Origin of the sequence: Vibrio sp. 10N.222.54.E6, assembly GCF_041473955.1 — a bacterium.
Taxonomy (GTDB): domain Bacteria; phylum Pseudomonadota; class Gammaproteobacteria; order Enterobacterales; family Vibrionaceae; genus Vibrio; species Vibrio tasmaniensis_A.
In genome coordinates this window covers 1-57,671 of the sequence record NZ_JBFRTD010000011.1, presented here as the reverse complement: position 1 = coordinate 57,671, position 57,671 = coordinate 1, and the positions used below count along the sequence as shown (strand labels likewise).

50 protein-coding genes (1 of these 50 running past the window's edge) are annotated in these 57,671 nt (G+C 38.8%); 37 read left to right on the top strand and 13 right to left on the bottom strand.

Annotated elements, in window-relative coordinates; genetic code table 11:
* Nucleotides 1-581: the beginning of a RecQ family ATP-dependent DNA helicase gene (locus AB4513_RS07155; RefSeq protein WP_102258416.1), read on the bottom strand. Its footprint begins 910 nt before the window's first position; the window shows 581 of its 1,491 coding nt (coding positions 1-581); the start codon lies at nt 579-581; its stop codon lies beyond the left edge, outside the window.
* 137 nt (nt 582-718) lie between these two features.
* Between AB4513_RS07155 and rdgC the strand changes: the two genes are divergently transcribed.
* The 15 genes from rdgC (at nt 719) to AB4513_RS07080 (ending at nt 14,079) form a co-directional block, all read left to right on the top strand.
* On the top strand, nt 719-1,639 hold the full coding sequence (gene rdgC / locus AB4513_RS07150; RefSeq protein WP_157936407.1) for a recombination-associated protein RdgC: 921 nt from the start codon (nt 719-721) through the stop codon (nt 1,637-1,639).
* Nucleotides 1,626-2,429 carry a hypothetical protein gene (locus AB4513_RS07145; RefSeq protein ID WP_133151985.1) on the top strand — a complete coding sequence of 268 codons (804 nt, stop codon included), beginning with the start codon at nt 1,626-1,628 and terminating at the stop codon, nt 2,427-2,429. Before rdgC ends, AB4513_RS07145 begins: the two co-directional genes overlap by 14 nt.
* A 16-nt stretch (nt 2,430-2,445) precedes the next feature.
* Nucleotides 2,446-3,831, top strand: coding sequence for a hypothetical protein (locus AB4513_RS07140; RefSeq protein ID WP_133151984.1), 1,386 nt, complete (start codon nt 2,446-2,448; stop codon nt 3,829-3,831).
* Between the two features lie 243 nt (nt 3,832-4,074).
* Entirely contained in the window at nt 4,075-5,487 is a 1,413-nt protein-coding gene (locus AB4513_RS07135) for a DNA cytosine methyltransferase (RefSeq protein WP_102258412.1), read from the top strand.
* A 42-nt stretch (nt 5,488-5,529) separates the two neighbouring features.
* Nucleotides 5,530-5,919 (top strand): hypothetical protein, encoded by a 390-nt coding sequence (locus AB4513_RS07130; protein WP_102258411.1) that lies wholly within the window; start codon nt 5,530-5,532, stop codon nt 5,917-5,919.
* Nucleotides 5,920-5,971: 52 nt separating this feature from the next.
* Nucleotides 5,972-6,715 (top strand): hypothetical protein, encoded by a 744-nt coding sequence (locus tag AB4513_RS07125; RefSeq protein ID WP_102258410.1) that lies wholly within the window; start codon nt 5,972-5,974, stop codon nt 6,713-6,715.
* Nucleotides 6,716-7,145: 430 nt separating this feature from the next.
* Complete coding sequence (locus tag AB4513_RS07120) at nt 7,146-7,589, top strand: hypothetical protein (protein ID WP_102258409.1); 444 nt, start codon at nt 7,146-7,148, stop codon at nt 7,587-7,589.
* 322 nt (nt 7,590-7,911) lie between these two features.
* Nucleotides 7,912-8,322: a hypothetical protein gene (locus tag AB4513_RS07115; RefSeq protein ID WP_102258408.1), complete on the top strand. Its 411-nt coding sequence runs from the start codon at nt 7,912-7,914 to the stop codon at nt 8,320-8,322.
* A 44-nt stretch (nt 8,323-8,366) separates the two neighbouring features.
* A complete protein-coding gene (locus tag AB4513_RS07110) occupies nt 8,367-8,873 on the top strand; it encodes a hypothetical protein (RefSeq protein WP_102258407.1) in 507 nt (168 codons plus the stop codon).
* Between the two features lie 109 nt (nt 8,874-8,982).
* The gene (locus AB4513_RS07105) at nt 8,983-9,549 is read left to right on the top strand and encodes a hypothetical protein (RefSeq protein ID WP_102258406.1); all 567 of its coding nucleotides are present in this window, start codon (nt 8,983-8,985) and stop codon (nt 9,547-9,549) included.
* Nucleotides 9,550-9,563: 14 nt separating this feature from the next.
* A complete protein-coding gene (locus AB4513_RS07100) occupies nt 9,564-9,833 on the top strand; it encodes a hypothetical protein (protein ID WP_102258405.1) in 270 nt (89 codons plus the stop codon).
* Between the two features lie 61 nt (nt 9,834-9,894).
* Nucleotides 9,895-10,359 carry a hypothetical protein gene (locus AB4513_RS07095; protein ID WP_102258404.1) on the top strand — a complete coding sequence of 155 codons (465 nt, stop codon included), beginning with the start codon at nt 9,895-9,897 and terminating at the stop codon, nt 10,357-10,359.
* 12 nt (nt 10,360-10,371) lie between these two features.
* Nucleotides 10,372-11,574: a site-specific integrase gene (locus AB4513_RS07090; RefSeq protein WP_102258403.1), complete on the top strand. Its 1,203-nt coding sequence runs from the start codon at nt 10,372-10,374 to the stop codon at nt 11,572-11,574.
* A gap of 53 nt (nt 11,575-11,627) precedes the next feature.
* Nucleotides 11,628-13,097 carry a hypothetical protein gene (locus tag AB4513_RS07085; RefSeq protein ID WP_102579720.1) on the top strand — a complete coding sequence of 490 codons (1,470 nt, stop codon included), beginning with the start codon at nt 11,628-11,630 and terminating at the stop codon, nt 13,095-13,097.
* Nucleotides 13,098-13,173: 76 nt separating this feature from the next.
* Nucleotides 13,174-14,079, top strand: coding sequence for a DNA cytosine methyltransferase (locus AB4513_RS07080; RefSeq protein WP_102258401.1), 906 nt, complete (start codon nt 13,174-13,176; stop codon nt 14,077-14,079).
* A gap of 97 nt (nt 14,080-14,176) precedes the next feature.
* Here AB4513_RS07080 and AB4513_RS07075 read toward each other — a convergent pair whose 3' ends face one another.
* From AB4513_RS07075 to AB4513_RS07065, 3 genes are all read right to left on the bottom strand, one after another.
* Nucleotides 14,177-14,692: a Fe3+-citrate ABC transporter substrate-binding protein gene (locus AB4513_RS07075; protein WP_102258446.1), complete on the bottom strand. Its 516-nt coding sequence runs from the start codon at nt 14,690-14,692 to the stop codon at nt 14,177-14,179.
* A gap of 440 nt (nt 14,693-15,132) precedes the next feature.
* Nucleotides 15,133-16,371 (bottom strand): DUF4113 domain-containing protein, encoded by a 1,239-nt coding sequence (locus AB4513_RS07070; protein WP_102258400.1) that lies wholly within the window; start codon nt 16,369-16,371, stop codon nt 15,133-15,135.
* Nucleotides 16,371-16,799, bottom strand: a complete 429-nt coding sequence (locus tag AB4513_RS07065; protein WP_102258399.1) for a S24 family peptidase — start codon at nt 16,797-16,799, stop codon at nt 16,371-16,373. The genes AB4513_RS07070 and AB4513_RS07065 overlap by 1 nt, the downstream gene beginning before the upstream one ends.
* Before the next feature lie 167 nt (nt 16,800-16,966).
* Here AB4513_RS07065 and AB4513_RS07060 point away from each other — a divergent pair, with 167 nt between their 5' ends.
* The 3 genes from AB4513_RS07060 to AB4513_RS07050 all read left to right on the top strand — a co-directional run bounded on the left by AB4513_RS07060 (nt 16,967) and on the right by AB4513_RS07050 (nt 18,132).
* Nucleotides 16,967-17,572 carry a restriction endonuclease gene (locus tag AB4513_RS07060; RefSeq protein ID WP_157936406.1) on the top strand — a complete coding sequence of 202 codons (606 nt, stop codon included), beginning with the start codon at nt 16,967-16,969 and terminating at the stop codon, nt 17,570-17,572.
* 63 nt (nt 17,573-17,635) lie between these two features.
* Complete coding sequence (locus AB4513_RS07055; RefSeq protein ID WP_157936405.1) at nt 17,636-17,797, top strand: hypothetical protein; 162 nt, start codon at nt 17,636-17,638, stop codon at nt 17,795-17,797.
* A 38-nt stretch (nt 17,798-17,835) separates the two neighbouring features.
* Nucleotides 17,836-18,132 carry a hypothetical protein gene (locus tag AB4513_RS07050; RefSeq protein WP_102258397.1) on the top strand — a complete coding sequence of 99 codons (297 nt, stop codon included), beginning with the start codon at nt 17,836-17,838 and terminating at the stop codon, nt 18,130-18,132.
* 653 nt (nt 18,133-18,785) lie between these two features.
* Here AB4513_RS07050 and AB4513_RS07045 read toward each other — a convergent pair.
* The gene (locus AB4513_RS07045) at nt 18,786-20,096 is read right to left on the bottom strand and encodes a site-specific integrase (protein WP_102258395.1); all 1,311 of its coding nucleotides are present in this window, start codon (nt 20,094-20,096) and stop codon (nt 18,786-18,788) included.
* Nucleotides 20,097-20,561: 465 nt separating this feature from the next.
* Entirely contained in the window at nt 20,562-23,018 is a 2,457-nt protein-coding gene (locus AB4513_RS07040) for an ATP-dependent helicase (protein ID WP_170962714.1), read from the bottom strand.
* A gap of 73 nt (nt 23,019-23,091) precedes the next feature.
* Here AB4513_RS07040 and AB4513_RS07035 point away from each other — a divergent pair, with 73 nt between their 5' ends.
* A complete protein-coding gene (locus tag AB4513_RS07035) occupies nt 23,092-23,727 on the top strand; it encodes a hypothetical protein (protein WP_133151981.1) in 636 nt (211 codons plus the stop codon).
* 47 nt (nt 23,728-23,774) lie between these two features.
* On the opposite strand, the gene AB4513_RS07030 is transcribed toward AB4513_RS07035, so the two are convergent.
* The gene (locus AB4513_RS07030) at nt 23,775-24,761 is read right to left on the bottom strand and encodes a hypothetical protein (RefSeq protein ID WP_133151980.1); all 987 of its coding nucleotides are present in this window, start codon (nt 24,759-24,761) and stop codon (nt 23,775-23,777) included.
* 345 nt (nt 24,762-25,106) lie between these two features.
* On the opposite strand from AB4513_RS07030, the gene AB4513_RS07025 reads away from it, so the two are divergent.
* Nucleotides 25,107-25,850, top strand: coding sequence for a hypothetical protein (locus tag AB4513_RS07025; protein ID WP_102258391.1), 744 nt, complete (start codon nt 25,107-25,109; stop codon nt 25,848-25,850).
* 136 nt (nt 25,851-25,986) lie between these two features.
* Here AB4513_RS07025 and AB4513_RS07020 read toward each other — a convergent pair whose 3' ends face one another.
* Nucleotides 25,987-27,648: a hypothetical protein gene (locus AB4513_RS07020; protein ID WP_102258390.1), complete on the bottom strand. Its 1,662-nt coding sequence runs from the start codon at nt 27,646-27,648 to the stop codon at nt 25,987-25,989.
* 117 nt (nt 27,649-27,765) lie between these two features.
* Here AB4513_RS07020 and AB4513_RS07015 point away from each other — a divergent pair, with 117 nt between their 5' ends.
* The 4 genes from AB4513_RS07015 to AB4513_RS07000 are packed head-to-tail and all read left to right on the top strand — an operon-like array spanning nt 27,766 to nt 38,706.
* A complete protein-coding gene (locus tag AB4513_RS07015; RefSeq protein WP_372081571.1) occupies nt 27,766-29,343 on the top strand; it encodes a hypothetical protein in 1,578 nt (525 codons plus the stop codon).
* Nucleotides 29,344-29,354: 11 nt separating this feature from the next.
* On the top strand, nt 29,355-35,561 hold the full coding sequence (locus AB4513_RS07010) for a strawberry notch-like NTP hydrolase domain-containing protein (protein ID WP_102258389.1): 6,207 nt from the start codon (nt 29,355-29,357) through the stop codon (nt 35,559-35,561).
* A gap of 9 nt (nt 35,562-35,570) precedes the next feature.
* Entirely contained in the window at nt 35,571-35,921 is a 351-nt protein-coding gene (locus tag AB4513_RS07005) for a hypothetical protein (RefSeq protein ID WP_102258388.1), read from the top strand.
* Entirely contained in the window at nt 35,914-38,706 is a 2,793-nt protein-coding gene (locus AB4513_RS07000; RefSeq protein WP_102258387.1) for a type IA DNA topoisomerase, read from the top strand. Before AB4513_RS07005 ends, AB4513_RS07000 begins: the two co-directional genes overlap by 8 nt.
* Before the next feature lie 61 nt (nt 38,707-38,767).
* Here the strand turns inward: AB4513_RS07000 and AB4513_RS06995 are convergent, their stop codons facing one another.
* On the bottom strand, nt 38,768-39,475 hold the full coding sequence (locus tag AB4513_RS06995; protein WP_102258386.1) for a hypothetical protein: 708 nt from the start codon (nt 39,473-39,475) through the stop codon (nt 38,768-38,770).
* A gap of 320 nt (nt 39,476-39,795) precedes the next feature.
* Here AB4513_RS06995 and AB4513_RS06990 point away from each other — a divergent pair, with 320 nt between their 5' ends.
* Genes AB4513_RS06990 through AB4513_RS06970 form a run of 5 tightly spaced genes read left to right on the top strand, consistent with a single transcriptional unit; the run spans nt 39,796 to nt 43,872 of the window.
* Nucleotides 39,796-40,656 carry a thioredoxin domain-containing protein gene (locus AB4513_RS06990; RefSeq protein ID WP_102258384.1) on the top strand — a complete coding sequence of 287 codons (861 nt, stop codon included), beginning with the start codon at nt 39,796-39,798 and terminating at the stop codon, nt 40,654-40,656.
* Nucleotides 40,657-40,678: 22 nt separating this feature from the next.
* Entirely contained in the window at nt 40,679-41,272 is a 594-nt protein-coding gene (locus AB4513_RS06985; protein WP_102258383.1) for a hypothetical protein, read from the top strand.
* Between the two features lie 12 nt (nt 41,273-41,284).
* Nucleotides 41,285-41,845: a hypothetical protein gene (locus AB4513_RS06980; protein WP_102258382.1), complete on the top strand. Its 561-nt coding sequence runs from the start codon at nt 41,285-41,287 to the stop codon at nt 41,843-41,845.
* A gap of 15 nt (nt 41,846-41,860) precedes the next feature.
* Nucleotides 41,861-43,324 carry a hypothetical protein gene (locus tag AB4513_RS06975; RefSeq protein ID WP_133151979.1) on the top strand — a complete coding sequence of 488 codons (1,464 nt, stop codon included), beginning with the start codon at nt 41,861-41,863 and terminating at the stop codon, nt 43,322-43,324.
* The gene (locus AB4513_RS06970) at nt 43,324-43,872 is read left to right on the top strand and encodes an exonuclease domain-containing protein (protein ID WP_102258380.1); all 549 of its coding nucleotides are present in this window, start codon (nt 43,324-43,326) and stop codon (nt 43,870-43,872) included. Before AB4513_RS06975 ends, AB4513_RS06970 begins: the two co-directional genes overlap by 1 nt.
* 209 nt (nt 43,873-44,081) lie before the next feature.
* On the opposite strand, the gene AB4513_RS06965 is transcribed toward AB4513_RS06970, so the two are convergent.
* Entirely contained in the window at nt 44,082-44,702 is a 621-nt protein-coding gene (locus tag AB4513_RS06965; RefSeq protein WP_102258378.1) for a hypothetical protein, read from the bottom strand.
* Nucleotides 44,703-45,055: 353 nt separating this feature from the next.
* On the opposite strand from AB4513_RS06965, the gene AB4513_RS06960 reads away from it, so the two are divergent.
* The 6 genes from AB4513_RS06960 to AB4513_RS06935 are packed head-to-tail and all read left to right on the top strand — an operon-like array spanning nt 45,056 to nt 51,177.
* Entirely contained in the window at nt 45,056-45,325 is a 270-nt protein-coding gene (locus AB4513_RS06960; RefSeq protein WP_136975324.1) for a hypothetical protein, read from the top strand.
* 10 nt (nt 45,326-45,335) lie between these two features.
* Complete coding sequence (locus AB4513_RS06955; RefSeq protein ID WP_102258376.1) at nt 45,336-47,144, top strand: hypothetical protein; 1,809 nt, start codon at nt 45,336-45,338, stop codon at nt 47,142-47,144.
* A gap of 46 nt (nt 47,145-47,190) precedes the next feature.
* On the top strand, nt 47,191-48,204 hold the full coding sequence (locus tag AB4513_RS06950) for a hypothetical protein (protein WP_102258375.1): 1,014 nt from the start codon (nt 47,191-47,193) through the stop codon (nt 48,202-48,204).
* Entirely contained in the window at nt 48,197-49,099 is a 903-nt protein-coding gene (locus tag AB4513_RS06945) for a hypothetical protein (RefSeq protein ID WP_102258374.1), read from the top strand. Before AB4513_RS06950 ends, AB4513_RS06945 begins: the two co-directional genes overlap by 8 nt.
* Complete coding sequence (locus tag AB4513_RS06940) at nt 49,096-50,166, top strand: hypothetical protein (protein ID WP_102258373.1); 1,071 nt, start codon at nt 49,096-49,098, stop codon at nt 50,164-50,166. The genes AB4513_RS06945 and AB4513_RS06940 overlap by 4 nt, the downstream gene beginning before the upstream one ends.
* Nucleotides 50,167-50,175: 9 nt before the next feature.
* On the top strand, nt 50,176-51,177 hold the full coding sequence (locus AB4513_RS06935; protein ID WP_102258372.1) for a hypothetical protein: 1,002 nt from the start codon (nt 50,176-50,178) through the stop codon (nt 51,175-51,177).
* A gap of 43 nt (nt 51,178-51,220) precedes the next feature.
* Here the strand turns inward: AB4513_RS06935 and AB4513_RS06930 are convergent, their stop codons facing one another.
* Genes AB4513_RS06930 through AB4513_RS06920 form a run of 3 tightly spaced genes read right to left on the bottom strand, consistent with a single transcriptional unit; the run spans nt 51,221 to nt 54,975 of the window.
* The gene (locus AB4513_RS06930; RefSeq protein ID WP_102258371.1) at nt 51,221-54,034 is read right to left on the bottom strand and encodes a hypothetical protein; all 2,814 of its coding nucleotides are present in this window, start codon (nt 54,032-54,034) and stop codon (nt 51,221-51,223) included.
* Between the two features lie 9 nt (nt 54,035-54,043).
* A complete protein-coding gene (locus tag AB4513_RS06925; RefSeq protein ID WP_102258370.1) occupies nt 54,044-54,454 on the bottom strand; it encodes a hypothetical protein in 411 nt (136 codons plus the stop codon).
* 2 nt (nt 54,455-54,456) lie between these two features.
* The gene (locus AB4513_RS06920; RefSeq protein ID WP_102258369.1) at nt 54,457-54,975 is read right to left on the bottom strand and encodes a hypothetical protein; all 519 of its coding nucleotides are present in this window, start codon (nt 54,973-54,975) and stop codon (nt 54,457-54,459) included.
* Nucleotides 54,976-55,049: 74 nt separating this feature from the next.
* Between AB4513_RS06920 and AB4513_RS06915 the strand changes: the two genes are divergently transcribed.
* Together AB4513_RS06915 and AB4513_RS06910 are read left to right on the top strand one after the other, a co-directional pair.
* On the top strand, nt 55,050-57,440 hold the full coding sequence (locus tag AB4513_RS06915; RefSeq protein WP_102258368.1) for a DotA/TraY family protein: 2,391 nt from the start codon (nt 55,050-55,052) through the stop codon (nt 57,438-57,440).
* A 46-nt stretch (nt 57,441-57,486) separates the two neighbouring features.
* On the top strand, nt 57,487-57,671 hold a 185-nt coding region (locus tag AB4513_RS06910), incomplete at its 3' end, for a hypothetical protein (RefSeq protein ID WP_372127430.1).

Below are 57,671 nucleotides of genomic sequence, written 5' to 3'. Positions count from 1 at the left end.
ATAACTGTAAAATCAGAATCGAACACCTCATTTAAAGTATCAATGGTGGCGAGTGATGCTGTAGCGGTTAAGGCTAAAAATTGAGGTTTTTTGATCTGCGAGCGGATCGTGTCAGAGAAGGCTTTAAAAGCTGGTCTAAAGTTATCTCCCCATTGCTTAACAAAATGAGCTTCATCAATCACTATGCGTCTTACTTTACGTTTTGACAATACTCTTGAGAGAAGTGCTGTGTGAGCAATCGACTCAGGTGAACAATAGATGAGCTTAACAGATTCTAAATTCTTAGTAATGGCTTCTCTTTCTGACTCTATAAGCTGACTGTGGTAGGCCATAGCTACGACTTCACCCATTTTCTTATTAATGGTGGTCACTTGATCCGAAATGGTGGATATCAAAGGGCTGATAACAATCGTAACTTGGTCGTCGAGTAACGCCGGCAACTGAAAGCAAAGGCTTTTTCCGTACCCTGTAGATAAAGCGGCTAAAACATTTTTCCGTTCTTTGACGACTAGCTGTATGACATCTCTCTGCAATGGCTTTAAGCAATCTACCCCAAGCTTCTCTAAGATTTCATTAAGCATCTTTTATCCCCTTTAATAAATCGTTTACTCTCCACCCAATCTAACATGGGTTTTTCCCGGCATCCGGCGGAATTAGGATGAAATTTTAAATTAAGTTATATACTATAAACAAACAATCCGAACATAAGGGCGTAACAGTGCTTATAAAAAAAATCAGTGTGTTTTCGTATAACTTATCGGATAACACGCTTCCTAACATAAATAAGATTGCCTCAAACAATTCATGTCCTGAAACAACAGAAACCATCTTGAAAACTCGCGGTTTTGAACGCCCCTTTATGGATATTGATCAACATGAGGAGTTTGCGGTTCAAGTTGGTGAATTTGTTATCGCTATGATTGTCATTCAGGAGAGAAAGGCTAAGCGAGATGATGTCAGCCATAAGTTAGCTATATGGAAGCAAGAGATGCGTAATGGCGATGCCCCTGTCACGCGTAAGGATGAACGTGATCAAAGGAAAGTTATCGAAGCAGAGTTAGCTAAAATAGCATTACCGAGCCGCAATGAAATAGAGATGTTCATTGATATCAAAAATCAACAAATTTGGTTGACCACCAGCTCTAAAAAAGAAATTGATGAAATTTCTTCTTTACTTATGTCTGCAGGTATTTCCCTTCAAGCAAAACCGTTTTCGCCAGTCATGGAGGAAAACTTAACCGAATTCATAAAAGTGCCTAACAAGATTGCTGAAGACTTTGATTTAGGAGATAAAGCTAGCTTGGTCAATGAAAAAGCTATCGCTCGATACACGGGGCAAGATTTAGCATCTTCTGAACTTGAAACGAATGTAGATAAATGCAAACAAGTCACCAGTGCTGAATTTGAATTCAAAAAAGCCATTAAATTTTCTATCAGTAACACACAAGCTCTAACTAGCATAAAGTACGATAAAGATGCAGTTATTGAGATGTTAGAGTATGAAGTAGAAGATGGCGATTTATTGCATTTAGCCAAGCAATCGATCCGCATTAGATTGGAAGCTCTCAATCTACTTATTCCGAATCTTTTCTCCATGTTTGACGCTATGGACGAAAGTGGCGGTTTTGAAATTAGTTAAAGAGGAATTAATGATGAATAGCAAGTTTTCAAAATTGATACTTGGGTTAACACTCGCACTCCCGTTTTTACCCGCCATCTGCAATGCTGGAGACTGGGTTTCTAGGGGGCATTGGGAGTTTCAGGAAAGTGTTGATTACAATAAATTTCCCGATAGCCGGTGGAAACAAACTGTTGTTTTCGATATCTACGATACCTCACCTGAATCCAGAACTACTGTACAACGCGAATTGGCGGAAATAGGAAATATGGTTAACGGTAAGGGATTGGTTAAAAATTACAATAGAATGACTTCCTTATCAGAGAAATGGGTCAACTCATATATTAATTCTTTTGGTCAAATACCCGGGCGCTTCAAAGAGAAAACCGCAAGACGAGATCTCTTAGGTATGAATATCATGCTGTTCAGCCATAAACTAAATGGACAAAGCAGCGCAGATCTTTACAAGCTGTACGACAACCTACAATCACTTAGACATCATACCCTTTATCGTAAATGGTTTACCTGCACAATAGGTAATGGGGACAAAGAACGTTCCGTTAAATGTGAAGATGTCGTAATTCCATTTATCTCAAAAGCAAAACTTGCGAGAGTAACCAATCAATTTTCTAAATTGTACGGCTTTAATCCAAATAAGAGTTCATTCGTGATGTACAACAAAACGACTAATGAACTTCTAGTAGCAAGATATAAGCAACAAAACCCAGATGACCTCGTAAAGCTGTACCCAATCAACTTGAACACTGGGAAAGGTGGAGCGCCACTATTTTTAAGTGAGTTTAGATTTTAGAGCAGGCAGTAGAGCAATGGATTACAAATACAAAATGAATAAAGTATCCGCGTGCGTTGTGACACTTATGTTGACTGGTTGCTTCAGTAGTGGGCCGTCTACTATCTCGGTTTCAATTAGTGACCAGGCTACAAAAAAACTTCTTGCTGAAATGAACCCTAGTGATTTCAGTGTTTTTTATCTCGACACCCAAACATTTTCAAAAATCACTACGGTATACACAGATATGCTGCTTGTTAACCAGGCACTCGACTCGGCAGATTTGCGCACCATTAATGAATACCTACCATCTCTAAACTCGGTACGATTGCGTAATTATTACGATCAAAACTTATCTGATTTAATGCAAAATTTTAGATACAACGAAGCGATGAAGTCCTTTAACGAGGAACTATCAGGACTTTCCATTGCCTCTGAACATTCTCAAAGCCAATTACAGAAAATAGAAAGTCATATAGATAAGTATGTTGCTCTCGACAAAATTGAAGGCAAGAAAACTGAAGTAGTGCAAAATGAAATCGCCAATTCAAAATATCGCATTGTTCAATTAAAACAAGAATTAGAGCGTAAGGTTAGGGGGTTCCAATTACGTGCTGGGGCCATTTTTAAGGCTAAAGATGTAGCTTATGAACACCACAACGTATTTGCAGCTATAAATAATAACTGCAATAGGTACAGTGGTAAGTACAAGTACCGTGTCTATATAGGTGATCTTTGCTTTGTAAAATCCCTCCCGCCAGGTGTGAAGTTCGATATAGCGATGAACAAAGCGTACCAAAAAGGATTCATCGACTACATCGGTCACCGATTTAAACTTACTAACAGTAGCCCCGCTTACAATGGTACATACTTAGCAGAAATAGATGAAATTAAACAAAGCATTCACCATGAAAAGAAACAATTAGATAAAGTATATGGAAGCCTAAAAAAACTTAATAGAGAGGCAGGAACCCTCAGTAGCATTGCTAGGAATGATCGATACAAAATTGAACATTTCGCCAGAAACAAAACGAAATTTATCGAAACCTTCCTAGGACAAGAGTTTCTGGACGTTAAGAACAAGATTGGCTTCGGTGTTGATTTGAATGACCCGTCATCTCCGCTTTATTTGGATGTATCGGATATTTTGGCAAATACACCAGCCGTAACACTTGATAATTCTTACAGTGCCGATTTTAAATCTAATTCTTCAATGGTAGTCATCGTAGTCGGCAAGGAAAGTGGCAATCCTAACTTTCCAGTTTTCATGCTTCCTGAAGTTATCGATCAATCGACCATTGGCGCACAGGAAACTCTTTACTACAACTTAGGAAGCAACAACACAGAAAGTGTAAGCGACAAAGGAGCATTTGATACCTTTGTTACTCTTGTAGGCGAGTCATATGTACGGTGGAAAAAATAATGAAACTAACCAAAGTGCCAGTGTCAAAATTGAGAGAACGTTCAGGATTTAGTTTAGCGCCGCTCAACGAGTACGCTCTAATTCGTGTATATCGAAAAAGAAGGTCTGTGGTGAAGTCTGAAGTTGAAACTGATTCATAAGAACAGGTAGCTATTATGTAATTAATTGTTAGAAAAACGCCGTATTCGCGACATTTCGAGTGGTATTGTAAATTAAGAATTAATTTAACGAGAGTCGATACGCGTGATAACAAGAGAAACATATTCGGTAAAACATATTGCAAACGGTGTGGGCCGAATTTATATAAAAAACTCAAAAATCCTTCGACAAAATGGTTATGTAGCTGGGGCTCAATTCTCAATCACTGAAAGGAAACATGCTTTAAAACTTACCCTTTGCAACGATGGTACCAAGAGCGTAAACAAGACCAACAGGGGTGAACTGGTAGAAATCAGGTCTAAGATGGTCGGTGCTGTTCTAAATGGCGTTTCAAAGGTCAATGTTACGTTCAAGCAGGGAATAATTTATATTGAAGTGGCTTTGGTAGAGCTAAAGCGCATGATCCGAGAAGCAGCCCTTATCAAAAGTCTATTGAATGAGATTCCGCTCAGATTCGCCTCTATATTCTCCGGTATTGGTACTCTGTCATACCAAATAAAGAAAGGGTTACAATCTCAGTTAATTGAATCAGAAATAGCTCTCTCAATTGATTCTGATACCTTGGCCATGAATATTCAAATAGAAGGGAATCCCATTTGGAACACTCCGACAGAAGATGCACAAGCATATGGAGTTGATATACGAGATATAGACGTAGATCAACTTAAATCGGTTCACGTAGCAGAAGTAGGGTATCCGTGCGTAGGGCAATCTACGCTTTGTCCCGCGAGCAGAAGGGACTTAGATCACCCAGAAGCAGGAACACTATTTATCCCACTAATCGGCATCATTAAGAAGCTAAATCCTGCCTTAATTATTCTAGAAAATTCCGTACCATTTATTAAGAGTCAAACACTTTCACTAATGGAACGAGAATTTGACTTCTTAGGCTATAGACTGCAAACCACAAAAATTAATGGCTACGATAACGGTGACTTTGAGGAAAGGAGAAGAGCTTGCGCAGTACTCATATCAAAAGGTTTACCAGAACTCCCTTTAGATCAATTTTACCCTCCATCTGATATCGAACGCTCAACATTCAATTCGATTAGGGATGATATTGCAGATAACAGCGATAAATGGAGCCTAATGGAACACGTAACTAAGAAGTCAAACGATACCAGGCTTAATTTTAAGCACAACCTTCTAATTGGCGATGAAGACAAAGTAGCAACGCTCACGGCGGGATACGCATCACCCAGAATAGGATCTCCGATGGTGGCGCATGATAATTATGAAGAAAACGGACTACAGCGTTTAATTTCCAATTTGGAACATTCTAGAATCCGAGGTATCCCGGACCAATTATGGCGTGTCCTTGAGAAAGTAGGTGCCGGTAATCACAGTTTGGTGAGTAAACGAGGAAACACCTCACACGTCCATCGAATGCTAGGTAATGGAGTTTCGCCAAAGGCATGGTTCAATTTATCAGCATTTATTGGGGGTTATTTAAGAAACCTAGCTTATAAGGAAAGTCTTATGAGTAAGTTCCGATAGCAGATATATTTGACCAAACAGATAAATTTTAAGGATGGAATAATGTCACAGAGAATTATGCAGTTTGATAGAAATGATACAACGAGAGATATCATTGTGTGCGGTTGGGATCGCCCTCTGTCGCAGTTGTTTTGTTATGTGGGCTCTGAAACAAAGTCTGCATATGAATTTATGCCAGATGATGTAGACGAATGGCTATTAGATGAGCAACTAAAGTTAGACAAATTTATTTATGTTCCTAATGGTGACGTGACTACTGAGTGTTTAAACACATTAAAAAGGTTCATTGAAAATGGTCACGCAATGTTAGAGCAACCTATGAGTGATGATGTCATAACGCAATTGCTTGAACTATTGAAAGAAGATGCTAAAACCGATTTGATGAACGTAATTTCACTACATGCTATCAATGGGCAACTTGAAGCCAAGTAACGAGTAAGCGATTGAATTGAAACGAACTTCTAAAATATGAGAGTAAAACGTAATGATGTCACTGAAACCATTCCAAAAAGTAAAACTATTGCTTGTTGTGATCGCCATATTATTTGCTTGGTGTTATCAAAGAGCCAACACAGAACCAGAAATAACTCGGCATGGGTTAAAACCTATGACTGCATCTATCGCGCAAGCGTGCTCTTTAGAGGGAGACTGCATAGACGGAGTGCTTCTTCTGCAAGGTCAATTTACCATTTTCTCAAAAGAGGTACTGGAAGACTTTTTTCTTGAAAATAATTTAACTTTTGGGGATGTTGAATATATTTGCTTCGATTCGCCAGGCGGTGAAAATTCATTTGGGATATACCTTGGAACTGAAATTGCTAACAACAAAATAAATACGTGTGTTGCTGATGCTTATTATGTAGCGGGAGAACTAACGTCAGAATTATCTGAATCTAATGAAGCCACTATATGTGCCTCTATGTGTCCGTTTACTTATATGTCTGGAAACGAACGTATAATGCTTGGTAAATCCACAGAATTTCTTTACCATTCATCTCAATCAACAATTGGAGTTTGTGGCTTTTGTGTTTACACATTCACAGATAAAAGATCAAAAGATCAAATAATGAATTTACTCCTCTCTTACAAAGAGAAAGGAAGTAGACCAATATCCGAAATAGAAAAATTGATTGATGTAACATTTAGCATTCCTCATGAAAAAATAGCTCCAATGACATATGAGCAATTAGCCAAATACAACGTTGTGACTCAATTTGAAAGCCTTTAATGCACTGCTCAAACTCCAACCTTTGTAGACCTTCATACTAAATACTGATCTCTAAAATGACATAAGGAAAAACCTCGGTATGTTCGAGGTTTTTCCTTAAAAAACCACCAGCTATACACAGCCTAGAGTGACGCTGTAACTGTTAAATTAATCAACCATGCCCGACCAATTATCCTAATATTGGAAATACTGTCAGTACTTAAGCTCGACAATTCATACACCCAGTAAGCTGTTCGTCTAAAGTAAATTTCAATTTGGGGAAAGATGGTAAAAAGAAACATAATAAAATCGTGCATAACGATTTTATTATGTTTATAATGCATACTGCAAACTATAATTCATCAATTGAATGTTAGTGTATTACAACGATTATGTTTCATGTGGATTATAAAGCAGCATGGAATCCGCAGTTAACTTAAGAGGGAATTCAATGAGCTATCGTGAACCTTTAATGTACCCATATCTAATGTCGGGATGTGTTGTACATCAGTTCGAAGTGGTACGTCATGAATCGGAGGTCTTCGGTAAAAAACAGATCGACCAAATTGAACTGAACTTTATTGGAATAGACAAACCGAGCGCCTATCTATCCGTTGAAGATTTAAGTCGCGGTGTAGATGGAATGATTCAATTCACTAATGCGCTAGAAATAGGCCTGGGACTTGATGATCGAAAGAGCGATATGATTTCTATTACCACAAGAAGTGTAGACTTCTTAACTTTTGACAGGAAAGGGCGAGGGTATTCGAAGTTGGAAGTTAGTAGTTCCGGCATTAATACAATCACGACGACCGCAAAAGAGTGGGAAGTCGATCCTATAAAAACATTGCTAAACATTTATACGCTCCTTACGGATGCGAGTAGTCGGAAATAGAAAGAGCTAACTTATGAAATAGCAAAACAAAGAAGCAATGCGAGCTTGCCGACCCCTCCCTAAGCGCAGTTAAACTTGTTCGGCAATAAACTGTGCAATTTCCATTAGGATATTGCACTTTTCTTATTGCTCCACCAAAAACAGAAGTACAAAAGAATTCGTTAAATTACAAGCTAAATAATTCATGATGACAGCAAGTTAATTGATTTTAAATGGATAGGGGATTCCGAGTGTTTACATTTCAACTTATTATAATAAAAACGCATTGCGTTAGTTTTATTATGAGTGTAAGCTGTATATATAAACAGTAAGGAGTAAGAGAATGCTAAAGAGTCCAATTTATCAATCGGAAAATGAAAACCATTATTTCGAAATCATTCCAGAAGGCGTCGCAAACCCATCGATATACACTTTTGCTTTCAGTTCGTTATTTTTCAAGTTCAATATCTGGGAAGAAGTCAAAGAGGCTTCAATCAGCATCTCTAATCTTGAGAGAGGGGCGGAAGGAATCGCTGATTTTATTCAATCAATCCCACTACCAATCAATGCCCCTGAAAGCGGCGACTACCGATTTTTGTGTCGCACCATGAATGTATTGGCGATTGCCGAAAATGGGAAAGATATCCGTCTGCTAGACAAATACGATAACGTTCTATTTCGCTTGTCGGCAAATGAATGCAGAGATGACCCTTCCACTGGGTTGGCTTTCATTTATGCATTCGTAATGAAATAGCCGATTGCAAAACAGAAACTTACGATGATCAAAAGGTATTAATGATGAGTTATCCCCAATCAACAATTGCAGAAGTTTTGAGTCTACAAAAGGAGTTTGAAGGCATCTCCAAGCTAATTGGTGACAGTGTAGCGAGAGTGTCTAACAAAGCTATGGGCGCCATTATTGATGAACAGCAAAAAAGCGCCATCAATTACACACTGGTTATCCCTCAGTCGAATGAAGCAATTGAATTAGGGGGCGGTAAGCTATGGTTTGCCGGCTTTGTCTTTGTTGAAAATAGTCAAATTCAATGGGGTGATACAAACATTACACTGCCACTACATGCACAAATCGTTGAATCGTTGACAGAGCATTTTAAAGGCTGCATTTCACTAACTGGTGACAACCTTACCGAAATCTCTCTAGCAGAACGACTCGCAGCTAAGCGCCTTGTCCAGACAGAAGCACTAACACACACGATCATCGTCCCTGACAGCACTATGGGTGTTGAGTGTGGCCACGGAAGCGGCATTTGGCACCCTGTACTAATTTCTAGCAACCAACTTTAATTTTAGGAACAACTATGGCTACTAAACAACCTATACAACCTCTGCATCCGTTTAACCCTCAAGCGCCTCGCGCTCAATCTCAAAAGCTCGCTTACAGTGCCAATAGGTCGTGAAGTACTTGTTTGAAAATTGTGGCATTCCTGCCATTTCAAACTTGATGGCAATGGAATTCCCAATATCTGACAAAGAACAATTTTGTCAGCTATTGGGATGCACTTTTAAACAGTGTGTTGAATTTGGGTTTTCTCCAGATGCTAAAGAAGTTCCTACACTATCGAAGTCTCGTTACATCCAAATTCGAAATAAAATTCAACTTGAGGCTAATGAAGGCACCGAATGGTACAGAACCTTCCACCTTACGCCTCGACCAATTCAACCACTATTAGTAGATGAGAAGCGAGGGCTCATTTTTAAAGAGAATGCAATCGTAACCTACCTACTAGACAACAACCCAAATGGGCTCACATTCAATGATTTATACCGTGGGTTAAGTCCGTGTGAATATGTAGAAGATTATGAACAGTTCGCTCAACTGATCGGCTACCCACTAGAAGGTTTCCTTGAAATGAATTCGACATCAGAAGAATCCGCTAAAGCAGCAAAATTGATGTATGAACATGGATTTACAGAGTTAGAAGCTCGAAACAAGGTAATTGAACTAATTGCCAATCAATAATTAAGGCGGTCATCATGCTACTCGATAAAGTTAACTCGGATTTCAACTTAGTCATGTCAAATTCTATGCCATCAACCAATTACGAACTTCGCAATATGACGACTGTGGCAGGGTTAAATTTCATTGCGATCACGGTTCCCAAAGCTAAAGGTGTAGGCGAACCCATGATTATCATCGTTAATGGGGCTAAGAAAATCGTCAATATAAAGCATGACAAAGACGAGAAGCATGATGCATGGGCCAGGCTGTCAAAATTGCTTTGCCTCTATTTCTTTAAGTTTTGACTTATCTGGCAAGTGAAATCTGAAGAAACATAAAAGACTAGATCATAAAGAGGATCGCGTTATGCTGACAGCTCAACAAACTGGCTTTATGCCGATAATTATAAGCTTGATGTCCATTAGGATTAATGCCGTTGATTTAAAAGTACTAAATCAGATCCTAAGTTCAAAGATACACGGTTTACGAGTGTCGAACGCCAAAGGCCAAGACTTTTACTTTGAAGCGATCAGCACTCAACTTATTAACTATCACAATACAAACTACATTCACGTAGAGTTTAATAGTGACTGCCAATCCGTCATTGATCATTATCCTATGATGAATTTCGATTTAGACCCATTAAGCTTTGATTTGCAGCCTGTTCACATAGAGGTTTTTGTCGATAGTGGGGCGGATGTCTTTATACACGCTTCAACATCCTTTAACTTTAGCAACTTACGAACTGAAAAAGAAGTTGGCGTTAATGCTGTGAGAGAATGCAATTTCGTTAAAATAAACCATAACCATTCCACCCAAAAGTCGTCATAACGAGCTATTTGTATGAGCAAAAATAAAGTCACCACTTTACCTGTTAAATCATCTTCTCAAGGAATTGCTCTTAGAGAAGATGATTATGATGTCATGAGTAAATGGAAACAGCGTCAATCTAAATTAGGTCGATTTCAAGTTAATTTCCCTGATTTAATTGAGCTAATAGATCCATTATCGGAAAACGCTGACTTCATTGTTATTCGAGCAAACAAGTTCAACAAGGATCGTGGTGGCTTATCCAAATCTACAACTCAACAACTTGCTAGTGTATTAAGAGCATGGGCTAAATTTTGCGTAGATCGGGGGATTTATGCGTTTCCGCAGCCGAACAGTAATGCGGTAGAACTGTATTTGATGCACCTAATTGCGCTCGATAAATCGATTGCGACCATTAATCAACACCGCAACCAATTGAGATACATTTATGATTACTTGGAGGTGTATAACCCACTGCGCTCACCGGATGTAAAAGCAATAACTAAATCCCTAAAGCTCGATTACGTTGAGTTAACTGGGAATTCCTATACACAAAATCAAGCAACGCCGTTGAGGGCTGTTCACTTAAATGCATTATTTGACCACTTTGACAATTTAGACTTAAAAATCAGGGCCAGAGTATCACTCAAGCAGCGAAAGTATTTAGCGATTGCGAGTACGCTTTATTCGACTTGTTTACGTGAAGATGAAATTTGTCGTATAAAACTTAAGGACCTAATAGAAACTTTTGATGAAAATGGTGATGTAGCATTTAAAGTACTACGAACCCGAAGTAAAACAGGGGTTGACGTAAAGTCTAAATTTGTCACTGGTCGTTACGCTGTCACTCTTAAATCGTACCTGACTCGTGTGACACCCATTTTGCACAGTACCGATTTCGTTTTCAGTAATATAAGCGAAGGTTTAGTTGCGTTATCGCCAAGCACACCTCCAACGGGAACAACTATAGACCGCAATTTATCGTCGCTATTTCAGATTTTTACTCAACTAAATTCTGAAAATTTAGAAGCTGACATTTCAGTGTATAACAAGCCGAACTGGACTGGTCATAGTGGTCGAATTGGTCGGGTGGTGGACGAATATGTAATAAACAAATTGAGAATAGATCAAATTCAGCCAATAGGTGATTGGAAATCAACTCAAATGGTATTGGTTTATTTACGTGAAGTTATGGAAAACGAAGAAATGGAAAAAAACATAAGAAGTGCAGAGTGAATCATTTACCTGGGACTTAATGGTACGTAATTTATATTTATACAGAGGCTTACATGAACAAATCACTTGTAATAACTGCAAACCAATCCGTTATCGAGTCAGCCCTAATCAACGCTGACTTCAACATGACTCGATATCCATTGATGACTATTCTTTCAGTACTGTGCGAAAGCATAATTTCTAAGGAATTTTGCCAAAATGAAATGGATGGCCACATGGCATTTCTGTGTAACTCTACGAAGCAAGCTGTCTCTACATTCAAGCTAACATCTAAAGAAGGTTCGATTAGTGATGAAATGAAAAAAGACTTCTTAGCTGATTTGTCGATCATTAATGGTGTGACTTCGTTATACAAAACAATGCAAACGCTCAACGTTCAGCACAATGATACAATTAACAAACTGACCGACCCTATCACTCTTCAAAACCAAGCAGACAGTTCACTGATAACTGAGATATCCGAACTTAACACACAATTATCTTCAAGCACATTAATCCTCTCTCAGAGTCAAGCAGAACTACAGATTCTAAAAGAGAAGTACAGCCTACTTGAGAACAATTTAGCGTCGAATAAAGAAGCGTCTGAGCGTTTATCCCATTTTTTACTGTGTTTAAAAAACAAACTCGGCATCGAGGAAGGTAGCTGTCAGAAGTCTGATATTTTAGATGATGTGATCGTAAGCCTGGTGACCAATAACAATGCTATAAAAGAGCATGAACACACAAAGTCTAAATTAGCAGCAACCATTAAAAAACTGAATGATGTAAGTAAAAGAGAAGCAACGCTTCGAAAGATGAACCCTGAATCACTCCAGAAGCGGCTCGACAAGCAAAAGAAAAACAAAGATGAACATAAGGTAGAATTGGCAGAGGAACGCTCTAAGCATCGCGCAGAGCTCGAAATAGCAAAGCAATGGAAGACATTGTATTCGACAATTCAGGTTGAACAATCGGGAGTCGGTTTAGAAAACATAGAATTTAATGTCTACGTGGTTAACGAGCCATCCAAGTCACGAAGTAATAATTTAAACATTGCTACTGTCGACTTGCCATTTACGATATTGGTGCATTCTTCAACGGGTATCTATTTTGAAGTGCAATTCACGTATTTTGGCACACCTATTTATCCAGCCATAGGCCCACATCAAAAAGGGTGGCCAAGGGAGGTCAATAACCAAGTCCATTTATGTCTAATTGAACAGTTAGGGTCCAGCAAGTTCAGAAACAAACGTACCTTGGAAATAATGAGTCAAATCGAAAAAATCAAGAAAGTGTCTATTCTAGATTTAGACATAGACGAGTTTGAAGGTTACTACGATATTATACTGGCCTGTGGTTGCAAAACCTTGTGGGGAGCAGCTGCCTTATCCTCCGACAGCTTCGTAAGTGCCGTTCAATCTAATTTAGTTGATGACACATACGCAGAAGTAAAAATTCGTGATGCCCACCAACTTGTTTTAGAGTTTATTACAACTGTATGCCAAGAAGCAGCAAGGATCAGAAAGTTCTCTTTCGCTGCTTAATTTCGACATTCCGACGTATTAACAGAAAAACCAATGCTAAGGTACTGACTAAATAACATTAGTGAGTACCTTTTTTATGAGCGAATATTCAATAACAAGTTTCTTTAGCGGAGCTGGCCTTGGTGATAAGGGAATTGTGGATGCTGGAGTTCGGATCAACCAATCATTTGAAATGGATGCTAACGCCGTTAAAACGTATAACGCGAACTTTGATCACCAAATTTCTGAAACTGACATAACCAAAACTTTGGTGCTTGAACAAACAAAATCCGAAGGCATGGTTTTTTCTTACCCGTGTACCCGTTATTCCAATATGGCGAATTTGCACGGCACACAAACTGGTGATGACCTCTATCTACATGCATTACGATTTTTAGCGATAGCAAGACCAGAATTTTACGCCGTCGAGAACGTTGTAGGACTCAAATACTTCAAAATAGTCATGGAAGCCATGACGAAAATGAGCGACTACTATGTTCAGATTTTTTGCCCTGTGGAATCATCTATCTTCGTACCGCAACGTAGAGATAGATTAGTAATTTTAGCGACCAAGAAGTATTTCAATTTTAGACCTCCTGAAAATCTCAAACCCGTTTCATTAGCATCTATATTGGAAAAAAACCCACAAATTAGCATTCCAAAGTCAGTTTACACCCGCCTTGATGGTGGCTACCGTGATCTACCGATTATCTCAGATCCGCGCAAAGGCGACATTGCGCCCTGCTGTCTAGCCCACTACGGTAAAGACCGTGGAACTAGGCTCGTTGTCGATACCAACTTTCCTCGCAATGTGCGTCCATACACAGTTAGGGAGTACGCCAGATTGCAAGGCCTTGAAGATTCATTCGTCTTTCCTGTGTGCGACACAGAGGCTTTTAAGCAGATCGGAAATGGAATTACACGTCATGTTGGCATATGGATAGGCACCGAATTTAAGCGATATATGTCCCAAGGCAGAAGAATAGCATCAAATCTTAGTTAAGATACCTATCATAGATTTCGAGATGAGAAGGGAAGGTAAGCTAACTACTTTTCATCTCCAAAAATAATGACCAACAACATTAAATTTCATTGCTGAATCATTTGAATTTAGCAAAGGAGTAACGTCCAATATGTTCAATAATAGGTAATATATCGCTATAGGCTTCGAGCAAAGCAGACTTGGTTTGGATGTAGGCAGAGAGCTTGCCGTACTTTCCAATTGAGCGCACAACGGTTTTATATTGGTACTTGCCCGAATTGGTATTCAACACCCTCCACTTTGTCAAATAACATAACTCTTTCTTATCGGGGTCCGATAGGGTCGGGGTCGGCTTATACACCAAAGTTGGCTCTAGGCTACGTGGTAACCGGCCTAATAAAAGTTCATCTTCCAAAATCCTTTTCCAATGTTTACCCCAAAACTTTTTCCCTAATTGATTGCGCTTTTTGATAGCTATCTTTAATGCTTCTTTCTCGCCAAGCTTGATAAATCCAACGCTTAAGTGTTGTACAGTAATTGAGGAGTCGGGGACGTGTATCTTGTATGCGGTTCTTCCTTTGGAAATAAATCGATGACCAACCTTGCCGACTGTGGTAGATGAATTATTTTTCATCACTTTCTTGGGTTTCAATTTCTTCACTATAGGTGTCGAGTCATTCTTTGACGCTGGTTCTTTATTGTTAAAAGAACTAATAACATTATGATCGATAATGTCATACGCTTTTTCGGCTTCAACCAGAAGACCGTCTAGTTTTCTTAGATCATCAGTATCGAGTAAGCACTTAATAATTAATCGCTTTTGAGTGGGACTAAACATCTGGGTTATATCTTGACGTTTATCTAAAAAATCAAATCGTGGAGGGATGAGTTCGCTTAACTCTAATAGTTCTTTAGTCAAATTCCTGATTGTATTGGTATGTATGCTTCCTAGAGAAACTAACAAAGAATACACCCTGACTGCATTATTCATAAATCGCTTCCAATATTACGTACGTATGAATTATGACATTTCGTATTGTTAATACCAAGCTTTATGAATCAGTTGTTTGGCTATTATGCTTTCACGACTACGATATCTCTCCAACGTGTTGTTGGGCTTTTTGATAGGAATTGTCTTTCTACCTTGGCCTTATCGATACCGGTATTCGCAAGAAAGACAGTGTTCTTACCAAACCTTCGATTAATTTGGTCGAAAAGTCCCATAAATGTATCGCGGTCCTCAGTACCAAATAAATCAAGCTGCTCATTACGCTTACTTTCCAAAGCAAGAAAACCTACCCCCACTTTTGAAATTTCTGTACCAGGGACGTACATCGAATCAACCAGAAAATTAACGACTTTAGATAAGATAATCAAGTCGCTGGTGGCGTAATCAAAGTGATGTAGATTTCGCTTGAAATATGGCTTCCATGTGTCTGAGGAAGTTCCTATATGAACAGTAATCGTTTTTATCTTTGATTGTTGATTTCTGGCCTTAAGAGAGGCTAAATTTAGTAGTTCGCAAGCGGCTCGCTTTACGTTTATTAAACCGGCCAATCTAGGTGACACCGTTCGAGTTGAGAAGATTTGCTTTTTGTCTGGACGCGATTCGTACCAGGAAAAACAAGGTTCGTTATTTAATTCTCGAACGGTTTTCTCTACATCGATATTAAACTCCTTCCTGATGCGAGTAGGACACTGTTTCGATAAGGCTAAAGCAGTCCTAACCCCAGAATGTTCTAATTGGTTTGCTCTACGTACGCCTATTCCCCAAACATCGTTTGCGGAGAGGTCAACCAACGATCTATTAGGCCCTATTAACAAGAATACTCCATCCGAATTGGACTTGGCTAACCGCGACGCGCATTTTGATAGTGTCATTGTCTTAGCGATTCCGATAGACACTGGCACTCGTGTTCGCCTCCATATTTCTCGTCGTATTATCTTAGCGTGCTCTATTATTTCGCTTTCAGATAAAGTATCTATCGTTAGCCAGCATTCATCAATTGAATAAATAAACTGTTCATTTGCGAACTCACTAGCAACGGACATAAAGGCTTTACTAACGCTATTGTACAGTGAGTAATTTGAGCTAAAAACATTGACTCCTTTTGCCTCTGCCAGCCCCTTTATTTCAGAGTAATAAGACATACGTTTGAAACCTAAATCACTGGCTTGGCGGTTTAATGCAACGATAGAACTATCACCATTAGATAACACAATTATGGGTTTGCCTCGTAAGTCTGGACGGTAGATTAACTCTGCGTTGGCATAGAATCGATTTGCATCAATCATCAAATAATACTTCATCATTAAAGCCTGAAACCTTCAGGAACAAGGGCGCGAATTGTAGATGTGACCACCCCCTCAATTTGCAAGGTATCGTCTTCTGTTATTGGCACAACGCTTTCACGACCGAAATAATCGATAGAGACAAGGGCAGGGATGTGTCTATTCAACCTTTTGACGACAAATGCACCGTTATAATTCGCCACAACGATGCTTAAATGTTCTGGTAGGCGCTTTCTATTGACGACAAGAATATCCGATTCAAATATCCGAAGACCCTGCATTGAGTCACCACTGACACGAACAAAAAACATCGAGTTCGGATCATCAATTAACAGTTCATCGATACTTATATTTGACTCAGCATAATCAAGTGCGGGACTTTCAAAGTTGGTAATAGAGGCGTCAACGGTAATAGGGAAAAAATTCATAGATAAGTACTGTTTATGCATACAGCCCTTATGATGAGCGATGAGATTGGAATATTCAACAAAAAGGAGAGTTGGAATTAAACAGAACTACGCAAGTGGGGAAAAAGATAATTTACACATACCATTTTAATTGAACGATTGTCACAAAAGTCATATCCTTGTTGAAGATGAATATGGAGTTTTTCAATATGGACTTTCAATTAAACTTACAAAATGATAGTGGTTTTATTCCCGATATCAATCAGTTAGGCATGTACTTGTATGTCGCTGCCGTTGTCTTTTACTTAGTCGTATTTTTCTTCTGCTACGTATGGCTGACAAAAGGAAGGTCAAAACACAAAGTCAATGTCAATGTTTCGAAGCGGCTATTCAAAGAAGTCGTGTACATGAACGACTCAGAAAAACTAGCTTATTTGAGAAAAGTTAATCCGTATGTCTTTGAAGAAATGATTCTTACAGCTCTTGAGTATCATGGTTACACAATTTCTAGAGGTACAAAATACAGTAACGACGGTGGAATAGACGGTAAGGTAAAAATCAAAGGTAAGTGGCACCTTATTCAAGCGAAAAGGTATTCGGGGCCAATACAGTCATCCCATGCTTTAAATTTCGACAAAGTATGTCAAGTAAATCAAACCTGTGGTTTCTTCATACATACGGGTAAAACACCATTCCGAAAAGGGCGTGTACAATTGAAAAATAGTGCAATCGTATCCGGCACATCGATGCTTTCCATGTTCTCAAAAAAAATGCCCCCCCAATTATTAAATGCATTACATCAGTTTAATCCATGAAGGTAATACTTCATTTCAAGCAGTTAAATAAGTCCTATCCACTTACTAATTAAAAGAGCGATTATGAAATTATATATCGAGCCTATTAGCGCAATTTTACTCTCCATTCTACTTGGATGGGGGTGGAGCAAGATCACCAGTGAACCGATTTGCCAAGTCGAAGAGGTTCACAATGAACAGAAAGTACTAATCCCTAAGTATTGCAATGAAGTCTTGGATACTTAAATCTCCCCTAAAAATCGAACAACTTAAAGAGAAGCATTATGCTCAACCTTAAACGAACATTAATCGCGATTGTCGCCTTCGCCACAATTAGTGGTTGCTCAGGTGAATCTACCGCACCATCGGGAGAAAAACCCTCCCCAACACAGCCTGCAACAAAGCCAAAACCGGAAGGGGGAACAAACCCGACATCAGGCGATCTTTTTAGCACTGCAATATCGGTAGGTGGACATTCAGTTTTTATCGGAGCGCCAAGTGAGTCTTCATCGAGTAAAGGTTTACATGGGGATAGAGAAAACAATGATTTAGACTGGTCGGGCGCTGTCTACATTCATTGATAAAGCTTCAACAGGACCAAAACCTCTCACACAATGGGCTAATTAGAGGAGTAATTAGCTCCTAACCGTTGAATCTTGTCACATTAAAGTCGCGTTAAATATTCTATGGCTTAAATGTAAAGCCTGGATTAACTTGATAATCAGGTTTGTTATGGACCTCTCCGCTAACGCATTCTTTGATATCTCTAGAACCCTTAGATAAACCGATTATCCTTTCTAGGTTCTTTTGGAGCTTTGCAAGTGCTACCGGGTCCGTTGTGCTTGTACTTTTTGTTTTCAACGACTCTATGCTCATATCACAACTCCTCTTACTGTTCAATATTACTTTTAATTTGGAAGTTTTATATCTCTTAGGCATATAAATACAAAATGCTTCCAAATTAAACATAAGTATAGCTTAGTTGTGCTGAGTATCACTTTTGATACACTTTTGACGTAAAATTCACATTAGTTCGCTGAATAAACATGAATCTCATAATAAAATTTACGTATATGCAACCTTGAGACAAGTTGATAGTAATGCGCATGTACGCAATTGTAAACATGGTTTCTGTGAATTTTTATCAATTTAATCTAACAAAACTTCCAAATTAAACTTAGGGGACTTCCATTCCATAAATAACAATATAGTAATGATACTATTAACAATTAACTTAACTAGATAGCGTGATCGGCTTTAGCATTCTCTGTAAAAATTTATTCTTTAAATCAATGGACTGATAACGACTTGCCGTTCGTTGACTCTCATAAATCGCTAATGTTTGTTCTGAAGAGTGTCCAGCATCCAACATAACGTGACGAGGATTACGCCCTGATGCCAAGTCAATTTGAATACCGGTATGCCGTAATGAGTGTGGTGTAAGCTTCCTCATTAACTCAGCATCCAATGGATAACCACCAGCCATCAAACTATCAGCAACCAACTCAAATACCTCTTGAATTAACTCCCCTATTTGACTAATTCCAAGATTTGCATCCACGATATCCTTTTCTCTACCATTAGTTGCGGCTCGGTGCCTTACGAACATAGGCGAATGATCATCCGGTAACGGAAATCCATCACCTAACCCTCTATGCTTCCTATAACGCAAAAGAGCATCGATCAGTAAAGGAGGACAAATCACCTTTCGTGTTTTACCTCCCTTGCTATTAGGGATAAAATAAGTGTAATAAACTTGATCATTAAGGTCGCGATGCATTTCAAAATCACCAAATACGGGTGAATATGCCGGCCTTGCAGAAACTTCACTTATCCTAGGATAGCAAAACAACATCAGATAGATGATTAAACGCGAACGCTCGTATTTATCCGGATTCTCTTTAGCTATTCGTTCTACCGTTGAAAGCAAGTGTGAAACCTGTAAAGCACTCATACCTTTATGCCCGACTTCTCTTCGTTCATGCTTCAAGGCCACTTTTACGGAAGATGTCAATCTTCGCATTGCTACTGCTGCAGAATTCCTAAAGCTATATTCGATATCTTCTAGGTATACGAAGACGAATGATAAATTCGAAAGTTGTGTCTTCAAACTACCCTCCGTACGTTTATATTGCCTTGGATGGTTTCTATTAACGAATGGACGCCATTGTTCATTAACAACAATCAACTGATCGTCACTCTTTGATTTATCTAAAAGCCCTGCGCTGAAAGTAGATATAAGGTGATTTGGAGGATCATTACAAAAATCTATAAATGAATTCATATCCTTTAGTGTTAGTTCTACGATGTCTTTTCCCAAAACCAACCAAGACCAATTCAATAATAGATTAATATCGCCTCGTATAGCGTTGTAAGTGTTGGGCGTCCCTGATACTGACTCTAAACAATCCAATACATGCTCGTAAGTCGTATACACCCCAGATGTCGCTTTGCATGCAGAAAGGCTTCTAAGCACCTTAGAAGCATCTGGCATAGTTACTTTCAAATGGGTTACTGGTGGAAATAAAGGGAAAAACTCAACCATAATCGATTCCAGAATTAAACGGTTTGTTTTGAGATGCAATGAAGATGCGAACGATAGTAAAACCGTCCGACTAGCCACATTATCGATGTATGTGCATATTGGCAGTAACGGAGGAGAAAACAAAAAGATACTGTGTTAATGAACATGCCTTAAGTATATGGCACACGACCTAAGAAGTTCACCTCTTTTCTAATATCTAGTTTTTACATCCTTTTTGGTCCGGTGTATCTGACCAAAAGAAATAAAACTGGCTTCACCATTGTAAAGAGCTTCAATATCCGCTTTCTCTTGCCTACAGCGATTAGAGTTAGCAATGTTCCTTTTTATTCTTAAAGTATCTTCATTGCATAAGGTTTTTTTTTGATTTATTTGATTTCGCTGATGTTTTGATGCCTCTCATAGATGAAATAGCTCGTGTTGCATGCTCAATATCTGTTGATAAAAATAACATAACTATTCCTTATATTATGGATTGAAAGTTGACATTTGGGTTTGAGCCTTATTTTCAGTTCGCTTAAATGATTCTTTTAGCCGAGAACCCAATTTAGATGTAGTTGTCTTATTGGCTCCAGATGGAGCAATAACATTGAGAGTACTATTGCTCGATTGGGACGTCGTTTGAGATGAAAAATCTGATTGAAACAACGATTTACCGTGTTCTTCAGTGATCATAACCCCAGCGCTAATGCTGTCAGCTATATGTTGGGCAATCATAGGGAACGGCGCTGATTTTACCGTCTTATCAAACATAAAGCGTGATGATGAAGTAGTTAAGTAATTCTTCACTTTCGACCGAGTGGCCATTACGTAGTATAACCGTGCAGCCTCATCGAGTTCCTTGGCTGTTAGAGGGTCGAGTCCACGCTTCCAAATTGCATTATCACAGCCGACAATAAAGCAGACCTTTGCTTCCAAACCTTTCGATGCATGTCCCGTTAATAGCTTTACACCATTTACACCACTTTCACGCTGCTTAGAATCTCTTGTGGTTAGATCATCAACTATATCGAATAAGCTTTGCTCTGAGTTAAGTCGAATACGGATTTCATCAAATAATATGGCTATATTGTCCAGACGCTTATCAGTTGCAGATTCATTTTCATTACCGGTTGTCTTTGCTTTAAGTGCATCAATTTTTTCATAAGCAGGAAGGGTCTTTTGAATATATGCATCTCGAATACCCTCAGTGACTTCTAACCAAAACTCTGCTTTCCATGAAGCATATGCTTTCCTTGCTTCATCTGAGGTAGCTATAAATTGTTTGGCTGCGTCTATTGTAATGTTACCGCCATCATCAAGAATGAATTCTTCTATAAGTTTGGTTTCCTCAAGCCTTAAAAGGTCATAGGACATTTGATGAAACTCTAAGACTTCATTTATTGGCTCTAAGTTCTTCCCCTTTGCCCTACCCTTAAGCAGTTCAATCGGTGTAGATTCATGGTTTTTTTGGTATTGATCCCTTATCCACATACCCGTAACTGCGATAGGCATAACATCTGTAATGCGCGACCAGGCTAAAACATCTTTTGGACGAACAATTGAACGAAGAAAAGCCATTACATCACGTACTTCAGCACACTCATAAAAATTTCTCTCACCGACCATTTCAAAAGGCATGTGGGATTGTTTCAATACGTCTTCAATTTTCTTTGCTGCAGTGCGTGTTCTGTAAATAACGTAGATATCTTCGGCCTTTTCACCAATAGATATATTACGTTTGATTTCATCGACTACCCAATTTGCCTCATCGAAATCTGAATCAAACTTGTGGTACTCAGACATTTGGTTATTGATAGTATCAATACCACATTCTAGCTGCCCTTTTGTTATTTGGTTTTGCATATCGACAGCAAAAATATTGGTTGAAGTGATCAGATTTTGAGAAGAACGATAATTCACTTTAAGTTCATGGTCTTCGAAGATTCCATAATCGTTCTGTGCATTAGTCATAAGTAGCACATCTGAACCACGAAAGTCATAGATGGCCTGTCTTCCATCCCCAACTATAAAGAGGTTTAATTTAGGGTTTCCTCTTTTCAACTCTTTGATTATTGCAGCTTGAATGTAGTTAGTATCTTGGTACTCATCGATTAGAATATGATTAAACTCGCTGGCTATTTTTTTACATAATGATGGGTTGAATTTGAGAAGGTAGTAAGTATTGGTCAACACATCATCAAAATCGATAGCATGGACCGCTCGGCAATTTTTCGCATACTTATCCCAGACTTTAATAAGTAAGAAGTCTCTCAACTTATAATTTTGTGAAATAGTAGAGTAAGCTTGATTCACGGAGTCTGCGTCATCAGTAGAATTCAGGCTTGATGAAATATCTAACCATTCCTTGTAGAGATCATCATCTTTAACTGTGATCTTAAAGAAAGTGCTGGGGGTGTGGCACTTCGCTCTTAAAAGAGACATCTGCGAAGTGAAATCTCTAGGTTTAAGCTCAAGCTTATCAATAAGTTTTTTGAAGCCATTTGGTAACGATTTTATGGATTCTTTCATTATCTTTTTTGAATCGTCATCGTCAATAATAAAGAAACCTTCAGGGTAACCTAATTTTGTTTTGAAAAATTCGTGTGAAGAATATTTGCGGAGAAAGCGATTGAAGATACCGTGGAAGGTTCCAGTCTTTATTTTATGGCCTAATAACCCGCACGTATCCTGCACTCGATCTTTGAACTCTTTTGAGGATTCATTCGTGAAAGACAGGGCTAGGATTCCATTAGGCTCAACTCCACCAGAAAGGAGGTTTGCCACTCTTGCCTCCATAGTTTTCGTCTTTCCTGTGCCAGGTCCTGCAACAACTCGAATATTTAATGATGATGACGTAGCTGCTTTATACTGCTCTTTATTTAACCCACTCAAGACTTCATTTATATCTTGCATCGGCATTGAATTTTCTAATTGATTACTCACAATCCCACCAAATCTCTTCATAATCACAAGTTTAAACTATATACTATTTTCAGAAACTAGCACAGGGTCATCTATGAAAGACTATCAATATTGGCTTGGCAAACTTAAGCTTCACAAATCGACAGCCATCTCATTTTTGGTACGAGGTAAAAATACGTCTTGCTTTGTCAAAACCTCCGTAACAAGTGGTAATACAATCCCTATCCTCAATATTCCAACCAGTTCTTATATATCTCTAATACATTCAGTTTTTTCTCATAACACTGAGAAAAGAGTATTCGATGTGGATTCTCAAGCGTATGGCGTTGAAGTAATATTCGATGGATTGAAGGAGTATGGCTTTAAGAGCATGACACTGACACACCAACCGTTGTCATATGGACAATATGTAACAGCTCTCTCTTGTCACGAAGAGGAAGAGGAAGAGGAAGAGACTTGCTCAACTTACGTAGTGCAAGCAAATCTTGAACATGAGGAGACTGCAGCGACAAGCCATACTCAATACGATAATGCAGTCAAAAATGCGGAAAAGGCCGAACTTGAGTATTTAATGCTTATGAGAAAAGCCATTCCATTTCAACTATCCAATAAAGAGAAAGGTCGGTTCGTTGAATTCGAATTAAGGCTAGAGCCAATGATCACCCATGACCCACAATTGCAAAATGGCGGTTATAATCCCTGGGGTGGCTGGTGGCGCTTTGCAGAATAAGAAAAAAGCAGCAAAAATTGTTTTGCTGCTTCTTGATAAAACTTTCCCTAATACTTCAGGTCAAAATCGGGGTGCTTCTCTGTAAGAAATTCACTTGCTTCGTCGAAACAGATTTTTAGTTTTTGTAGATCATCTGCTTGAATTGGGTTAAAAGCGCCGTTGTACTTTCGAATATACTGCATATACAGTTTGTGATATTCGTTACGAGAATCGAACCAATGACGCAAACGATCTAGTGTGTCGGATAGTTCATCTACGATTGTCAGGTCCTTCAAATTAGACTTAGAAACAATTTGCTGTATTGAAGTAGTATTTAATATAAATTCTGCAATCAACTTTTCTCTTAAACGAACCGTTTTTAGTAATTCGTCTGGTAGACCAAATGACATTATCGTTTCACGCAGAAGCTTTCTAGCCCTTCGATACGAACTTTCAGATTTTGACTGCCAAGTTCCATCTTCCATTTCATGAATATGGTGAGCATTTCGATTAGCTCGCATTCCTAATCCCATTTTCAAAATATCAGCTTTAGGAATCTTATAGGTATCAATTAATCGATAAATTAAATCTATCAATATAGCGGATTGACTATCCATAGTTGGCTGAGCTTCATTTAACCATTTATCGACAGAGTTCTCAGCTGAAGCACATACAATAGATAGTTCTTTTACACTCCAACCAGAAATTTTCACTAAATCTGATATTGTTTTAAGTGTCCAAGGAGCTGCCTGGGGATAGACATTCGTAAGGCGAGCAAACATTTCAATTTCTGGCGATGTGACTTCGTTGGCCATATCTCTTGCGTCGTCTGATACTTTTACAATTTTAGGCCAACGAGTATTTGGCAACGCTAAACCAGAACAGAATTTACCAGTGGTAACTCCTGAAGCCGCCATAACTCCCAGTAACTCAACAGATGTAAAGCCGTAATTGTAATCACAAGATGCCGGTTGACTCTCTACAATTCCGTCCAAATCTAACAGTTCTAACGAACCACTTTCCAATAACGATACTAATGAATCAGAACTATTCATAACTACACCCATGCTTAATTTCAAATGTTTTTACACTATACATCATAAAACTATTCAGCTCTTGGGTTATTGTGAAAATAATCACAATATTTCTAGCTAAAACCTTACCTAACCGAACCCCATAGCAAGCAAAGAACTTTTACAATCAATATGATTTGAAAGGATTAAGTTTCAAAAACCTACTTTAGAATGTACATTAAAGTACATAATATTTTTAAAAAAACTACTGTGTTTATGTTCAAATGTTCATTATACTAAAAAATAAACAACGTCTTAAAGTAACCAAACTAACTTACAATTATCTGTATAATTTAATGTTAGTAATTGAATGTGAGGTATCGAAAGATGAATACCGTAAGCTTGATAGCAATCTACAAAGACTCTATTGAAAAAGCAGTAGAAAACAACTCCCTTGAGTTGTGCAGCACACATTTCTTAGGGAAACTGCCTTCAACTGGAATTACATTTTTTCCTAGTGTTGCATCTTTCCAGCATTACACGTCGAACATAATGACCACTAAGCCGATGCATCTAATTACTACTAATTACGTTGGTAATCAGGTAGACGCAGCTTTACGCGTTCATTCAATCGATGACCTCAAAAAAGCTTCTATTCTTGACTTAGCAAAAGCTTCTCAAGACTTGAAATTACTTATCGCGTTATTTTTAGACGCACTGTTTGAAACTGGCGAACATGCTGAATTAGTAAATGAGCTACATAAAAAAGGTTTCATTAAATTCACTTATGGTGGCGAAAAGATCTTCACTCGGCGTTCGGCCTTGCTGCAAGTACTAGGTCACGCACCACAATTAATAGACAGATTGAGAGATATCCCCGAACTTAGTCACATTGACGCTATCAAGTTTGTAGGATATGAAAAAAACATACCTGTTGATTTGATTACTGTATTCGCCGACGGAAACTTAATCTATCAGGATGAATCTCATAGCGCCCTCGTAGCATCAGTGACTAAAGCGCCTCATGTATCATTAACTGTGCCTAGCTTGATAAAAACAGCTGAACCTAAAATTAGCTTGGAACTTTTAAAAGCCCAAGTTAATCAATCGAAAAAGGTTAATGCAGCATGATGTACTACGTAAACCCTAAATGATACATTCACCAAGGATTTAAAAGACACCAAAAAAACCTCACTCGATTTCTCAATGTGAGGTTTTTTTATTCAACTTTAAACACACCTTTATGCACTGAAAATGTGGAAAACGATTACATGTTGATACTGAATAAGTGACTAATTTGCTTCAACTGATCATTTTCCAACTCAACTTCTGTGTTTAAAGCGTCAGGTTCTTCTCGGCTTGTTATCGTTTGTTCATTTGGGCTCAATAAACCCTCCAATCCAAACTTATCTATTTGCTCTGAGGTGATAATTGAATTCGCGCTTGTAAGTTCTGGTGATTCACTTTGATTAGACACTTTACTAGAAGTTTTCGGTTTCGCTCCATACGCGACCTCTCGTTCTGCTAACTTAGATTTAGCTTTTTCCTGAACTTCTACAAGGTCCGAATTCTCAATTAAATTCAATAATGTTTTCAATTGATAATGCTTACGCTTATCCAATGAACCATCAGTATTGTTCAGCGAATCATAGTCCAACATATCTGATGAATATTGCTCTAATATCTCAGAAACATTTTCGGATATTTGAAGCTTAGCCGCCTGAACTAATTGATGTTGAATCCCCTTTTTAGCTCTCGACTGAGAAATGTCGACCTCATAATCTAACGAGTAACAGCGTGCATTCACCTCTTCCTTTGGTACCCCGCACTCTTTTAAAGCAGCGTTTAACTTTGTGATGTTGTTCTTGATAAGCATAACTTCAGCTTCTGGCATTCCATTTTCTTTAAGAACGAGCACGGCCTCTTCTTTTTTGAAGTTCTTTTTTGTCTTTCCGGTAATGTTAGATGTGGCCACCTCAATACGAATGTCATCACTCTGACCTTTTGAAAGCACCTTAAGGTAGTCTTGGTAAATATCTTCTTCTTTAATAATGCTTTCAGCTACCTCTTTAGACATAATCCGAAGCAATGAAGCTTTAACCATTGCTTCTTTTATATCATTAGGGATTTCTTCTGAACTCTGTATTTGATATTTAGGAATGGGCGGGGTAGGAAACAAACCCTTGGTGTACTTGTTGTAAGCTGCTTGACCTACATGAAGAATTTCAGCTTCGAACTCAGAGTCAAACGGTACATTAATGTCATCAAATGAATCTGTTGTCATGTTATATGGCGATACCATAACTTCATCGATTTCAATACCCAGCCTATTGGCTATCATCTTTCCAATTGTACACTGAGTTGAATACATCAAGGGTTCTTCATAGAGCAGAGTCTTAAGCCCCCCCTCAGATGGGAACTTATAATCCAATAGAATAATTTTCCCATCCACTTCCCATATTTGATCCACTTGAACCCTCGCCCAATTGAAATCTGGCAAGTTTGCATTAACTATCCGTTCAACTAAATCTGGTCGTTCACGTACCAACGTATATTTCTTCTGTAATTCTTCACGCTTTACCTCGTTCAGAATTGGTTCGAACCTTGTGCCACGACGCATAGCTGCATTTGGTGGCGCTGGTGAATCTATGAGGAGTTTTAGCCTAAAAATATCAATTTCAGAAGAGTGCGAATATTTTTGTTCTGAAATAGTATCTGCCAATTTATTACGGTGAGACTGTAATAAAGGGCCAATTTCACTACCTCCTATTCGAAACAGGCGATCTACGTGCCAGATTGCCCGACTTGGATCAAGTTTTATTACATCGTCTATCCAGCGATCGATATTCTCTTGCTTTAAATACGGATATTGCGGCAGTTGACTTATTTCAAATTCAAGGTGCCTTCTAATTTGGTTGATATCCTTCACGCTAACCTCCCAAAGTTACTCGTTTATTTGCATCGAATTGGTAGACAGACTATTATCTGTATTGTTCATTTACACTATATATTATTTTTTAGTTTTTGTTTAATGGAAGGGTTCAAAATGCAAGGAATGAGAGAAAAATTCAACAAATTAAAGCGTGTATCAAAACCAAACCCAAGAAACATTGCGCTCATGGTTGATAGCTATAACATTTCAGACGACGATCCAGCAAACCACTTTATAACTGGTATCGATATCCAAACAGGGCTAGAAGCGAAAGTATTTCTTCGATACGATGAAAATACTTCCGAAAATCGCCCTTCCATCGCCGATTTTGCAGACTCAAGTAACAACCTCCATGTTAATGCCTCAACTAATGGCGATAAAGCAGGGGTTGTTCTATTTAATGGCTGTGAACAATCAGGGAAATCATCTTTCAAATCAAATTGGTGTAATGTTCTTATCCGAGATAGCGCCAAGTCAAAAGAGTCTCTTTCGCTTGGTTTAAGTACCGTGGTTTTAAAAGCCGGAGAGTATGACTCTGAAAACCCTGATGCTGAAATTCGAAATCAGGCATTTGTTCGTCAAGCGATGGTTAAAGAATCAAAAATGTTTGCGGCTAATCAGTTCAATGAATTATTAAACGCCGTTAAATCAGCAATGATCCAACCAGAGGGGTCTGGACGCTATTTACCAGAAGTAGCTATTCGTATCGTAGATTACACGGAAGATGAACCATTCGTTGACTCCATCACTCTTACCGCCCCATACAAGCCCCAGGTTGATGACCAGCCTAATGAACTGTTTTCACCTGAAGAATGTGTTGAATACTTCTTATCTCGTAGGCTTGATAGTAATGGTAAAGATATTACTGGTGCATATATCGATGTATTTCAATCTATCGTTAATTCAATGAAAGAATCTGAAGAACTTTCTACTGAAGACCTATTTATTGAAGTTATGCCCGTGGAACGCCGTAAATTCGGCCCTCTTACAACGAAGAACTTCTTTGCACTGAAAGAAGTCGATGCAAGAAATGGCGGAAAAAAAGTTGTTAACGACTTATCTAAAAAAGGTGAAGTTATAGCCAACCGATACATGCGCAGAACTGAAAATGGATCTGAACGCCTATACGTACCTACCGTTATTGGGCTGTCAAAGCCAAATGACCCTAATGACAACCACCCGGACTACTTATTCGTGACAGAATCCAATACTTGCGAAGTATTTCCAAAGGGATATCCATTAGCGCATCTGCCTACAGATCATTACTCAAATGAAAATGAATTTAAAAAGGTTTTCGAAAATAAGAATGATGGCAATAAAAACCTAGTTTCGGAAGCACAAGCTCAAAATACCGAAGCTCCTAAAGCCGAAGCTCCTAAAGCCGAAGCTCCTAAAGCCGAAGCTCCTAAAGCCGAAGCTCCTAAAGTCAAAACGCCTAAAGTCAAAACGCCTAAAGCCGATGCTCCTAAAGCGGCACCAACCTCTTCAGTTAATGAATCGAACGATGTCCCATCTGAGCTAGAAGAAAGGTACGAAAAATTAGCTAAACAATTCGATGAAGATTCAGACATGGTTGATGAAAGTCTTGAAGAAGCTTCAGAACAGTTATTGGATGACGAACTATTTGGTGACCTAACTGACGCGCTTAACGGTAATGACGATTACGACCCATCAACTTCATTTAGAATGTAAAGAGAGTTTATATGGCTACAATGAAATGGCTAGACCTAAGTGCAGACAACGCAAAAATCTCTGTAGAAAGAAACCCTGGCAAGCCTGGTACCGAAATGCAAATTGTTGCGATTAGTGGAAATGTAACAAAACAGCAAGGTGAAATGCTTAAAGGGTTAGGGTTTACCCAATTAGGCATCACTAACCCTACCCGCTCAAAAGTGTTTGCTTCTATGAAGTACACTAAAAAAGAACCTATCGCAAAAGGTGATCTTAAATTATATCAATTGGTTATCAACAAAATTGAATTCGATAAGCTCCAGGAAATATTCCCTAACTCTGAAATGGTTAACACCCCTACAAGTGAACTTAAAGGCTTTTGGGAAGGCTTCGCCAAAAACACCCCTGAAGCACAGTTCTCTTCTGTCAATTCTGTTAAAAGCCAATTGGCATTACAGAGTGCAGAGTCCATCGGCCTAAATGAAAATGGCACCGAAATTTTCTTAACTTCAACGAACGATCGTTATTGCCTAAATGGTGAAAACCTTATGTTTGCTAAGAAAAGAAATTCCAACGCTTTTATGGAATTTGATTGGTTAAATAGTTCATCTAAATTGGCTGCAGCTAAATCATTAATGGCTGAAATGGAGCAAACAGGTCAAGCTATAACACCTAACCGATTAGATCAGATTATTGAAACTGGTGGAGAGAGTATCCGCTTAACTTCAAATCGTGCGGCTGAAGTTCAAACGGATATCATTATTAATTTAAACTCATTACTGTTAAATGACATCCGTAGTACACACAACAAAGAATCGATAAATTTAGAAACCCTATCCACATTAAACGACAATATGGCGAACATGCCGCATTCTCATCGAGATAGTATGTTCTCCAAGCCATTACCACCAGCCTATTCCTTTGTGGCCCGTAGTTTTCTTGAGGCGATTGATAACTGTGAATCACTTACCGTTATCAATGATAAAACTACGTCTTTAGCCACCCTTATTCCTAGCGAAATGCCGATCAGGTTCATGAAAGAACAGGGGAATCGACATGAACTATACTCGACTGCATTTCAAAATGAATTTGGTAAAACATCAACTTCCCTTTATCAAGCGGGGAACCAAGCTGTAACGCCAGGCTCTCAGATTTTATTGGCCACTAACCAAGGTTCTCTAAATGAACCTCTGGAAATATTTGGTGTAACTGTGAACTATCAAGCTGAGTTGGAAGCAGTTCAAACACTGAACACTATGAATGACAATTCTCAAGCTATGATTGTCATGAACGCTGATGACTCCTATTCACTGGGTACCGTGTCTATGGAATCTTATGATGTCCATAATCATATCTTCCAGAACTTTAATGTCGTCGATATGTTTGACGCGTCACCGATAATTTTTGGCGATAACGAGGAAGTTAACGCTAAGCGTGTTTACCTCATTAACGGAAAAAAACCAATACCTAGTAGCACCAATGCCCCAACAGATATCAAAGCTCTGTACTCGGTCAACGATATCTATGAAGTATCACTAGCACTTAAGGACGCATTTGTAAGTACCATTACATCGAAGCCTAACCTTAAATCCACCGACTTAACCTCAACCACTTCAATCTCAGATATATTGGCTAACTACACATCAAACCAAACTGAATCCTCAAAATACGATTTGAACTTCGCTCAGTCACGATATACCCCACTCACCTCACTAAGTCGCGCCAACGATATGGCCGCAATGCCAAGCAACTTCGTGAACGCAAATCGCGAAGCTGTTATTAAACTCATTAAAGATGTTGGCAACCCAGATCAATTTTTGATGTCAGAGATGGGAATGACCAGCGAAGAAATCACCTCAGTTTGGGATGCAGAGCAAATAGATGCGATCACCCTAGGTATTTGGAGGCTTAAAAATAACAAGCCATTCCTACAGGGTGATGCTACCGGTAAGGGTAAAGGGCGTACATTAGCGGCATACATGGCTTGGTCTGTAAAACAAGGCCGAACCCCAATATTCATGACTTCTAAGCCAGATTTGTTAAATGATATCTACAGGGATATCCGTGATACTGGGCTTGATAAATATATTGACCCATTTTTCCTTATGCCAGATGGCAAAGATATTGTTGATAAGAGTCAGAACTCAGTAATTTTTGATAGCAAGTCGATTACCAAAACAAAAGGTGATTATCTAGAAGGCAACTATACTTCTATCAATGAAAACTTAATCTGTACTACTTACTCTCAAATCAACGGTTTGAAATCTGTTCGTGGTCGAAAAAAAGTTAAGATTGAAGATCGTATAAACGATCGCGCTAAATGGTTAATTGAGTTCGCTAAGAATAACAATGTGCAATTCTTATTCGACGAATCACATAACATAGCGAGTAAAGACACTAACAGTAACGCTGTCATCGATCTTTTAAAGGATCAATCACAGCACCCAACCATTCGAGCATCTGCTACATGGGCTAAAAACGAAAAGAATATTGCTCAATGTAGTGATTTATTCCCCGAAGAATTTACTCCTCAAGTTCTTGAAAAAATGGTCCGACAAGGCGGAACAACTTTCATCGAGACACTTTCAACTACGTTGATAGCAGAAGGCGCTATGGTTCGCCGTGAGCACAACTATGGCAAACGTATCGTTAATATCATTGAGTCCAAACAACAGCAACGAAATAAAATAGCAACAGACACACTTTCTGAAATCATGCAGAAAGTGAAAGAGTATGGACGTGAAATTTTTAAAGGTATCGCAGCTATCTCAAGGTTTCAGCATCAACATAAAGATGTAGATATTATGTCATTTGCTGGTACTTACAGCATTATCACAGAGTCTTTTGTCGAAGCTCTTCGATCTGAAGAAATCGCTAGGAGTGCAATATATTCCATAAACAATAGCGAAAAGCCAATTATCGGTGTAGATAAAACTGCTGAACAGCAATTACGCTTTCTTTACGATTCAATTTGTGAGACTGAAGGTATAGAAAGTGGCAAACCTATTGAACTAGCAGTGTTCCCCGATTTCAAAGTAGCTCTAGACCGTTGGCTAATTCGCGAAGGTAATCGCAAAGTAAAAGTAACAATAGAGCCGACACCGGCACAAATTGCTGCAGCTAATAAAATAGGCGAGGAAGCACTTCCCACCATAACTACCGAAGATGTTCACTGGCGTAGTGAATTAGATATAACCTCTCCCACATTCCAGAAGTTAGACGCCCTAGAGAAAGAAGTATCTGATCTTATTTCCAAGATGCCAACTTTACCTCTTTCGCCTATTGATGTCGTTAAGACAGAGTTGGCAAAGCAAGGTATGACTTCAACCGAAGTATCAGGCCGAAAACTTCATGTTCGTTTAAGTGACGACGGCAATGGTTACGTCATAGAACCAACGAAATTTGATGACAAACCCCAAGCTCAATATGACTTTAACTCAAATAAAGCAAACGCAATCATTGTTACAAGGTCTGGAACCGAGGGAATCTCACTTCATGCACAAGGTAACTTTAAACAGACTGGTGCTCAAAATCGCCGTCATACCTTCCTAATGAGTTCATTCTTCGATGTAACCCAAGAAGAACAGCTATTCGGACGTGGAGAGCGCAAAGGCCAAGTAACCACATCAAAATCAAGTAAAGTAATAACTGGAATGCCCGTAGAAGCACGTTTATTGGCTATCAGTGAACGAAACCGATTAAGATTATCTGCATCGACAACCGGTAACTCACAATCGATTCGAGCTACAAATACCATACCAAATTTGATGAACAACTTTGGTAACAACGTCGTTGCTGAATACTTATCTGAACAGCAAGAAATAATGGAACTGTTAGATTTTTCTCAATCTGAACAGCAAAACATTCAAGATTTTGGATCTGATGCATTCAATAGTAATGAGATTAGCAGCCTCTCAACTAAGGTGCTAGGTCGTATGTCACTGTTGAATTACGAACAGCAAAACTCCCTACTTGATGAGTTGACCTCGTTCTATAATTCGAAATTGGAAGCTGAACGCTCAAAAGGTTTAGACCCAATAAATACGCGAATGGTTTCAGGAAAAATCACTACCATTAAAGAAAGTACTCTTTCTGGCACGACTAAAACTCATTACGTCAGTGAATTTGAAAAACCTGTGATCCTAGAGCAAATTAAGCTAGAACACCCTCCAATTCAAATGAACACCGAAGTCCTTGAAACGAATATTCATAGGTCTTTGAAGTCTCTATCTGAATATTTGCAAAAACCTAACTCTAACCTTACTGAGCTAGGTATCCACCTGATCAAGCTAAAAGAAAAAGGTCTTGAACGAGCACTACTTCAGCACAATCAAAGCGCCCTTGTATCATTACGTAACCGCAGTGCTGGTGCCGCTACTATTTCTAGTGTTGAAGAAGCTCTGGCCATGCCTGATAGCAACAAAGTTAAAACTGCATTGCGCAACTTTGAAACGATTTCGATTTTAACTAAGAGCGTTAAAATTGGACAGGTCTTAAACATTCAAGATGGTCGAAAAATCGTCATTTCAAATTTGGAGTTTCCAAAAGATAATCACAACATTCTGAACCCGTGGCTTTACAACGTTGAGTACTACTCTACCAAAGGTGAGATCGGTAAAAAAATGTCTGCTATGACATTTTCGCAGTATTTTAGTGGACCGGAGGACGTTAAGAACAACTCACTTGGGATGTATAGCAACGATCATGCTATCAATGAAGAATTTAGAAGCCTCAAACTATCCGGTGGCATCGAATTTATCAATATACTTAAAGGTAACATAGTTGAAGCAGCTCGCTTGAATGCTGAAACCCGAATGGGTTCCCAAATCATTCTAAAAGATTTAGATAATGGACGTTCAGTTCCTGTAATTCGCGCAAGAAAAGACCTCACTTTTGAAAAAATAATGAATCAACAGTTTGGAGCGAATCATGAAGCGAATGGAATTATCCTTAAGCACTATGAATTGAATCTGCAGCAATTACCTAACGTTTATATCTTCGATCATATCTCCTCCATAGGAAGTGATACTAAACAACAGGGTGCTGTTATCATAGGTGATGCTGCATCACCTATTAAAATTAAACTGCCTAAAACAAAAGCGGGACGTCGAATACTAGCTAACTCGAACCCGTTTGATTCAAGAGAAGTATTCAAAGACGGATTTAACAAGAAAACTGGATTGTATTCTGAGTACTACTTCGATCTCGAAGATTCATCTTTTGCCTTAGAAGTCCTTAATGATGCTGGCTTTAATATTCTTATTAGCGGTAATGAACTGGATCTTTTGAAGAAACAAACCAATAGAGTTCTGGCTAAATTCTCTCATTCATCTACGCAAGAAATCGACAACTCCGCAACAAGCAAGGACCAAATGACCATCAACGATGCGATGGTTGCATTAGAGTCGGAAGCTGATATGGAGAGCGACATAGAGGTTGTATTAGAAAATTCGAACAGCATAGAAAACGCAAAATCTGAAATTGAAGAATCTCTTACATTGGCTGGGGGACTGCCAGAAATAGAAGACGATATTAAACCTACAAATAAAGCTGAAGTTGCAAGTGATAAATCAGATGAAGAAATATCACATGATTTAGCGGATCTGGTTGGAGAAGTACGTGCTCAAACTCAACCCGACGCATGTATCGCTCAACCAGAAAAAGTGGAAATGGAAGATCATTCATTATCTAATACTGAAGGTATTTCAGATGTTAGTTCAGAACTAATTGAAGAAATAGAGGCCGCTATAGATACCACTTTACCGGTATTTGAAGGGGTTCACTCAGAAGATCTAAATGATGACATTATTTCCAGCCTTCAATCGCAAGTCGGTAATACAACGCTGCATACTGAAAGCGAAGGTAATCTATTGAACGTCGAGAATGCAAATTCAATTGCTTCCAATAACCCTCCGAATCCTGAAGTTGAGGACGAATTCACCGATGTGGACAACCTATTTAGTTCTGACCTTGCAGTGAATGAAAACGTAAATTCTCCTACTTCAACTGCAGAGACAGTGCCAAATGAAAGCATCGACCAGGCAGAACATGACGAAGATGAAGTCGAAGACATTATGAATTTCTTCGAAGAAAACGACATTGCAGATGAAATAGAAATGGACGAAGCCATTGCAGAATCTCTGCCGATGGATGCCACCTCGACATCAGAACTGTTAGATGAACTGAACAACAACCAAAACTCAGAAGAAATTTCTAATCTTTTTTCACCAACGCCATAAGGAAATGTAATGAAATTTTATGAAGTGTGGCCTGATTTGGTCAATTACAATCAGCAGTTTAATGAATTGGTGAATAACCTATCCGATGATGCAGAACCTCTTGAAGTGGAGTTCCCCGAAAGGGGAGTTCACTATATCTTTTTGGTAACTGTATCTGAGGTTGGTGCTGACGAGGACACAGAAGATTTCTATAAGAACCAAGTGATAATTCAAAAAATACTTGGTGCTGACGACCTATCTCACGGGATGCTTGTCGATTTGGAAGGTGAAGTAAACTGGGTTAGTGTGGGATCAGACATTATTTCTATAGATCATTACTTTGATAGTTACACTGACACGGCGGCGGTGGTGTATGGCTAAAACACTTTTAATCGTAGAATCTCCGAAGAAAATTGAAAACTTCCAAAAATATCTTGGTGATGAATACATAATTAAGGCCAGTGTTGGTCATATTCGAGACTTACCGAGTAACGACATGGGCTTAGATGAAAATCTTCGACCTATTTACGTCGAAACTAAACCAGATGTTATTGCTGCCCTCAAAAGGGCGGCTAAACAATGTTCTCAAGTCGTCATTATGACCGATTTAGATAGAGAAGGTGAAGCAATCGGTTGGCACTTAGTCGACGCATTAGATCTAGGCGATAATTACATACGATGCACCACAAACAACCTAAGCAAAGATGGCATTTTAAAAGCATTAAATAACCCACGAAAACTTGATATGAACCAAGTTTACGCACAAGAATCACGTCGGGTTCTGGATAGATTAGTCGGTTTTAAAGTAAGTGGCCTAACCAGCAAGTTGCTATCTCTACCCTCTGCAGGTCGAGTTCAATCTCCAGCTTTGAGGCTGCTTGTAGATAGACAAGAATTAATCGATAAATTCTCTAGAGTCCCATACCATGATTTAAGCATTTTACACCCTGCTCCAAATGGGAAACAGTGGATGTCCAAATTGGATGTCGAGTCGATGATTGCCACAGGGAAAATCGACCATTTACTATCTCCACAATTGCTTGACGATGCAGGAAGGCCTAAACAACGTCATATCACTAATCCTAAATTCATCCAGACGATCTCCGACGAAGTGTTTCGTCGCGGCACAATTCGCGTTGTTAGCTTTTCACAAAAGGACTCGAAAACCAAAGCTCACGCACCTTTTACAACATCAACAATGATACAGAGTGCTTCGAATTCTATTGGGTTATCTACTGAACAGGCTATGCTCGCGGCTCAAGGGCTTTTCGAAAAAGGTCTAATTACGTACCACCGAACAGATAGCACTACATTCGAAGCAGACTCTCTTAAATTAGTTCGAGATTTCATCGATACCTGGCAGAAAGGGAAAGGGACGGACAGGTACTTATCCCCAACAATCAATTCATACCCAAACCCGAATGGCGCTCAAGCTGGCCATGAAGCCATTCGACCTACCAATTTCAATTACGATCTATCACTGTTAACAAACGCTCAAGAGCGCGATTTATATAAGCTCATCTTTTGCAGAACTGTAGCGTCACAAATGAGTGATGCTCTATTTAGCACCTCTGAAGTCGTGCTAGATGGAGGATTCGAAATTGCTTCTGTACCCGTTAGATTCAAAGCTCACGGTCGCATTCCAGTTTTTGATGGATGGAAAAGCATTTACTCTGAATCTGAGGAATTAGGTGAATTCGATGAAAAACCGTCTGAACAATTGATACCTGAAGTCTTTAATGATCAAAGCGTACAAGTCCTCAATTGCTCAGTCCAAAAGAAAACAACCAAGCCACCATCTAGATATACCGAGGCAAGTCTTGTCTGCGACCTTGAGAAGCGCGGTATTGGTCGACCATCAACTTATGCCACTATTTTTAAAACGCTCTACTCTAGACCGTACATTAAGGCTGATGGCCGTTTTTTAAGTCCTATGAAAAATGGTACCGACCTCATTAGCAACCTAAAAAATAGGTTTAAATTTGTGGAATATGATTTCACCGTTGCAATGGAATTAGAAATTGACAAGGTAGCGTCTGGTAGAACTACTTATGACATGCTCGTACCTAAGCTAAACGCGGAACTTGATATGGAAATAGAGAGTTTTGTTGCACATAGCAAGAGCACTATTCGATTCTGCCATTGTCCTAAATGCGATAAAGAATCACTTATCAAGAAAATAAACCAAAAGAAGAAGTTTACGTATTGGAGCTGTACTACCGAAAATTGTGAAGGTTTCTACCCCGATAAAGATAACAACCCGAATACCGATTACAAACCCGCTCAAAAATCACAATTCGATTGCCCTAAATGCAAAAAGCTTAAACTTTCTCTAAGTCGTGAAAACGCAGACAACCCTAAGCGGTGGTTCTTTTGTACAAAAGAGTGCAATTTCCTCTGTGCAGCTAAACCAGACAGCAACTCAAGTCTAATATTTACACCCGACCTCTCTGAATATGAACGTAATCATAAATACAACTGTCCTAAGTGCAAATCTGGCTTCCTTAAAAATTTGTTTAAGCGAGATCAGGAAAGAACTCCATTTTGGATGTGTGAAAACGATAAAAAGTGTAAGACATACATAGAGGATATTAATGGTTCTCCAAACTTTGACTTATACGAAATTGAATTTAAACGTAATCATACTCACAAATGCCCTTCATGTGGCCCGGGCTATCTGAAATTTAACCAAATGAAGACCGACGCACAACGTGTTTGGTGGAGTTGTGATCAAGGAAAGGGTAAGTGCAATACTTCATTAAATGATAAGAATGGATCTCCTGATATTGATGGTTGGAATGCTAAAGTTGAAGAGCTCGCGAAGCTGGTGGACTGTCCGAATTGTCGTAATGGCAAATTAATTAAAGCCAAAAACAAGCCTCTGTATCGTTGTTCAAATACAAATGCTAAAGGGGCAAGTAAATGTATGACATTCATAGATTGCGACTCTAATGGTCAACCTGATTTGGATAAACACTTCAACAAAGGGAAAAACAACTCTAGCCAGGTCAAACCAACTGTCAATGCATGTCCTAATTGCAAGGAAGAACTTAAGATTAACAAATTGACTCACAAGGCTACTTGTATAAACAAACATACATTCAAGGTAAATGCTAAAGGTGTCATTCTAACTCTTGGAGGAGCTGGCCAACCAATAATTCAATAAATTACATTCAAAAAAACGCTCAAAATAGTGAGCGTTTTAACTAAGATTCCAATCTACTTCGTCAGCTAGCTAACCTACATTTTACTTCAACAAGCGCCTTGAAGAATCGGTGAGCATTAACTGATTCATCATCGATGATTACACGCCATGAATTCCCCTCATCTACAACTGAAACCTGCGGCACTTCACCTTGATAATTAAGATCTACGAGCAATGTTGGGATAGCTAACGGTTCATACCCCTGATTGCAGATATCATTCGTGTATGACAGTTTTTCATACTGACTCAATTCAAATGCATTGTAAGGATAATTAAAGGCATAAGACGATGATTTTGATACAACTAACTTCCACTTATCTCTTACCTGATAGCCAACTAGATTGGGAGCATTATTTATAGAAAGAACCTTTACGCTAGGAACACCATTTGCTTTTAAAGTGCGATACATCGAAACCATCGATGATTCGCTCAATAACAGACTATTAATAGACAATAATTCTTCGATAAAACCCTCGTCATTCAGTGATCTCCGCTTATTTGAAATGTAATACGATGCTATCACTCCAAGCTTAGGGTTTTCCTCAATCGCTTTAGATACTTTTTGCTTTGAAGACAGTTCGCCTAACGCAAGTAAATGCTGAGTTTTGGACACATTATCATGGAGCTCATTGACTCGCTTTAACAACAGGCTATCCGACTCATTAACAAAGCAACCTGAAAGCGAAAGCACCATAACCGTGATCGATGTAGATTTCTTTAGGTTTAACATTATCCACCTTACACAATATAAGAATTCTGATATAGTCTATTTACACATAGTAGTATAAATGGAAAGCAAGTAAAAATGATAGTCTTTGTTAGAAACCCAACAAGTAGCGAACGACGGGAAATACTTGGTATACACCACCTAAGCCATGAGTCAGAAATACAGGATGTCTTAAATGGATATAGCAACAATGTCGAATATTACAGTATCGCCGAGAATGTGAACTTCAGCGTTGAGGGGAATACTCGCAAAAGTCGGATTTACATCAGCAAATTTGGTTTGCCGAAGTCCATAGAAAAGACACTGTTAAATGGAGAGTGGAAATGCAGAGCAGACAATTTAATATAATCATTATTGTTTTGTTAGGGCTTATACTGATTGTTATGACCAGTATCGCCTCTATATATGCATACAGCTTGCTTGCTAAACAAAACAGCTCGAATCAATCATTGCAATCCATTGAGGTTATCGTAGATGACAAACCTACGACCGAAAGTTTGATGTTATACAAAGAGCAATCAAAAACAGTCGACGATATCAAACCTGAACTGCATAGAAATGTACCTACTGTCGTTCTCAACTCTCAAATACTTCAATCTACAAAATTAACTCAAACACCACCGACGAAAACAAAGTCACAAATAGATAGAACAATACCAAATTGGGACTGCAAATTATTTTACTGCAATGAAGGTGACCCGAAGATTTACCCACTGAGAGCTAGTATGGCTCAAGCCTTAACCAACGCTACCGCCTTTGAGTTAACATCAGACTTACCAAATGCGCCTGTTTCAATGGTTGTAATTTTTGACCCTACATGTCCTGAATGTAAGCGTTTCTATCGAGAAACGATTACTGAAGTTTTACATAGGAACGGAAACGTTAAAATCATTCCGACCATTTACTCTGACAACCTCTCCGTCTATAAATTACGTGAAGTCCAAAAGATGCTATGCGCTTCAGACTTAGATCAATTCCTTCACAATATTGCCAATCGATTACCTACAGCTAAAGATTACGATTGCAAGGTAACCGTGGATGACGCACGAAAAATCGTGGGCAAAACAAAAGAACTACTAACTCCATTTGGCGTAGCTGGTGCTACCCCCCTAACACTAACTAAAACATCCAATTGGTTAGGTTTTCAGCCATACAAAAACGTCGTTAAACACATCAACCCATAAAGATTAAGACAAGGTACAGCAAGTGACTGCAAATACTCTAATTTACAAAAAAACAACACTAATGGTACTCACCGTCTGTTTAGGCCCCCTTATTGCCGGATGCTCGATAAAACCTCAAAGTAACTACGATGTTGGTGATCCTATTCAAGTAACAACAGACTTACTGAAAGATACAAGACACTTCAATGTCACATCTGACTATAACCCTTCTTATTTAGATTCATTGCTGAAACGTAACCCAGTAACTCTTATTGACGACCAAGATTGGCAACAACTTTTCATTAAAACAGAATTTTCGAGCGATAAATCTTACAGATTGGAAGAAAATTTACGTCGCACCTGTTGGTCTTTAAACAATGAAGCCGAACTCAAAATAGTATCCAGAGCTCATAGAGGCTCCGACTACGACAATATCATAACTGCATGCGTTTCTAAGCGATTAGGGCCTTATAAACCCTTATTCTTCTACTCTCAAGTACAAGACAGAGTCATAGGTGATTACCTCATGATGTTAACACCTAAAAACCACTATTCAGACCAAGCTTATCTGTGTAAGGCCAAAACTGAAGGTTACGACCTACCCTCAAATCTATTTTGTAAAGTCAATTCACAATAAGAGTAATAACTTATGGGGATAGTTAAATCGTCATTAAAGACTCTGCTTAATCCATCGTGGGCAGGTACGTTAGGAGGCAAAGCTAAAGCTCCTTGGGCTCAAGCTTCTGAACAATGGCACCAAGTTGAAAACAAGAGGATTAAAGGCCTTTCTGCAGTTGATTGGGCGCACCAAATATTGACCAATAACATTACAACGGAAAACCAAGAAATCATCATAGAGCGCCACAAAAATAGAGCTAGGCATAATAAATACGGCATCTATATATCAGTATTCGCCGCCAATGTTTGTTGTGTTGCTCTTATCTTCGACCTAACAGACTCCATTGCATACACAGCAATAAGTGTGAACTGTGGTTTGCAATTCTTAAAAATGTGGGTTGTTAATTTGCACAGACAAAAGCAGGTGCTAGTAGGTGCTCTATTCCCTCTTTCATGGATGGTTACAGATTTCAATAACATTAAGTTCTTAGACAAGGGCGTTTATCACAAGAAGAAATTGGTTCACCCTGCCTTTCCGTTTATGGGTGAAGCACTAGATAATCTCAAAAAACTAGAATCCAACAACAAATAAAAAAAGGTAAGCCAATTGTCAGAACACAACGGAAATGGAAGCAGCGACACGCTATTCGTAATCTTAATGATCGCAGGAACTCTCATATGTGGCACCTTATATTATTTCGATGAAATCATAACAATACCTTGGGCCTTATGGCGTTACGCAGACTCATTTATTTGGTCAAACCTCCCTCTACCCGACTTTATTACAGTTCCTCACGCCAACATCATTAAGTCATTCGATAACTTAGAAGAACTTAGGCTACTGGAATATGGTCACGTATACCAAGTGGAGCAATCTGTAATGTTTGTTACAACTTGGCTGTATCTCCTTATATCTATACCTGGAATAAAGCGTGTTGTAACAAAGAATAGACACGCAGATAAATTCAAGGAAAGATTGAATTTGGACTCCTTGATAGAACAACAATCGGTACTATGGCGATATAATCGATATCTGATTAAGCACAATCCAATAAAAGAGAGTTTAGACGTAAATGTAAGTCGATTTGCAGCAAGAGAAAACGTACGATCTGGACTAAAGAGGACAAAAATCATTAGACCACACAGGCCCACAAATACAGTGATATTTGATCTTCCATTAGCTACAGAAATATTCTCTAAACAACTACGATACCCCATTAAGACAGTGGATGACGTACTCAACCTACCATTCCAGTTTCATTTTTTTATTTGTATTTTTGCATCTCGCATAAGTGAACTACCTGATTTGATTTCGCCAGAAAGGATAAATGACGCAAAAAAAAGGGTTAAACGCATAAAACTCATAAAATGGGTAACCCCTACGATTTTAAAAAAGGTTTATAAAAATAAGTTCAAAGCTTTAGAGCATGAACTTATCTCGCTCGCTTATCATAACTACAATGCTACTCAAAAGATCAAACATTCCCTTGGGGTTAACGAGGATTTCCGCTTCCAAATGTTAGGTGATTACTCATATTTTCTGAATGACGAGCATGATGTAACCTACATCGAAGATGAAATAGCAAGAGTACTTCCAATAGTTATGGAGAATGAAATTGTATTGGAATATTTATCTCAACATGCATTTGCTGAAACATTTTTAAGGCGCCTACTTAGAGAGTCCAGGAGTCTAGGAAAGCTTTCTTCATCACAATTTGGATATTTAAAGATTATGGACAGGCAGTTATGGTACGCAATGAATGACGAGGGGCTACCGGGTTCGACAATAGAAACTGCAGGTATTAAAGCGCACTTTGAAGCCGAGTACACTCGCAAAAGACGTCATGTATTCCCCACTGTAGACCAAGCATTTAGTAATTTGGAAAATATGAACATCCCTAAAGACTGCGACCAATTTGACACCATAGTAACATTACCTGATCACCCATACTCAGAACTATTTCCTTACGATCCGACAGTTGAATACAATGAACACAAGCAGAAACTAGACAACGATCCAGAGTATCGAATTCAACAAACGTTAATTCGACAACCTAAAGTCAAAAGTTAATGTACTGGTACATAGATTTAGAGATAAGCGGCAACCGAGCTTATGATGAAGTAGTCGAGCTATCGATAATTGAGTCAAGTTCTTTAACTGCAGAGGGTTCAGTGATTTTCAACAGCTTAATATCTGGTGCAGAATCTTTAACCCTGGAAGCGCAAGCGATAACCGGCATTAGTATTGAAGATTTAAACGATAACTCACTTCCGACGATATCTGATGTCATCGATACTATTGCTGAAAGACCTAATTCTACGATTTTAGTGAGCTATAATTTACAGTTTGATTTGGATTTCATACACCATTCTGGGATGCTAACCGGTGATAATAGGATGGAAAGAATGATGATCAAAGGTATATGCTTACTACAGGCAGTAAAAACATACAGCGGAAAGCATGTAAGCCTTGATGACAGCCTTGGGATAAGAAGGAGTACACATCGCTCACTATATGATACCAAACTTCACATGGAGCTGCACAGGCGCTTAGGTAGGGTAACCACCAGCAAAGTAGAGAGTTTTATTGTAAATTCAACGCCAGAGTTTATCGCTTAAATTGAATGGATTGGCTAAGCAATACAACATTGGATGGGGTTTCTGACGCCTCTTTAGCTGATTCAATTGGCTTAATACCGTGGTTAACAATAGCTTCTAGAGAAACTTTTAACTTTGCTAAAGCTACAGTGTCAGTTACTGAATCACATCGAGTAGACAAAGATTCTATGGTCATCTGCCTTAAAATTGAATCTGTATCTATTGGCATATTAAAGTGGGCTTGCATTAATAAGAAATCTATCCTTTTGTACGTATGCTTTTGGGTTTTGAGAAATATCACACCTATGTACATCCCCCGTAGCTACCTCTTCTGCAACCATCCTGGCTATATCTGTATATGATGTATGCACTTCTGATTGAATAACAGTTAAAGCAACAGGTTTACGAGAGCGAAGGGCTTTAAAATAATCACTCATAGCTGAGCAATCATCGGAGGTAACGGACACTTTGAATGTGAAAAATTGGCTAAACAAAAATAGACGTAGATAAATAGACTCATTAATAATCGTCACGTTGAAATCAGTGACTTCAGATATAGATTTTAATATTTCTAATTGAGGGACTTCTAAGGCAATTACCATATATTGAGATAGGGAGCGGTTTATGCGAAATCGCGATAAGTCATCAATGAGGTGAACACGCAATTCGCCCGGCACTTCCAAAAGAAAATCGTCATACTCTTGGTGACCAGCCACATTATCTTCATTGACGGTAAATTTATCACCATTTATCTGCTCAAGCATAAATTCACCAAACACAGCGTTCATTTTTGGTATTTGCTCTACGCTGTTGACCATCCTTGCGCTGCCCTGTCCTAAATCAATTCTCATAATTTTACTGCTCTCTAAAGCCTATTTATTGTATAGTGTGTAAACTGAATATCTTGAGGTTAAAACCCTATTTTCGTCACACTTTTTACCTAACTTTCGTCAAGATACATTATTCACTATTGGTTAACAAACTTTATAGAGCGATTACTATGTCATTTATTGACCATTTATTTATACATTCGGGTGCTATGAGCATATTTTGTTATCATGGTCACAATTTACAAAAAGATCAACAAGCACTAATCGAAGCTTTTCTCCTTTACAGTACACATTCTAATTCTGTTCTGACCCTTGGTAAAACTGTATACAACGAACTTGTTCATGTAGAAAGTGACGGAGAATTACGTTTGTTCATGGAACTTAAAACCGCAGTTGACCCTACTTTACAACACCTGTTCTGCCTCGATGCCGTTATTGAAACTTGCAATAGTCACTGCATCAAAACAGAGATAAATGGCGAAGTTAGATATGAGACTAAAGATCTATGTACGTTCTTCCTCAACTACACCAATGCTAATAAAGGTAAGACTCTAGATATTCGCAAATTTACTCAAGACCTAATGACGCATTTAGTGAACGAAACAAGGCTAAACGCTAACACCAACCTAGCCATGTGCTTGTAAGGAATGAATTATGGGTAATCGCATTAAGGATGTTTTGAACCAAAAAATTAATGATAGCCAAGGCGAAGATTACAAGGTTCAGGTTAAGACAACTTCGATTAAACAGTCAAAACAATCATCTCTTAGTATGAGTGTTTTTAAATCCATAACCCCTATTGTCCTCAAAGTTATGTCTAAAACGACAACTACTGAAGAATTTGCTCACGAACTAAAAGACATCATCACGTCAATTGCAGCAAACATAGAGGCTCAATCAAAAAACCTAGGTCGTATTTCTGGGGGGCTCACTGAAGACGAAACGTGGATTTATCGTCGAATCTTTGCTATTTCAGCAAAGGAGCAGGGACGACAATCAAAAATCCAATCACAATTCATACTAGCATTACTGACGAATACAGAATCAGCCGACAAACTGATTAATATGACTGGTATAGATAAGGGAAAAATACAAACCCTAATCACCCAAATTAACAGTTACAATCGCTACCAAGAAAGGGATAATTTCTTTTCGACCGTAAACTCTTCAATCATTTCCTCTGCGAATAAGGTTCAAAATGAACTGTCTCACATACAATTTTTTAGTGAAAAAGAGTCTGCATTAAGCCTCATCCACGGCGCTATATCAGTGACAGCAGAAACTCTATATCGCCGACAATCAGACTTGCCTAATTCAGAGCAAAAACAAATGCTCAGGAAATCATGCATGAACCACGCTACAAGCATAATTGTAGAGTGTGTAAAGCAAATTGCTAAAAGTTACGACAATAACATTCGACCAACGGATTTTGATGAGTTCGACGAAATATTGGATAAAAAGGTGTCGTTTTGCACGAGAGCTATAGATAAAACAACGTCTTCCCTTGTCAATGTTATCTGGGGGCTTGAAAATAGTCATAAGGCATCTGAAATACTACAAGCTTCTTTAACTGGTACAAATGTTTCAACGGCATTAAATAATATTGAAATTCTCACAGAACTTGCGTCTGTTTCATCGAATGAAAACGGCTCTGATAATGTACAAGCAAAAAGGTACGCCGCCCTCTTAAATGATTTGAGTTTTATCGTCGAATACTCCATTGAAAACACCTCATTTGTAACGAGCATCGATAGAGAGCAAGCAATGGCTTTTGCGAAACACTCTTACTACAACGCGTTTAAAAATCCACTTAAATACTTACACAAAAGCGATGCCGACTTGTCGATTAAGCATCTAAAAATGTGTAATAACATTGCGATTTACCTTCTATCTGAACAGTCTGAATTTAACAATGTAATGAACAATAACGGCTTGATGCCTGAAGACATACAAGCGTTTAGAAGATCTAAGACTATTGCGTTTAAGGCTAGTGCGAACAACCCATTATCAGCAAGACAATTCATCGTCCCGTCTATTGCAGAATTAACATCCGTCTTATTTGAGACTCAACGCTTTAACTGGGGCATAAATACTGCTTATCTTGCACCCAAGCTTGGTTCTATGCTTATGGATGCAACTAACAAGCTTTACTTAACCAATAAAGAATCCACGACTTGCAGTTCTACATCAATGTTCAGGTCCAGTTTAGAGTCAGCTTCATACTTACTTCGAAGCTTATGGAGAACAAAATCCACAGAAACACTCGAATCGTCTAATAGAAGTTATGCGATGGGGAAAATATCTGAAAAAGAATGCCATAAAGTAATTGAAAAATTCCACATAGAATACCTCAATAAAGTTGATGAACTTACCTATAACTCAAGACTACTAAAAGGCTGTATCGATGATATCTACAATGCTTCAGACAATTTCGACTACCAAGCCACAGTATCGCCAAATTGAACAGTAAAGGGTCAGGATGAAATTCAATAAACTCAGAAGGAAATGCATGGGGTTAATTGCGGGAGGGGCAATTGGCGGTGGTGTAGCTCTTGTTACTCCTAAAACCGCTAACGCATTTAGCATGCCTCTAAGCCCAGAAGAACTCATGGAACAACTTATCGAGCAAGGCGGTGCCATCCTTATGAGATTTTTGGGGTATCGATTCTCAAGTAACTTCCAAGATGCTTTTGATCGATACACCGATAACAACAAAGAAACAACAAAAGAAAAAAATGGAGATATGGCCAAAAACATAACTCAATCCTATGAAGCAACAATATTTAAGATGACTGAGTTGATGAATCATGAAATCAGCTTGGATCTGTATACCCCATCCACGGCATGTGCGAACGGCGAACTCTCAAAAGCGAACAACAGATTAAACAAAGCTATTGGTTCTGCCACTCCAAAAGCAAGAAATACGATACACGAATATTTTGAAATTAAGTCTGAAAACTTAAGTGAAGCGATATTTTATCGAAATAAGACCTTTAGTACGTTGTTGAACTCTCAAGGCGAACCTGAATTTAAAGAGTTGGAAAAACTCATCGGCGTAAGTCACTTTGATGACACAAAGCGAGCTGAACAAGAGATCGCTGCTCTCATAGGAGATAGACCATCCTATGAAGATTCAACTTCAAACCTTGATGCCATTGTTAATCAATCAGACCAGATTAAAGAAAATATCGTCATTGATGCCTTGATGGGTATCTTTATTCAACGTATAGCGTCTTCGAATGTACCGGTAGAGTTCAGAAAATCCTTAAGTTCTGAACTCAATAAAATGTATCCAAATTCGAAGCTTTCAAGTATCGAATTGCTACACCTAGAAACACTCTCACTGAGTTCTAATGAATTATTCAATAATGCCGTATCTAACTCTCCATCACTCACCACAGCTATCCAATACTACAATCCCATACAAGCTGTTGAGAATAAAATACAAGTTGAACGATTAAAAATAGCTGAATTACGAAATTTAGTGAAAAGTTCATCCAAACTGGAGAGTGAAAATGGCTAATTTGGATTATGGTCACACTAAAATAGATTGCAATAGAAGGGATTTTTTCCGATACGCAGCTGGTGGAGCTGTAGCTGCTGGAACAATGACATACTCCAGCGATAGCCATGCCATCGTTATTACCGCTGCAGCTATAGCTGCGGGGGAAAAAATTGGTTGGGCGGCGAAGCCATTCCTAGACTTGGGGGAAATGACACTTAGTGAACTGTATGACATGTTCATAAAAGAAATGACTAGCATGTTCAGTAAAGGGGCAACACAGGCCATAGATATGGTCCCCAATGCAATGCAACAAATCTTCAACAATGACTATTTACATAGAATACAGCCTTTAAGTGACCCTTGTTCCTACAATAGCCTAGCCCATGTTGGCGTAAAGCGATTGATTCAATCGGAAAACCTAGCCCGCGAATTAAACCGACAAGGTGTTTTATCTACAAAACCATTAGGTGAGTGCCTACCAACATATGCTTGTTCTTTCATTGATTCTCAACGAACCGAACCTATGGATGAACAAGAATACTTAGGTTTACGCGACCAATTCCAAAGAATAAACACACCTCAACAAAAGCTTGAAAGTTTCACGCTTGATTACTTAAGAGTTTGCCAAAGTGCTAAGCGTACTCTTAATACAGCAATTTTGAATTATGAAATGTCGCGAATTTATACGAATCGCCATATAGATTCATTTGAGAAAATCAGATCCACTTATCAATCTGAGAAGTGGCGAACATCTATGAATGAAACAGCTGCGGATATCTCATTAGCTCAAGAGGTCATCTACCAGAAAAGTAGTTCTGTTCAGATAATGTTCGAACTGCTAGTAGCAGAGCAGAACTTACTTGTAGCAGAGTGCATAGATGCCCTTTCAACAAAGAAGGAAATTCAAGAATGAGAAAAATGGAATGTAAAGTAAAAAAAGATAGTGAAGCGATTACTTTTTCTTCCTATATCGATTACTCAACAACATTCAACTCTTGGGCAACACCATCGAGCTTGAATAACTCAACATCTATAATTGAACCGGCCCCTGTAAATACTAAATACATTGCAGTTGGAGCTCTCGCCGCTGCGGCATTTACGTATTCTCCGAAGGCTAATGCAGGACTAGATGACATAATTAACCAGCTTACATCACAGTTCGAAGAGATGTTTGAACCATTACTATCGAGTGTACTCGGTGGTTTCGGAAAAATCTTAAATGCTGGTCAGTCCGACGGCTCTTCAGCCATCGTAAAAGCCATTTCTACAAGTGGCGATATGCAGATCAAAGCTTTAACTGAGGCGGCTAATAACCGCCTTACGATGGCTTCTATGCCACCACCTAATCACTGTGAGTCAGATGATATAGGTATGGCAAGTAAAAACAGCAATCAATCATCTAACCTAACACTAAGGGAGCTAAGTAAAACGTCAGTTAAGAACTATGAACCGAATAGCATTCCATTTTCGGTTCGAATCTCTGGGATTGCAAATCGATACAGCAACAACGAGCACATAACCATGTCGACGGCTCTTTCATCAACAAAACTAGATAGTTCGCAAGTAAAGATGATGATCGACGGTATTGATGTATTAACTGCAAAACAAACTGATTCAATTTCACTAGACCCGGCAATGGCTAATTCAGAAAGCAATGTAAGTAGAACCGAATATTTATTGCAAAGTGCTAAGGCAGCTAAATTGGAAGTTTCCAAAGGTGCCTTTTATGATGCGGTCGCTGATAGAACAGTAGCTTCTCATGGTGAAAGCAAACTTAGCCTAATTGAAAAAGAAGTAGACCGTACGTACGGGGGCGGTAGTTCATGGAGAGATGATTTGTTGAATTTCGGTGACCCTACGCCGCTTCTAGCAGAACTCAACAAACAAGTTTCATTAAGTAATTACATTTTGTCTGAATCTCTAAAAAAAACTAGCCAACAAAATATTCTTATCGCAACCAATAACGTAGATACAATCTAAGGATCACTCATGAAGAATAAAATCAACGCTGACTCTATCAATGTGGGTGGTTCAAATGTTCACGATACACTTTCTTCAACCGAATCATTGGAACACATACGAATACACGCAAGAGTATTTGACGAGGCGGTACAAAAGGAACTTGAGGCCCTAAAGCAATTGTACGAATCTGCTCCAGAAAATGCTCATAGACTTGAAGAATTCAAGATAAATGACAGATCTTTCGACGCCGACAAAACATACTGCGACGATGAACATTTGAATGCACTTGTAAAGCAAGAGTTACACGACAACTCTGTACTTTACGAAAAATTAAAAGCAGAGTTTGAACTGGAGAACACCAAAAACAACAATAGTTCATCACCGAGTTTTTTGAACTTTTTAAAATTCGGTAGCCCTAAGTCTTTAGATGTGGAATATAAAAAACAACGAAAAAACAAACACATAAGAATGCTTGAAGAAAACACCCAAAAGATACTAAATTCACAAGACAAGTTTAACCGAAGCCTAGCTCTTACTGAAAGTCATTTTAAAACTCTAAATGAAATATTTGAAAATAAAGGCATTTCAGACATAAATGCGCTTAATCAAGGCGATCTTCTGTCTGCAATGCAAGATGATGCGGCATTCTCAAATCAATTAAGAATTACGCTAGCTGCCCATAAAGACTTGTTAAACAATATTGAATTTCAAAGTACGGATGTTTTAAATCAAGGTACTTTAGACGTATCATCTAAAACCATATCCACAGAGTACCTTAACCAAATGCGAGCAATGTGCAATGAGTCCAACGTACAAATGGAAACTCTCAATAATATCATTAAGAAGACGGCCCCAACTTTAGATAAGGAATACGCGGGAAACCAACTGGAATCTTCGGATGGGATTTTCGACCAATTTAACAAAGAATCGCTTGATGAGTTTTTAGCGAATGTTGGTAATATTTTTCAAGCTTTCAAATCCTTAATCATGCCGAGTTCAAGCATCTCTACACACACGATGGGTCAATAAAGACCATTGGAGTCTCATAGCAGACTCCAATGCAATTCATCCTCTACTCCACTTCCGAGGCCTCTTCTTCCTTAATATAACCTTTAGCAATAATCGATTGCTGAATATCTAACTTCACTTTTTTAAGTATACTTATCGCTAACGCTTTATTCGTTTGAGGGATTGGATCGTGCGGGTGTTCGGTTTTCCTATAGAAGTCATTTACAACTGAAGTACTTTTTAGAGTGTGCGAACGTAACTCACTCTCCGATACTGGCGAGTTCATTCTCTCAATAGCGGTTTCCGAAGATAATTCTTCGTTATTTAACTGCTCTTGTATCTGCTCACTTCGTAGTGACAATGCAGAAATAGTTGCAAGGCTGTTAATGGTTTCCTCTTTAGAGGTACCTTGCGCTTTGAATATCGAATCTAATGCATTAAGTTGCTCGATATCAGCTTCAGTACCAATACCAAGTAAAGTGTTTAAATCATCATTTATATCGGCATCTTCGGACTGAGCATTAAGAGATGCTACGGATGCATCATCACTGGAAGGTACATTACCTTCAGTTGTAATGACGTCTGAGGTAAAAATAACTCCTGAATCACTCTGTTTGCTCTCACTAACAACTTCTCCTTTGTTTTCACCATCAAGAGTCGGAGTAACTTCAAAGTGGTCACCATCAGAAACAGATTCATCATGCGATGAAGATGGCAAATTAAAATCTAAATCATTTAAGACGTCCATTTCCCTTGTATCTACGGGAGGTACCTCATGTACCCTCTCAGTAGGCTTTTCCTCAATTGCATCATTCGATACCACCGAAGGCTCTGCAGCGTACAAACTATCCATGTAAGAGTTATGCTGTTCGCCTAAATCTCGCATTTCTTCAACGCTATCTCTTACAAACGCTGAAAACGACAGCATTGATTTAGACAAAGAATTATCTGTTGCAGTTTCAGCTAAAGATAGAATGTTTGAAAGCTTCCCAATTTCTTGAACAAAAGACAAATCGATGGTGTTTAACTTTGACTTATTACTCGTAATAAGTTCGTACTCAGAGTACAGCAATAGCCAATCGTCAACATTTTCACGTAATTCTTCCGCAGGTTCTGGCAACATCATCCAGAAATCATTAATCGTAAGCGTTTCCAACTCTTTAGGGTGCAAGTTGGGGCCATCTATCCTATGCAATCTATCTACAGCATTTACGTAAATTTCGCCTTCGCGTAACCTTGAAACTTCACGTCGGTCTAATCGAGATTCCTCTTTATAAGATGCTCTAGATTCTTTTTGCCTTTGAGCTCCTGTAGACTCCGAATAATCGAGGTCCATCCCTTCTCGCTGCCAAACATAATCAATATCTGCTAGTTTGCTATACAACTCGAACGTAACATCGTCAATTATCCTTCCGGCTACCTTAATCGTTGTGTTACCTAAAACTGTATCTACCTCAGATTCAATCGATCCACCAAGCTTCTTAAGGGCAGGGATATCCTGCGCAGAATACCACGCCGAATAGCCTAAACCACGAGCCTGGGCAGCAACAGCACCTTCACCTTCAGAAAACATCATCCCTACTTCGTCCATGATATTGATGTATGGGTATGGCGCGTTTGTCGGCCTTTGTTTTAGGTTCTTTTTTACTTCACCAACAAAGACATCACCTAGAGATTGCCCCATTATGCCCTTTCTGGAAGCCATGATGATTCGCCCCATACTGGCGACGGATTCTGTAGAACCTTCCAGCGCAGGAAGCAACCCTAATAATACGCGATCTTGGTTAACAATCGCTTCTATATCAATTTCACCTCGGATAACACCAAAGATATCCGCATAGTCACCACCTAAAGTGTTAAATACAACGACGATCTGCATTGCTGCAAAACCCCATTGATCATAAACCTGTGGGCTTTGTACGCTTTCACCCCTTGTTATCTTTTGGAAGAATTCTGCAGTCATACCAGGTAAGGTTTTGATGAAACCCATCAACTCTTTTTTCTCTACCTCTGGAATTAATTCATTTCCAAGCAATGAACCCGCAGTTTCTAAAACTAAGTAATCCAACAGGGCAGGAATAGACAATTGAATCTCACCCAAATCTCTCAAGCAATGGGTTGGACGCATCAAGCCGGCAACAAGGGAATCTGCTCGCTTTGCCCAAATATCACCATCACCAGACATTAACGACTTAAAGGTTTCAGTATTCTGTGCCGCTGAACCACTTTCAACCAAATTGTAGGTGTTGGTTGTCCTATCAGTAGCATATTTATTTCGATTTCGACTACCACGTATGTAGTTAAGCAGAAAAAAATCGTCTATACGATTTGTTCTCCACATCATCGTTTGATGCATGAGAATTATTGATAAATCAGCTTTTGCATCCACGTACATATAACCGGCACCCCATACAAGAGCATTGGCTGAGCCGATACCAGATATTGTGAAAGTCTTACCTGACCCCGTTGTTGCTAAAAAAGCTAGATGCTGTCGAAGCATAGAGTTAGAAAACCATGCCTGTTCATTGGTACCGTAAACATTGCCAAAATATGCAATCCCATCAGCAGGGTCATATTTTACTTCGCCTTTAGAACCCTTTGCCGGAGAAGGGTTGAAATAATCAACCTTATCACCAGATGTTATCGGAGAATAATAGGGAAAATTGCACCGCAAATTAGCTCTGGTCCTGATCAAAATGTGGACTAAAGTTGCAACTAATGGAAAAATAAATGGCATTACGAAAAATGTTATAAGGGATAAGCTGTATAGCCATATAACACTGTCGCTCTGAAGAAAATCAAAGAATTTTTCGATTTTTGTTTTGGGTCTGTTTTGTAAGTACTCCTTACTTACAACGTGCTTTGTATAGTCACTCATACACTGCGCCTACTCAACATCCATTCTTAAACCTAACCCACTGCCAGATTCGAACAATTCGCTTCCGTTAACTAAGCTTGAAGGCTTCACATCATTAAATTTATACCCTACCCCTGTTCCTATACTGTCCGGCATGTCAACGCCATACCAATTACCAATATCCTTAGCAGAGTACCCACAAAAATTGCCGAAATCGGGTAGCTTTATAGACTTGAAAATCTCACCACCAAAACCATTAATTAGTTCATTCAGCCCACAATCCTCCAAGAGACTTGGGAATTCAGGCATTCCATATCGAGACATTTTCTCTTGCAAAAGCTGTGAACTGGATTTGCAAGTAGCTGCTTGTAGCCCTCCGGCAAAGCTAAACGTTGTACCGAGAATGATTAATGCTATGAATTTTCTATTTAAATTGGACATACTTATTCTTCCAAATTGAATTGTGATTTTAGGTTGTTGATCACTAATTGCTGACGTTCAGAATTGAACACTCGTTGAAATAGTTTCAACTTCAAAAATAGATATATGCGTCTAGTTAAAATCGAATTTGATATGTTTTCATGCTGGGAGGAAACAGACGAACTCGGAACATCAAGCATCTTGTGTGCATCTGACTCGGAGATGTAACAAATATCACCAAATAACTTCATTGATCGTGAAAAGCTCAATTGACTTTGTAAGTTCACCAAATCCTCAATGGTGACCCTCCTTCCAAACAAATCTGAGATTCCACCAACCATGCTTGCTAACTCATCGTCCTTAAGGGACTCATTAATTGTTTGTTTTTGTTCTAACAAAGAACTAATAATGTCGAAGTAAGACTGCACCTCACTATCCGAATCTACAGCCCAACCTTCGAGATTATCCACCTGCTCAATAACCTTTCGTTCATCATCATCGAATTTTGCCAACCACGCTTCTATGTCATCATTTGATAGCATTGCCTGTCCTTATTGCCGATTTATGATTTACACTATACAATATAAATAGTCATTGTAAGAGTTTAGGAAGGGAAATGAATAGAAAAAATTGGATAGGCAGCAATATATTTTTTCCTATATTGATCACGATAATATTTTTGCTTCCTCCAGACGGACATGCCAATACAACATCAGCAGTAACAGACGTCACTTCTGATTCAAAATTTCCTTCCGATATCGCTGAAAAAAACAAAGCTCACTTTGAAAGTTTGAAGGATAGAGCTATTGAAATTACTGACAAGCAAGGTGTATGGCTACCCAAGGGTTTTTTCTCAGGTCCAAGTAATAACGATATTTTCTTTCACCAAATGAAATTAGTTTTTGGTGAACCCGTTAGTCACGTTTTAAGGCTACTCAATGGTACTTCAGACAGCAACGCTTCTACCAAGACGGTAACCCTCGGGACCCTTTACGCCAAAATAATGAACTCAATAGGCATCATAATAATTATAGTTACGCTTGTTGGGTCATCATTATTGTTTATGTTCAAAAGGTCGATGGACATTTCATATCTAACAGTCGATAAAGAAGAGTCCTTGCCATTCTTAATGGCACGCGGATCTATAGGATCACTAATCACCTTTCCGATACCCGCATTAGGAGGTATGTCGCTACTGCAAGGAATTACAATATTCATCATTTTGATTGGTCTTGGAGCTGCCACAGCTACTATCAAAATTTCCGTTCCTTACACCCTTTCCCCTGGTATGGCTTATCAACCTCAACCTAAAGTTGCTCGATTTGTCGACTACATCCTGGAAGCTAAAACTTGTTCAATCGCAATGGGGTTAATGGATGGCGTATCTCCTGATGCATATAAGGGTATGGATAATGTTAAAATCGACGACAAAGGGAAATATCGGATTACACCAAACCAAGAATTCAAAATATATAAACATGTGGCATATTTTGGCGCAAACGGAAACGGAGACTGCGGCCAGCTTACTTTGTTCAATTATCAAACTCCAAATTCACTCGATAGTTTGGAAGATATTTTGCTCCTTACCTCTCACCAAGTTGGAGCAGAAAAAGCCGGTGAATATTTGAATAAAATATGGAAAGAACCATTAATTCACAACATAGCTAAAAAACTCACAACGAATAACCTTAACAACATGGAAGAACTTGCAAAAAAATACGCCGTTTACCGTGAGCGTATGCAAGATGAAATGATAGGTGACCTTTCTAACGAATTGAAAGATCGCTTAAATCAAAGTTCTTCCCCTCTTAATGGATCATCACTATCGTCTGTTTACGCAGAAGCCGTTGCCGATGTAGGATTTATGGGCCTAGGTGGTTTTTACACAATGCTAAGTGTAAGGCAGATGGAGATTACAATGATTCTATCTGATATCTACGGTGACCGAGAGCAACCTCACTGGCGTCCAAACACCACAGATTCCATATTTGCGGGAGTTGTAAAATGGTTTAAGAGTTTTGGTCATAGTTACGACAACCTAGAAATCCCCCAAAAAAACATATTGATGTTTTATAACTCTGCTCAAAAATACTCATTAAACAACGATATACAAAACATCATGAACTCATCAATGGACAAGTTCACGACAACTCAACTAGCTCAATCGATGGGGCAAAATATTATTGAAATTATCCGTTCGGATAGTAACGGAGTGTACTTCCCTAACCCTCTCGTTGAAATGCGAACTATCGGAAATGTAATCATCAATACAGCTTTTACGTATGCTGCAGTTTCCGTCGCATCTTCCATCACTCCAGCGGGTACCGTGATGAAAGAAGGTCTTAATCAAATAGGTGGTGCCGCAATTGATTTTGAAGCTCTAGCAGAAAAAGGTGGCGCAATGAGTGCGGCTTTAATTCTGTCCTTACTAGGTATAGGGGTCTTTTACTCTTACATAGTCCCTAATATACCTTATATCATGTGGAGTGTTGCGGTATTTTCTTTCTTCTCATACGCAATGGGCTCGATTATTTCTTCTGGTTGGTGGGGTGGCGCCATGGCGTTAAACGACCCACAAAATGAACGGACATTTGGTGGTCGATTTCAAGAAGGCGCAAACATAATACTTACACTTTTAATCCGCCCAACTCTAATGACGATGTGTTTCTTTTTGGCAATGATCTTAAATATTGCGCTTGGATACTATTTACATTGGACTTTAGAAGCGGCTTCTGTCTCTGCCAGTTACGGTGGGTTTAACTTTTTAGCCATTTTGGGGACACTTTTTGTCAATGCGATTGTTATGACTGCCGGGATTATCAAAAATCACAGCCTTATTTGGGAACTACCGGACCAATTTCAAAGGATGCTGAGCTTTAGAAATGCGATCGAAGACAACTCTCACGACAGCGCTATGTCTACATCACAACAAATGTCCGGCACATTGGCAGGTAATGTATCAACCGTGACCCAATCAATGCTAAAGAACCCAGTAAAAGGTGTTTAATAAAAACTCAGATTTAACTAACCACTCAATTTAACAGGAGATTTTCATGGGCGGATTCGGAGCTAAAGCAAGACAAGCTATAAAGGAAGCAAACAGACAAGCTGAAATTCAAGGGGAAGAAGATGAGGAAATCATTTCTAGTGATGCTTTAGTATCTACATCTGAACCTGCTGTTGAGCAAGTAACTGAAGTTGAAGAATCACAAGAGGCCGATCTTGAAGAATCACAAGA

Excerpts from the sequence above, each read along its gene's own strand:
- AB4513_RS06965 (WP_102258378.1), bottom strand. The coding sequence starts at position 44,702 with ATGAGAATTGATTTAGGACAGGGCAGCGCAAGGATGGTCAACAGCGTA.
- AB4513_RS07045 (WP_102258395.1), bottom strand. The coding sequence starts at position 20,096 with ATGGTTGAGTTTTTCCCTTTATTTCCACCAGTAACCCATTTGAAAGTA.
- AB4513_RS07130 (WP_102258411.1), top strand. The coding sequence starts at position 5,530 with ATGTCACAGAGAATTATGCAGTTTGATAGAAATGATACAACGAGAGAT.
- AB4513_RS06940 (WP_102258373.1), top strand. The coding sequence starts at position 49,096 with ATGAGAAAAATGGAATGTAAAGTAAAAAAAGATAGTGAAGCGATTACT.
- AB4513_RS07000 (WP_102258387.1), top strand. The coding sequence starts at position 35,914 with ATGGCTAAAACACTTTTAATCGTAGAATCTCCGAAGAAAATTGAAAAC.
- AB4513_RS07065 (WP_102258399.1), bottom strand. The coding sequence starts at position 16,799 with ATGCATAAACAGTACTTATCTATGAATTTTTTCCCTATTACCGTTGAC.
- AB4513_RS06915 (WP_102258368.1), top strand. The coding sequence starts at position 55,050 with ATGAATAGAAAAAATTGGATAGGCAGCAATATATTTTTTCCTATATTG.
- AB4513_RS06925 (WP_102258370.1), bottom strand. The coding sequence starts at position 54,454 with ATGTCCAATTTAAATAGAAAATTCATAGCATTAATCATTCTCGGTACA.
- AB4513_RS07010 (WP_102258389.1), top strand. The coding sequence starts at position 29,355 with ATGGCTACAATGAAATGGCTAGACCTAAGTGCAGACAACGCAAAAATC.
- AB4513_RS07095 (WP_102258404.1), top strand. The coding sequence starts at position 9,895 with ATGCTGACAGCTCAACAAACTGGCTTTATGCCGATAATTATAAGCTTG.
- AB4513_RS07115 (WP_102258408.1), top strand. The coding sequence starts at position 7,912 with ATGCTAAAGAGTCCAATTTATCAATCGGAAAATGAAAACCATTATTTC.
- AB4513_RS06970 (WP_102258380.1), top strand. The coding sequence starts at position 43,324 with ATGTACTGGTACATAGATTTAGAGATAAGCGGCAACCGAGCTTATGAT.
- AB4513_RS07100 (WP_102258405.1), top strand. The coding sequence starts at position 9,564 with ATGCTACTCGATAAAGTTAACTCGGATTTCAACTTAGTCATGTCAAAT.
- AB4513_RS06950 (WP_102258375.1), top strand. The coding sequence starts at position 47,191 with ATGGGGTTAATTGCGGGAGGGGCAATTGGCGGTGGTGTAGCTCTTGTT.
- AB4513_RS06990 (WP_102258384.1), top strand. The coding sequence starts at position 39,796 with ATGCAGAGCAGACAATTTAATATAATCATTATTGTTTTGTTAGGGCTT.
- AB4513_RS07075 (WP_102258446.1), bottom strand. The coding sequence starts at position 14,692 with ATGAAAAATAATTCATCTACCACAGTCGGCAAGGTTGGTCATCGATTT.
- AB4513_RS07125 (WP_102258410.1), top strand. The coding sequence starts at position 5,972 with ATGATGTCACTGAAACCATTCCAAAAAGTAAAACTATTGCTTGTTGTG.
- AB4513_RS07070 (WP_102258400.1), bottom strand. The coding sequence starts at position 16,371 with ATGATGAAGTATTATTTGATGATTGATGCAAATCGATTCTATGCCAAC.
- AB4513_RS06945 (WP_102258374.1), top strand. The coding sequence starts at position 48,197 with ATGGCTAATTTGGATTATGGTCACACTAAAATAGATTGCAATAGAAGG.
- AB4513_RS07050 (WP_102258397.1), top strand. The coding sequence starts at position 17,836 with ATGCTCAACCTTAAACGAACATTAATCGCGATTGTCGCCTTCGCCACA.
- AB4513_RS06935 (WP_102258372.1), top strand. The coding sequence starts at position 50,176 with ATGAAGAATAAAATCAACGCTGACTCTATCAATGTGGGTGGTTCAAAT.
- AB4513_RS06995 (WP_102258386.1), bottom strand. The coding sequence starts at position 39,475 with ATGTTAAACCTAAAGAAATCTACATCGATCACGGTTATGGTGCTTTCG.
- AB4513_RS06920 (WP_102258369.1), bottom strand. The coding sequence starts at position 54,975 with ATGCTATCAAATGATGACATAGAAGCGTGGTTGGCAAAATTCGATGAT.
- AB4513_RS06930 (WP_102258371.1), bottom strand. The coding sequence starts at position 54,034 with ATGAGTGACTATACAAAGCACGTTGTAAGTAAGGAGTACTTACAAAAC.
- AB4513_RS07035 (WP_133151981.1), top strand. The coding sequence starts at position 23,092 with ATGAAAGACTATCAATATTGGCTTGGCAAACTTAAGCTTCACAAATCG.
- AB4513_RS07090 (WP_102258403.1), top strand. The coding sequence starts at position 10,372 with ATGAGCAAAAATAAAGTCACCACTTTACCTGTTAAATCATCTTCTCAA.
- AB4513_RS07060 (WP_157936406.1), top strand. The coding sequence starts at position 16,967 with ATGGACTTTCAATTAAACTTACAAAATGATAGTGGTTTTATTCCCGAT.
- AB4513_RS07015 (WP_372081571.1), top strand. The coding sequence starts at position 27,766 with ATGCAAGGAATGAGAGAAAAATTCAACAAATTAAAGCGTGTATCAAAA.
- AB4513_RS07110 (WP_102258407.1), top strand. The coding sequence starts at position 8,367 with ATGAGTTATCCCCAATCAACAATTGCAGAAGTTTTGAGTCTACAAAAG.
- AB4513_RS07080 (WP_102258401.1), top strand. The coding sequence starts at position 13,174 with ATGAGCGAATATTCAATAACAAGTTTCTTTAGCGGAGCTGGCCTTGGT.
- AB4513_RS07085 (WP_102579720.1), top strand. The coding sequence starts at position 11,628 with ATGAACAAATCACTTGTAATAACTGCAAACCAATCCGTTATCGAGTCA.
- AB4513_RS06955 (WP_102258376.1), top strand. The coding sequence starts at position 45,336 with ATGGGTAATCGCATTAAGGATGTTTTGAACCAAAAAATTAATGATAGC.
- AB4513_RS06960 (WP_136975324.1), top strand. The coding sequence starts at position 45,056 with ATGGAACTTAAAACCGCAGTTGACCCTACTTTACAACACCTGTTCTGC.
- AB4513_RS06980 (WP_102258382.1), top strand. The coding sequence starts at position 41,285 with ATGGGGATAGTTAAATCGTCATTAAAGACTCTGCTTAATCCATCGTGG.
- AB4513_RS07140 (WP_133151984.1), top strand. The coding sequence starts at position 2,446 with ATGGATTACAAATACAAAATGAATAAAGTATCCGCGTGCGTTGTGACA.
- AB4513_RS07120 (WP_102258409.1), top strand. The coding sequence starts at position 7,146 with ATGAGCTATCGTGAACCTTTAATGTACCCATATCTAATGTCGGGATGT.
- AB4513_RS07030 (WP_133151980.1), bottom strand. The coding sequence starts at position 24,761 with ATGAATAGTTCTGATTCATTAGTATCGTTATTGGAAAGTGGTTCGTTA.
- AB4513_RS07025 (WP_102258391.1), top strand. The coding sequence starts at position 25,107 with ATGAATACCGTAAGCTTGATAGCAATCTACAAAGACTCTATTGAAAAA.
- AB4513_RS07055 (WP_157936405.1), top strand. The coding sequence starts at position 17,636 with ATGAAATTATATATCGAGCCTATTAGCGCAATTTTACTCTCCATTCTA.
- AB4513_RS07005 (WP_102258388.1), top strand. The coding sequence starts at position 35,571 with ATGAAATTTTATGAAGTGTGGCCTGATTTGGTCAATTACAATCAGCAG.